The sequence below is a fragment of the Aequorivita sinensis genome, from assembly GCF_006346335.1.
GTDB classification, from domain to species: Bacteria; Bacteroidota; Bacteroidia; order Flavobacteriales; family Flavobacteriaceae; genus Aequorivita; species Aequorivita sinensis.
Window position 1 is genome coordinate 1 of the sequence record NZ_VDMC01000005.1, and the last position, 57,671, is coordinate 57,671.

At 34.5% G+C, this 57,671-nt stretch carries 47 protein-coding genes and 1 tRNA gene (1 of these 48 running past the window's edge); 20 read left to right on the forward strand and 28 right to left on the reverse strand.

From position 1 onward, the window contains the following. Positions 1–186: 186 nt before the first annotated feature. The 3 genes from FHP04_RS07550 to FHP04_RS07560 all read right to left on the reverse strand — a co-directional run bounded on the left by FHP04_RS07550 (position 187) and on the right by FHP04_RS07560 (position 4,351). Positions 187–259, reverse strand: a tRNA-Met gene (locus FHP04_RS07550). Positions 260–672: 413 nt separating this feature from the next. Then, complete coding sequence (locus tag FHP04_RS07555) at positions 673–3,579, reverse strand: sensor histidine kinase (RefSeq protein WP_158319127.1); 2,907 nt, start codon at positions 3,577–3,579, stop codon at positions 673–675. A 16-nt stretch (positions 3,580–3,595) separates the two neighbouring features. After that, the gene (locus FHP04_RS07560) at positions 3,596–4,351 is read right to left on the reverse strand and encodes a LytR/AlgR family response regulator transcription factor (RefSeq protein ID WP_139855489.1); all 756 of its coding nucleotides are present in this window, start codon (positions 4,349–4,351) and stop codon (positions 3,596–3,598) included. A 76-nt stretch (positions 4,352–4,427) separates the two neighbouring features. On the opposite strand from FHP04_RS07560, the gene FHP04_RS07565 reads away from it, so the two are divergent. Further along, positions 4,428–5,990: an AsmA family protein gene (locus FHP04_RS07565; RefSeq protein WP_139855490.1), complete on the forward strand. Its 1,563-nt coding sequence runs from the start codon at positions 4,428–4,430 to the stop codon at positions 5,988–5,990. A gap of 8 nt (positions 5,991–5,998) precedes the next feature. On the opposite strand, the gene FHP04_RS07570 is transcribed toward FHP04_RS07565, so the two are convergent. The 3 genes from FHP04_RS07570 to FHP04_RS07580 all read right to left on the reverse strand — a co-directional run bounded on the left by FHP04_RS07570 (position 5,999) and on the right by FHP04_RS07580 (position 9,930). Next, complete coding sequence (locus FHP04_RS07570; RefSeq protein WP_139855491.1) at positions 5,999–6,181, reverse strand: CPXCG motif-containing cysteine-rich protein; 183 nt, start codon at positions 6,179–6,181, stop codon at positions 5,999–6,001. A gap of 32 nt (positions 6,182–6,213) precedes the next feature. Continuing rightward, the gene (locus tag FHP04_RS07575) at positions 6,214–7,938 is read right to left on the reverse strand and encodes a patatin-like phospholipase family protein (RefSeq protein WP_139855492.1); all 1,725 of its coding nucleotides are present in this window, start codon (positions 7,936–7,938) and stop codon (positions 6,214–6,216) included. 81 nt (positions 7,939–8,019) lie between these two features. Further along, positions 8,020–9,930 (reverse strand): ABC-F family ATP-binding cassette domain-containing protein, encoded by a 1,911-nt coding sequence (locus FHP04_RS07580; RefSeq protein WP_139855493.1) that lies wholly within the window; start codon positions 9,928–9,930, stop codon positions 8,020–8,022. Between the two features lie 92 nt (positions 9,931–10,022). Here FHP04_RS07580 and FHP04_RS07585 point away from each other — a divergent pair, with 92 nt between their 5' ends. Beyond that, entirely contained in the window at positions 10,023–10,424 is a 402-nt protein-coding gene (locus FHP04_RS07585; RefSeq protein WP_139855494.1) for a DUF983 domain-containing protein, read from the forward strand. Here FHP04_RS07585 and FHP04_RS07590 read toward each other — a convergent pair whose 3' ends face one another. The 7 genes from FHP04_RS07590 to topA form a co-directional block, all read right to left on the reverse strand. Then, on the reverse strand, positions 10,425–11,480 hold the full coding sequence (locus tag FHP04_RS07590) for an NAD(P)/FAD-dependent oxidoreductase (RefSeq protein ID WP_139855495.1): 1,056 nt from the start codon (positions 11,478–11,480) through the stop codon (positions 10,425–10,427). It abuts the gene before it with no gap. A 107-nt stretch (positions 11,481–11,587) separates the two neighbouring features. Next, the gene (gene porN / locus FHP04_RS07595; protein ID WP_139855496.1) at positions 11,588–12,487 is read right to left on the reverse strand and encodes a type IX secretion system ring subunit PorN/GldN; all 900 of its coding nucleotides are present in this window, start codon (positions 12,485–12,487) and stop codon (positions 11,588–11,590) included. 19 nt (positions 12,488–12,506) lie between these two features. After that, complete coding sequence (gene porM, locus FHP04_RS07600; protein WP_139855497.1) at positions 12,507–14,069, reverse strand: type IX secretion system motor protein PorM/GldM; 1,563 nt, start codon at positions 14,067–14,069, stop codon at positions 12,507–12,509. A gap of 41 nt (positions 14,070–14,110) precedes the next feature. Beyond that, positions 14,111–14,770 (reverse strand): type IX secretion system motor protein PorL/GldL, encoded by a 660-nt coding sequence (gene porL, locus FHP04_RS07605; RefSeq protein ID WP_139855498.1) that lies wholly within the window; start codon positions 14,768–14,770, stop codon positions 14,111–14,113. Between the two features lie 58 nt (positions 14,771–14,828). Then, complete coding sequence (porK, locus tag FHP04_RS07610; RefSeq protein WP_139855499.1) at positions 14,829–16,202, reverse strand: T9SS ring complex lipoprotein PorK/GldK; 1,374 nt, start codon at positions 16,200–16,202, stop codon at positions 14,829–14,831. Between the two features lie 109 nt (positions 16,203–16,311). Further along, positions 16,312–17,475, reverse strand: coding sequence for a formimidoylglutamase (locus tag FHP04_RS07615; protein WP_139855500.1), 1,164 nt, complete (start codon positions 17,473–17,475; stop codon positions 16,312–16,314). Next, a complete protein-coding gene (topA, locus tag FHP04_RS07620) occupies positions 17,475–19,991 on the reverse strand; it encodes a type I DNA topoisomerase (protein WP_139855501.1) in 2,517 nt (838 codons plus the stop codon). Before topA ends, FHP04_RS07615 begins: the two co-directional genes overlap by 1 nt. Positions 19,992–20,317: 326 nt before the next feature. Between topA and miaB the strand changes: the two genes are divergently transcribed. The 11 genes from miaB (at position 20,318) to FHP04_RS07675 (ending at position 31,425) form a co-directional block, all read left to right on the forward strand. Continuing rightward, positions 20,318–21,757: a tRNA (N6-isopentenyl adenosine(37)-C2)-methylthiotransferase MiaB gene (miaB, locus tag FHP04_RS07625; protein WP_139855502.1), complete on the forward strand. Its 1,440-nt coding sequence runs from the start codon at positions 20,318–20,320 to the stop codon at positions 21,755–21,757. A gap of 338 nt (positions 21,758–22,095) precedes the next feature. After that, positions 22,096–23,379 carry a sigma-54-dependent transcriptional regulator gene (locus FHP04_RS07630; protein WP_139855503.1) on the forward strand — a complete coding sequence of 428 codons (1,284 nt, stop codon included), beginning with the start codon at positions 22,096–22,098 and terminating at the stop codon, positions 23,377–23,379. 40 nt (positions 23,380–23,419) lie between these two features. Further along, on the forward strand, positions 23,420–23,932 hold the full coding sequence (locus tag FHP04_RS07635; protein ID WP_139855504.1) for an LptE family protein: 513 nt from the start codon (positions 23,420–23,422) through the stop codon (positions 23,930–23,932). Between the two features lie 10 nt (positions 23,933–23,942). Next, positions 23,943–24,905: a hypothetical protein gene (locus tag FHP04_RS07640; protein ID WP_139855505.1), complete on the forward strand. Its 963-nt coding sequence runs from the start codon at positions 23,943–23,945 to the stop codon at positions 24,903–24,905. Positions 24,906–24,907: 2 nt separating this feature from the next. Then, positions 24,908–25,231 (forward strand): preprotein translocase subunit SecG, encoded by a 324-nt coding sequence (secG, locus tag FHP04_RS07645; protein WP_139855506.1) that lies wholly within the window; start codon positions 24,908–24,910, stop codon positions 25,229–25,231. Positions 25,232–25,325: 94 nt separating this feature from the next. Then, positions 25,326–26,351 carry a receptor L domain-containing protein gene (locus FHP04_RS07650; protein ID WP_139855507.1) on the forward strand — a complete coding sequence of 342 codons (1,026 nt, stop codon included), beginning with the start codon at positions 25,326–25,328 and terminating at the stop codon, positions 26,349–26,351. Positions 26,352–26,506: 155 nt separating this feature from the next. Then, positions 26,507–26,782 (forward strand): co-chaperone GroES, encoded by a 276-nt coding sequence (locus FHP04_RS07655; protein WP_139855508.1) that lies wholly within the window; start codon positions 26,507–26,509, stop codon positions 26,780–26,782. Positions 26,783–26,921: 139 nt separating this feature from the next. Beyond that, positions 26,922–28,559 carry a chaperonin GroEL gene (gene groL / locus FHP04_RS07660; protein ID WP_139855509.1) on the forward strand — a complete coding sequence of 546 codons (1,638 nt, stop codon included), beginning with the start codon at positions 26,922–26,924 and terminating at the stop codon, positions 28,557–28,559. Positions 28,560–28,778: 219 nt separating this feature from the next. After that, on the forward strand, positions 28,779–30,161 hold the full coding sequence (locus tag FHP04_RS07665; protein WP_139855510.1) for a mannosyltransferase: 1,383 nt from the start codon (positions 28,779–28,781) through the stop codon (positions 30,159–30,161). Between the two features lie 341 nt (positions 30,162–30,502). Then, entirely contained in the window at positions 30,503–30,970 is a 468-nt protein-coding gene (gene parS, locus FHP04_RS07670) for a type II RES/Xre toxin-antitoxin system antitoxin (RefSeq protein ID WP_139855511.1), read from the forward strand. Positions 30,971–30,972: 2 nt separating this feature from the next. Next, positions 30,973–31,425: an RES family NAD+ phosphorylase gene (locus FHP04_RS07675; RefSeq protein ID WP_139855512.1), complete on the forward strand. Its 453-nt coding sequence runs from the start codon at positions 30,973–30,975 to the stop codon at positions 31,423–31,425. 28 nt (positions 31,426–31,453) lie between these two features. On the opposite strand, the gene FHP04_RS07680 is transcribed toward FHP04_RS07675, so the two are convergent. The 6 genes from FHP04_RS07680 to folK all read right to left on the reverse strand — a co-directional run bounded on the left by FHP04_RS07680 (position 31,454) and on the right by folK (position 38,921). Then, complete coding sequence (locus FHP04_RS07680; RefSeq protein ID WP_139855513.1) at positions 31,454–32,992, reverse strand: bifunctional GNAT family N-acetyltransferase/carbon-nitrogen hydrolase family protein; 1,539 nt, start codon at positions 32,990–32,992, stop codon at positions 31,454–31,456. A gap of 157 nt (positions 32,993–33,149) precedes the next feature. Continuing rightward, positions 33,150–34,127: a deoxyhypusine synthase family protein gene (locus FHP04_RS07685; protein WP_139855514.1), complete on the reverse strand. Its 978-nt coding sequence runs from the start codon at positions 34,125–34,127 to the stop codon at positions 33,150–33,152. Further along, positions 34,117–35,070, reverse strand: coding sequence for an agmatinase (gene speB, locus FHP04_RS07690; protein ID WP_139855515.1), 954 nt, complete (start codon positions 35,068–35,070; stop codon positions 34,117–34,119). The genes FHP04_RS07685 and speB overlap by 11 nt, the downstream gene beginning before the upstream one ends. Next, positions 35,060–36,457, reverse strand: a complete 1,398-nt coding sequence (locus FHP04_RS07695; RefSeq protein WP_139855516.1) for an arginine decarboxylase — start codon at positions 36,455–36,457, stop codon at positions 35,060–35,062. The genes speB and FHP04_RS07695 overlap by 11 nt, the downstream gene beginning before the upstream one ends. 294 nt (positions 36,458–36,751) lie before the next feature. Continuing rightward, on the reverse strand, positions 36,752–37,687 hold the full coding sequence (locus FHP04_RS07700) for a pseudouridine synthase (RefSeq protein ID WP_139855517.1): 936 nt from the start codon (positions 37,685–37,687) through the stop codon (positions 36,752–36,754). Between the two features lie 97 nt (positions 37,688–37,784). Next, complete coding sequence (gene folK / locus FHP04_RS07705; RefSeq protein ID WP_262710113.1) at positions 37,785–38,921, reverse strand: 2-amino-4-hydroxy-6-hydroxymethyldihydropteridine diphosphokinase; 1,137 nt, start codon at positions 38,919–38,921, stop codon at positions 37,785–37,787. A 140-nt stretch (positions 38,922–39,061) separates the two neighbouring features. Between folK and FHP04_RS07710 the strand changes: the two genes are divergently transcribed. Then, positions 39,062–41,725 carry an AsmA family protein gene (locus FHP04_RS07710; protein WP_139855518.1) on the forward strand — a complete coding sequence of 888 codons (2,664 nt, stop codon included), beginning with the start codon at positions 39,062–39,064 and terminating at the stop codon, positions 41,723–41,725. A 39-nt stretch (positions 41,726–41,764) separates the two neighbouring features. On the opposite strand, the gene FHP04_RS07715 is transcribed toward FHP04_RS07710, so the two are convergent. Further along, on the reverse strand, positions 41,765–42,559 hold the full coding sequence (locus FHP04_RS07715) for a DUF2797 domain-containing protein (RefSeq protein WP_139855519.1): 795 nt from the start codon (positions 42,557–42,559) through the stop codon (positions 41,765–41,767). Positions 42,560–42,681: 122 nt separating this feature from the next. On the opposite strand from FHP04_RS07715, the gene FHP04_RS07720 reads away from it, so the two are divergent. Then, complete coding sequence (locus FHP04_RS07720) at positions 42,682–44,196, forward strand: GH3 auxin-responsive promoter family protein (RefSeq protein ID WP_139855520.1); 1,515 nt, start codon at positions 42,682–42,684, stop codon at positions 44,194–44,196. A 73-nt stretch (positions 44,197–44,269) separates the two neighbouring features. Here the strand turns inward: FHP04_RS07720 and clpX are convergent, their stop codons facing one another. The 8 genes from clpX to FHP04_RS07760 all read right to left on the reverse strand — a co-directional run bounded on the left by clpX (position 44,270) and on the right by FHP04_RS07760 (position 52,655). Continuing rightward, a complete protein-coding gene (clpX, locus tag FHP04_RS07725) occupies positions 44,270–45,502 on the reverse strand; it encodes an ATP-dependent Clp protease ATP-binding subunit ClpX (protein WP_139855521.1) in 1,233 nt (410 codons plus the stop codon). 26 nt (positions 45,503–45,528) lie between these two features. Further along, the gene (gene clpP / locus FHP04_RS07730; protein ID WP_139855522.1) at positions 45,529–46,203 is read right to left on the reverse strand and encodes an ATP-dependent Clp endopeptidase proteolytic subunit ClpP; all 675 of its coding nucleotides are present in this window, start codon (positions 46,201–46,203) and stop codon (positions 45,529–45,531) included. 130 nt (positions 46,204–46,333) lie between these two features. Then, entirely contained in the window at positions 46,334–47,653 is a 1,320-nt protein-coding gene (gene tig / locus FHP04_RS07735; protein ID WP_139855523.1) for a trigger factor, read from the reverse strand. Between the two features lie 179 nt (positions 47,654–47,832). After that, positions 47,833–48,174, reverse strand: a complete 342-nt coding sequence (locus tag FHP04_RS07740; protein WP_139855524.1) for a phage holin family protein — start codon at positions 48,172–48,174, stop codon at positions 47,833–47,835. A gap of 97 nt (positions 48,175–48,271) precedes the next feature. Next, positions 48,272–49,804, reverse strand: a complete 1,533-nt coding sequence (locus FHP04_RS07745) for an SGNH/GDSL hydrolase family protein (RefSeq protein ID WP_139855525.1) — start codon at positions 49,802–49,804, stop codon at positions 48,272–48,274. 18 nt (positions 49,805–49,822) lie between these two features. Continuing rightward, entirely contained in the window at positions 49,823–51,073 is a 1,251-nt protein-coding gene (locus FHP04_RS07750) for an OmpP1/FadL family transporter (RefSeq protein ID WP_139855526.1), read from the reverse strand. Positions 51,074–51,164: 91 nt separating this feature from the next. Continuing rightward, positions 51,165–51,926: an alpha/beta fold hydrolase gene (locus FHP04_RS07755; protein ID WP_139855527.1), complete on the reverse strand. Its 762-nt coding sequence runs from the start codon at positions 51,924–51,926 to the stop codon at positions 51,165–51,167. Positions 51,927–51,941: 15 nt separating this feature from the next. Beyond that, positions 51,942–52,655, reverse strand: coding sequence for a pyridoxine 5'-phosphate synthase (locus tag FHP04_RS07760; protein WP_139855528.1), 714 nt, complete (start codon positions 52,653–52,655; stop codon positions 51,942–51,944). Between the two features lie 155 nt (positions 52,656–52,810). On the opposite strand from FHP04_RS07760, the gene FHP04_RS07765 reads away from it, so the two are divergent. The 5 genes from FHP04_RS07765 to bamA form a co-directional block, all read left to right on the forward strand. Then, entirely contained in the window at positions 52,811–53,467 is a 657-nt protein-coding gene (locus tag FHP04_RS07765) for a CBS domain-containing protein (protein WP_139855529.1), read from the forward strand. Between the two features lie 65 nt (positions 53,468–53,532). Next, entirely contained in the window at positions 53,533–54,417 is an 885-nt protein-coding gene (locus FHP04_RS07770) for an NAD kinase (protein ID WP_139855530.1), read from the forward strand. Between the two features lie 99 nt (positions 54,418–54,516). Then, positions 54,517–55,221 carry a type IX secretion system protein PorG gene (gene porG / locus FHP04_RS07775; protein ID WP_139855531.1) on the forward strand — a complete coding sequence of 235 codons (705 nt, stop codon included), beginning with the start codon at positions 54,517–54,519 and terminating at the stop codon, positions 55,219–55,221. 7 nt (positions 55,222–55,228) lie between these two features. Continuing rightward, entirely contained in the window at positions 55,229–55,969 is a 741-nt protein-coding gene (locus FHP04_RS07780) for an isoprenyl transferase (protein WP_139855532.1), read from the forward strand. Further along, positions 55,953–57,671, forward strand: the 5' portion of a protein-coding gene (bamA, locus tag FHP04_RS07785; protein WP_139855533.1) for an outer membrane protein assembly factor BamA. Its footprint extends 882 nt past the window's final position; only the first 1,719 of its 2,601 coding nucleotides appear in the window; it begins with the start codon at positions 55,953–55,955; its stop codon lies off the right edge, out of view. The genes FHP04_RS07780 and bamA overlap by 17 nt, the downstream gene beginning before the upstream one ends.

Consider the following 57,671-nt stretch of genomic DNA (forward strand, 5'->3'; position numbering starts at 1 on the left):
TGCAAAGATAAAAGCATTTAGGGCACAATTTAGAGGAGTGAAAAACGTAGAATTCTTTCTGTATAGATTAACAACGATTTTTGCATAAACACAACAATTGTTCTTGATCCTAAACTTCTCGTCCTGTTCTAAAAGTCAAGTTCAAAAAAAAAGACCCCACATTTAAAGTGAAGTCTTCGTACTTAGTAGCGGGAACAGGACTCGAACCTGTGACCTTCGGGTTATGAGCCCGACGAGCTACCTACTGCTCTATCCCGCGATATGGGTTTTCAATATTTCATCTTTAGCTTTTAGCTTTCGGTTCATAATGCCGACTGAAATATTGGACTGCAAAGATACAAACCTTTTACTAGTTTGCAAATAAAATTCCGAAGAAAATTAAAGTATTTTATAACCGCTTAATAAATAGCTGATTTCGAATGGTGCTGACGAATAAAATCAGGAATAAAAATAAAAGAGAGGGTTTATCGTGAAGCTAAAAGCGTCCCAATACACCCACTGCTCCCCAACAGCAGGTGTAATCGGTAGCTTAATTATGGTAAAAAACCAAAATCTAAACATTAACGAGTTAAAATCTTATCAACTATATAATGACATTGCAAATATAGAGTCAATATTTTATTGATTTCGACCTAATGTATAAACGTATCTAAAAATTGGATAAACGTAGAATCAGAGAAAAAGAGTGACAGTTGTCCCAAACTCTGTATGTTCTATTTTGAGAGCAGAATCTAGATTATAATTTAAAAAGTGTAACCGTTCTTTTATAAGTGAAATACCTTTTGAAGTACGTTGTGTAGGTTTAAATACCTTTTTACTCCCTATTCCATTATCTGTAATTACACATTTTAGTTTATTGTCGTGAATTTGATTAATTATAAGCGATAGTGTCGGATTTTTTATAATGTTAGGAAATGCGTGAACAAAAGCATTTTCTAAGAAAGGTTGCAGTATTAAATTTGGAATTTCTGTATCACAAATATCAATTTTCGGATCCACTATAAAGTTTATAGAAATACGATTTTGGTGACGCTCATTCTCTATCTCACAATAAGTTTTTAGATAGTCTAATTCCTCTTTTAAGCTTATAAACGTACGACTAGAATTGTTTAAATTGGCTCTTACCAATTTTGAAAACTTAACCAAATAGGTCGAAGCCTTTTCATTTTCACCTATAACTACTAAATGTTGAATACTGTTTAAAGCATTGAATATAAAATGCGGGTTCATTTGCGCTAATAAGGCTTCAGCTTTTAGTCTTTCAATGCGTTTATTAGTTGCAATTTCTTTTGCTGTTATTATTTGATGTTGTTTTCTTTTACGATTAAAATAAAGAGAAGTGACAAAGACTAGTGCAGTAGCCACCAATAACCTAAACCACCACTGTTCATAAAACGGGGGATTAATCGTAAATTCTAAAACAGATTTTTCAAACCACTGTCCAGTATATGTGTCATTAACTCGAACCCTTAGGTTATATTCTGCAGGCTCTAAAAAACTCAAATTAATCTCCGGCAAATCCAATTTTGTCCACTCTGAGTTATCTTTCATTTTATAATAAAACTCTAGCTTATTTGGGTATGGGTGAGAATTGGTTGAAATACTAATTTCAAGATTATTTTGTTTTGAATTTAAGACAAAAGGCTCTTTCCCATATCCATAAACAGTATCATTAACCTTAATTTGTTCTACAAATAAATTATTAATCCTGTTTCTAGAATTAACCAGGCTTTTCATATTCACTTGATACTCTCCTCCATCAGAACCAAGATACAGCACATCATTATGCACATTTATAGCATGAATATTCTTTGTTATACCCTGATCTTCATTAATAAATATTTGCTTTTCATCGTTGTGAAAAAGAACCCCTCCCTCTGTTACAATTATTAGCCAATCCTTGTAGGAATCTAATAACAAAATCGAATTTCCTTTAATCTCGGATCTATCAATCTTTTTTATTACTTCAAATCCCTTCTTAAAATCTACTATAAATACATCTCCAAATTCATTCCCTATAGCTACATAATCATTAAAAATGGCATGGTGTCTTAGTTTTTTTTCTTTCCAAATCCCAGTATCTAAAAACGACTTAAAAGTTTTATCATAAGAAAAAAGACCGCTAAAAACTGAAAGAAAATAAGTGGTTGAATCTCTTCTAAATGTTCCAACAATATTTGTAGGAGTACTGGGAAATTCTTCGTCATAATATCTATACTTTAACGGATATTCACGTTCATACACTCTTGCCCCACGATATGGATTAGTCTCAATTAAGTTATTATCTGATGTAAAATCAAACTCTAGCGTATGTAAAGGCAAGTACGATTCAAAAGCTCCATCTGGACGAAATTTATACAACCCAATATTTGTGTTAATCCAAACGTGAGTCTGTGATTTTTTAATAGTGTAAAAAATGATATCAGTTTCAGGAGTATCATAATTTAACTCATAAAAAAAATCTTCGTGTTTAGGCAAGTTGTTTTTATTAGCTTTCACAAAGGCAACTTCCTGTTGTTTAAAAAAGCTAGCATCGTAATATTTGTTTGCTATATCTACACCATCATCGTATAAACTAATTTTGTTTTGATTAAAATGATCTATTGCAATGGTTTTTTTATGACTAGAAGGATAATATTGAACCATTGGGTTTATGGATATCTGAAATAGTCCATTGTCTAAAGTTCCTGCGTACAATAACTCTAAAATTGGATTGTACTCAAGCACAACAAGATTTTTACTATCTATTCCATGAACCTCTTCATAAGAATTTCCATCTTCAGAGAACTTTAATAAACCTCCGTTTTCTTCAAAAACTCCCCAGGCAGCACCATAAACAGTTTTATCATTAGTAACAGCATAATCCCAAATTATAGGAAAGCCGTCTCTTTTCTTACCCACAGGTACTTTTTTGTTCAGCAAATCGGTTATAGCAAATACAGAAACAGCTCCCTTATTACTAGCAAACAAGGAGTCACCAATTCTCTCTGAATCGTAAATAAATTTATGATCACTTATTTTTTCTAGAAAGTACTCGTCATTTTCATTTAAAATTTTATAGATCCCAGTATTATAGGTAGTAGTAAACACCGTATTATTAAACTCGAAGAATCCCGAAATACGCATTAAGGAACTTTCCTCATGGTTTAATGAAGCAACTACAGATTTTTCAGCAATATTAATTACGGAAACCCCACCACTTGTACCTACATATAGAAAGTTTCCGAATACATTTAAGTGAGTAATATGGTTATTATTTAACCCTTGATCGGTGTTAATAATTGTAAAATTGGAGCCGTCGAAATGCGCAATTCCATTCCCATAACTTCCTACCCAAATATCTCTATTTGCATCTTCGGTTATTGCCCATATATTATTAAGCGGTAATCCGTCCTCCTCAAAATAGGTAGATATTTTGTTATTGTGTTTTCTTACTAAACCATTATCTGTACCAACCCATAAAACACCATTTTTAGAAAGATGTAGACTTCTTACGGTATTATGGGGTAAAAAGTTTTTTGTAGAAAAATGCGTAACCGGAGGTGTTTGCGCATTACACACTAATAAATTCGTTATCAAATAAATGATAAATAAGCTATACTTTTTCAAGAACTCTATTTAAAAAATCATTTTCACGCCTATAGGAGACTTCGAGCGTGCTTCCATCGGTTAGTTTTACGGTTTTTTCTTTTTTATCATAGCTCATAACTGCTGCAAGGGCTACTATATAACTTTTATGAGTCCTAAAAAACAATGATTGTGGCAAGCGTTTCTCTACAGTCCTTAACGATTGAGAAACAACTATTTTTTTATCTCCCGCAATATGCACCTCACTGTAATTTCCATCGGCTTTGATAAAGAGAATATCATTTACATATGTTAACTCAAAACCTGTAAGAGTATTGAAAAATATTCTTTTCTTACCTTCTTCTGCTTGATCAACGTAACTTTTAAGTAAGGCAATTTGCTCTTTCAGAGCATTAGAATTTGATTTCTCAACAAGGTATCTCTGCATGGTTTCATATAAAACCGACTCGTCTATAGGTTTTAAAATATAATCGAATGCACTATATTTAAAAGCTTGTATTGCATACCTATCATAGGCTGTTGTAAAAATAACATCGAATGTGGGGGTGGAGAAATAATTAAATAAGGCAAACCCGTTTTCTTCAGGCATATGAATGTCTAAAAAAACGAGGTCTATTGAGTTATTAACAATTAAACTACATGCTTCTTTTATAGATTGAGCCGTGCCTACTACTGTTATAACATTAGAAAATTCTTTCTCAATCAATACTTTAAGCAATGAATTTGCATGTGGTTCATCGTCTACGAGGATAACATTTATCATAAACTAAATTTATATAAGCGAAATATCTTTTACAAATATTCTTAAAGAAATTGGTACTTTCCTTATCTTTAGAGAAATGAATAAGACCTTAAAATACACAATATACGTCATTCTTACATTTGGCGCTATAGTAATAGCATCAAATAATTATATAAATCACTTTCTGAAAAATAAACTTCAAAATTTTATTGAAGAGCGATTACCAGAAAATATGATTAGGGCTTATGAAAGTATTACGGTTGAAACTATTAGCGGTTCTCTCTCTATAACCAACGCGTCACTTATAATCCACAATAAAAAAGACAGTGTACAACACACTTTTATAAATGTTGAAAAGCTCAATATTTCTGACATCAGCTACTGGGATTATTTATTTAATGATGAAATTCACGTTGAATCTATTTCTTTGGAAAACCCCATTATAGCCTACTACCAAGATAGGCAGTTACCTGTAACAGATACAGTGCGAAAACCCGTTGCCAAAATTTACAAACCAATACTTATAGATCAAGTTAAAATCAACAACACCAAATTTGTGATTTTTGAAGATGGAAAAGATTCTACAAAAGTTTACACAAATGGTTTAAGTGTAAAAGTTAACGCAATACGGATAGACAATAAAACAGTAACTCGTAAAATACCGCTTGATTACAAAAGTTTAGAAGCAAAAAGCGACACAGCATTTGTAAAAGTTAGTCCTTACGAAAACTTAACAGTAGAAGATTTTTTAGTTAAAAATCGCAAGGCAACTTTTAATAATATTAAGCTTAAAACAAAATATTCTAAAAGAGAGCTCTCAAGAATAATTCATAAAGAACGTGATCATTTTGACCTATCATTAAAATCATTGTCAATTGATAATTTTGATTTTGGGTTTAACAACAATGACTTTTTTGCTAAAAGCAAACTTATCACACTCAATGCCCCATTTTTAGAAGTTTTTAGGGACAAATTGGTTGCAGACGATTTTAAGGTTAAGCCGCTCTATAGTAAGATGCTTCGCGATTTACCTTTTGAGCTAACTGTGGATTCGGTTAACATCAAAAATGCAAATATTAAATACGAAGAAAGGCAGCATATTAAAAATATGGGAGGTTCTATCAACTTCAAAAACTTAAATGCAGCAATTTCAAATGTTAGTAATACATACAAAAGTCCGGTAAAAACTAATTTAAACATTTCCGCAGATTTTATGGACAATACCCCTTTTACAGCAGAATGGAGTTTTGATGTTCAGAATCCGGAAGATAGATTTTTATTTAAAGCACAAGTAGGGTCATTAGTAGCTGATAAGATGAACAGCTTTACCGAACCTAATTTAAATGTGCGTTTGAAAGGTCAGACCCATAAAACTTATTTTACTATTGATGGGAATAGTGAAACTTCAACTACCGATTTAAAAATTAATTATTCAAATTTTTCTGTTACAGTGCTTAAAAAAGATGGCAGCACAAAAAACAAATTTCTATCTGCTGTAGCTAATATTTTTGTTTCTACCAACAGTAATAAAACCAATGACAATTACCGTGAAGGCGTTGCAGAAGCAACTCGAGATAAAACAAAATCCATTTTTAATTTTTTATGGATTAGTTTAAAGAATGCTCTAGCCAAAGCAATGACAGGGAGTGGCAAGAAATAGCTCCAAGTTTATTGTGATATACTTACAGCGGTAAACTCAATTAACGCTCCATCTTCAAAACTAACTTCCAATTCTAAGGGATTGCAGCAAATTTCACAGTCCTCTATATATTTTTGATGCCTCACGGAAGTATCTAGCAACATCGAAATGCTTTCCCAGCAATGTGGGCATTGAAAAAAATGTTCGTACATAATTGGGGATTTTTAGGATTATATATCACTCGTTATTTTAAAAGATCATTTTCTGCTAACTCCTTCTCTATCGTTTCTTTTACGAATTTATAACCCGCATTTTTTGCGTAGAAAAAGTTTGCTAAAAACGAAAGAAACCTATTTTTAAGTAGATATTTTACAATTAAGCCTATCCTCTTTTTAATCTTAGACTTATAGCGATTTTCAAATTCTGAAAATGACATTTTTGGGAAGGGTAGGTCTTGAATATCTGCATCTTCACCGTAGGTTTCGGCATCAAATTTATTATTAAAACTTCTAAGCACTCGCATATCTGGAATTATTGGAAATAGCTTATCACCATTTACATCCATGGGAGGTACTGAAAACTCAAACCTCTCTTTAATTTCTGCACTGGGCTTAATACTTAAGCGTGTCTCGATTTCTTCGGAAGGTATTGCAAAATAATACCTTAAAAATGCTTGACAATTTTTTCTACCTAGTTGGAAGTCATGCGCCCGAAAATCACGACTTAGAAACCCTGCGAAACCACCAATAGGAGCAGAGGCTAAATCATTTTTACTTCTAACCCATTCTCCATTTTTCTTAATCTTTCTTACAGGTTCTATTAAAAATTTTGTTCGGTCGCTTAAATCTAAAGCATCTAAAATTCCTTCTTGATTAAACATTACCTGATTTCGAAGTGACCTTAGAAGACCTTTTGCAATACTCGAAATACTTTTCCCACTTTTAGAAACGTCTTTATCCTTATTGGGGAATGGGTCTATCATAATTACCCCATATCTGCAAGTTTCAATACTTTTGGGATTCTTTTCTTTAAGTACTTTCAAGGCAATCCCGTATGGTTCGTTATTTATAACTCCACCATCAACAGAATTAAAAGTGTAGATATCTCCTTCTGGCAACAAGGGCTCTATCCCTTTCGACTGATTGAATAAATATTTAGGATATCGTTTAATATATTCTGACGATATGGCCACCTCTCTAGACCGTAAACCAATCGGGAATGCTGCAGTACTTAGCGTTGCCTCTTTTAAATATTGAAGATGTTTTTTCTTTGAAATATCAAGCACATAATACAACTCATCTTCACTTACAGGAATGCCCGATTTGTATTTATCATTTTTCAGTTTATACCTAAAAAAACCACCGTGGTTTGTAATAACCGTTCCTTTTGAAGAGTCTCTACTGCCGTCAAAATTCACCAAAAAATTTATGCCGCGTAAATTGGTTGTCGTTAAAATAACATCTAAACTATCGGAAGCGTATTTAGGAATTTCTCGCTGTTCTCGTATTCTTATTGCTTCATCTGCAATATCATCTATAGCTTTAGTATTTAACAACGAACGAACTTCTCCAAATTCTTTTAAGTCATTATCTCCTAAAAGTTTGTCTATAGTGCTACTTTCTTTAGTATCCGCCATTTCTACCCAACTTCTATAAAAGATATTATCTATACCATTTGGGTTATCTTTATTTATGCTTTTGTAGTTTTTATCGGCTAAAGCAAGTAATGTGAGCGAACCAGATATACCACCCGCTGAAGATCCGCTCATTACGTCAATTTCAACTTGATGCATAGGTATGGAATGGTCGTAATCTGGGTGATTAATACCACGACTTCTATTTATAACTTTCGCTTTTTCCCAAAGCTCAAGTGTTTCTAATAAATAATCTATTACACCAGCAGTATATGCCCCGGCCGATACAGCACCCGCCATTGTGAGGCATAATTTGAATGTTTTCTCATTTTCCATAAGCTCGTGATTATTAAATAACTCGCTAACAAACAACAAGTTAAAACAATTAATCCAAAGAACTTATGAGTTATGCGATTTTTACGATAGGGATTCTACGGTTTCTTGAAGCACTTCCCACTCTTCCATCAATTTTTTAAGCGACTTTTTCTTCTCTTGATACTTGTCGAAAAAGTGAGGCTTAGCAATAGTTTCTTCGTAATTTATAAGTAATTCGGTATCTATAGCTGCAATTTCTTTTTCTAAGGATGTTATTTTAGATTCAACATTACTTAATTTGTTTTTTGCAGATTTTAATTTTTTTTGAATTTCGTATTCTTCACCTGCAGTTCGTTTTTCTTTAACTTCTGTAACGATCGTTTTCTTTTCGGCTTCACGTAGGTTTTCGAGGTTTCTTTGTTCTAAGAAAAAATCAATATCGCCTAGGTATTCTTTGATGTGTTGATCTTTAAATTCGTAAACCTTATTGGTTAGACCTTGTAAAAAGTCACGATCGTGAGAAACTAAAATTAAAGTCCCTTCAAAGTTCTTTAAAGCGTCCTTTAATACGTTTTTAGATTTAATATCAAGGTGGTTTGTAGGCTCATCCATTACCAAAACATTAAAAGGCTGTAGCATTAATTTGGCAAGGGCTAAGCGGTTTCGCTCTCCTCCACTTAATACACGCACATACTTTTCTACTTCGTCTCCTCTAAAAAGGAAAGAGCCCAAAATATCTCGAACTTTACTTCGGTTTTTCTCGTTTGCAGCATCAATCATTGTATCTAGTACAGTTTTGGTACCGTCTAAATAATCAGCTTGATTTTGAGCGAAATATCCTATCTGTACATTATGACCTAAATTAAGTTTTCCACCGTATTCGATTTCTCCTACAATAATTTTTGCAAGAGTAGATTTCCCTTGACCGTTTTGACCTACAAAAGCTATTTTGCTGTCTCTTTCTACTAATAAATCAATATCGTTGAGAACCCTCTTCTCTCCATAGTTTTTTGTAATTCCCTCCGCTTCTATTACTACTTTCCCCGGGGTAACCGATATTGGAAAATGTAACGTCATTACACTATTATCATCTTCATCTACTTCTATGCGGTCTATCTTGTCTAACTTTTTAATAAGCGATTGCGCCATAGTAGCTTTACTGGCTTTGGCTCTGAACTTATCAATTAGTTTTTCTGTTTGCTCAATTTGCTTTTGCTGATTTTTCTGAGAAGCTAATTGCTGTTCTCGTAATTCATTGCGAAGAACTAAATATTGAGTGTACGGTTTATTAAAATCGTAAATCTTTCCAAGTGAAATTTCTATTGTACGATTTGTAACATTATCCAAAAACATTTTATCGTGCGATACAATCACTACTGCCCCAGCATATCCCTTTAAAAAATCTTCTAACCATAAAATAGATTCAATATCTAGGTGGTTTGTAGGCTCGTCTAACAGCAGTATATCGTTATTTTGAAGTAGTAGTTTTGCTAATTCAATACGCATTCTCCATCCACCAGAGAAGGTTTCTGTTAGCTTCCCAAAATCTTCACGTTGGAAACCTAATCCTTGTAAAATACGTTCTGTTTCCCCTTGATAATTGTACCCACCATGTATTTCATATTGATGTTGAATATCATTCAAATCTACCATTAACTGGTGATAGCCATCACTCTCGTAATCTGTGCGTTCAGCTAATTGGGTGTTAATTTGTTCTAATCGCTTTTCTAACTTTTTAATTTCAGTAAAAGCTTCATATGATTCTTCAAGAACTGTACGACCTTTTTCAAAGTCGATATCTTGCTTTAAAAAGCCTATCGAGACTTCTTTGTCAGTTGCAATCTGTCCTGTATCATATTCTTGTTCACCTGCGATAATCTTTAGTAGTGTAGATTTTCCTGCACCGTTCTTCCCAACTAAACCAACTCGATCGCCAGGCTTCAATTGAAAGGTTATTTTTTCGAACAAATAGTCTCCTTGAAAGGAAACAGAAAGATTATGAATGTTTATCATTATGTCAAAAGTGAATTAAGATATCAGGATTGTAAAATACCACTGGTAATTGTTGCAAAGATGCTTAAATTTGCGGTTCTAAAAAAACACTCATGCAATTCTTAAAAGGTTCTAAGCTTTACAGTATTTTCACAAGCACATGTCCTGTTTGTCATAAAGGTGATATGTATATTGAAAACAATCCCTACAAAGTTATGAAGATTATGAAAATGCACGAGCACTGTAGCCATTGTGGTAAAAAGTTTAAAATAGAACCATCTTTCTTTTTTGGAGCAATGTATGTAAGTTATGCTGTTGGAGTTGCAATTGCGGTAGCTGCATTTATTATAGCATATTTTTTTATTGGACTAGATAGAAATTATGCCTTTTTATCTATCATTATAAGTTTAGCTGTTTTATTCCCAGTTATAGTAAGAGTGTCTAGAAATATTTGGATTAACCTCTTCGTGGATTACGATAAATCCGCCGCTGAGACAAATAATGTAAATGAATAATTATACTTTCCAATTTTTAGCCCGTCCAATATAAATTTCTTTAGTTAAAGGCTCCCCATCCTCTAAATGTTTATACAATATTTCTGAAAGTAATGGCGCCATTATAAACCCTCTCGATCCAAGCCCGTTAAAAAATACTAGGTTTGGATTTTCTTCTAAACTTCCAAGTAGCGGTCTGTGATCTTTTGTAGTTGGTCTAACACCAGCTTCCTGACTTATTACCTCAAAGGGGCAATTAATAAACGATTTTAGTTTTGATAGTATTTCATCTTTAGCTTCTCCGGTTGGGTTTAAACTATAATCATCCCGCCCATAGGTTGAACCAACTTTGTATTTATCATCTCCCAAAGGAATTACATAGACAGGTCCTTTCAAAAGAGATTTAACTTTTAAATCTGAAGCTTTAATAACAATGTACTCTCCTTTATTTCCTATTAATGATTTCTTTAGGAAAAAGGGGTTATCGACTACTTTTGAGCCTTCTGCAAAAATGATTTTTTTGGCCAAGATGTTTTTATAAACAACGCAATTATCTTTTTGATGAAGTTGTTCGTATTCAAAATTTTCTGTAATTAATTTTTCTTTGCTTTTTAAATATTCACGATATCCAGAAAGCAAACCTTCCGTATGAATTTGAGCGGTTCCTAATACCTCTCCAAAACCCAAAGGAGCTTCTATAGCTGGATTATTATTTTTAATAAAAGTAGAAGACAGGAATCCATCCAATTCTTTTTTATCACTAGCTACAGTCCAATTATTTTGTTCTTCAATACTTTTAAAAATACGTTTAATCGATTTTTCTTCAAAGAAATCAGTTTGTATTTTCTTTGACAGCGATTTGTAAAAATTAAAAGCATATGGATGAAATTTAGAGACGTTCCAAGTAGCTGTAAAGCGTTTTAATACAGTTGGATTAAAAACACCTCCAGATTTTGCCGTAGAACCCTCTACGCCACTATCTATAAGCATAAAGCTTTTGCCGTGTCGAAGAAGTTGTTCAGAAATACAAATTCCTGCAATTCCTAACCCTACTACTATATAATCTTTTTCAACCATTACCTTTTACGGATTTATTTAAAATCTTGAATACCTATTAAATAATAAACCCTTCAAATTCCATATTGGAAAATGAAGGGTTTTATTAAGACTTGATAATTATAGAATTAATAATTCCACATATCTAATTCAATATTTCGAATTTGTTCTTTAATTCTATCAGATTCCATTAACTGCATAAGTGCATTATCGTTAATATAATCTTTAACATCTCTATCACCTTGAATATTATCTTCTCTATAGATTACGGCACTAAAGCGTCTAGAGTTTAACAAATGATCAAAAGTTATAGGTTGAGAGGTATTACTTCTATTAAAAGTTCTAGCATTGTGAAGTACTTCACGAGCGCCAGGGAACCATACCCAAAACAGTTCAACTTTTGAATCTAGCCCATCGTCTGGAAATGCTTTAGAGCGCGCCTCATTTGCTACAGGACAAAGTCCTAACAAACGGTATTTAAGTTCACCTTGACGCTTATCAACATACCAGTAACCTCTAATTCGCCACTCTTCTATATCTCCTGCATCCAAGTTAAAACGACGCACGTACTGTGGATCTACTACACCTTCAGCATTGTATTGCTCAATACCTAAATCGGTAGTATCACTGTAAACTAAAGAAGTTTCTAAATCGTCTAACGTTCTTTTTTCAGTAAAATATGAATCTGCATATACAGCATCAATTTTACCATTTTTAATGTTTTTTACTAAAACATCGTAAAGAGAACGTCTGTCTGATCCAATGTTGTTTGTATCTATAGGATAGTACAATGGGAAGTTTACTCTCTCGTTAAGATCAATAATCTCCCAAGTAGTTTTAGCCCACAGTACATCGCGACTATCTGTATAGCCATAAGGCAACGGACCATCATTATCGTAAGTGATTTGGGCTTCGGTCTTTAGGCCTATTTCCTCTGGAGTTTTGGCGTTTAGAATATTCAACTGTGCGTGAGCACTAGCTGCCATTCCAAGACCTAAAACACATAAAACAACATTTCTCAAAGTCATAAAACTTATTATTTAATTTTTAATTTGTCAATTCGATAATTACTGGAGCGGTTTTCTTAAGCATTACACCACTTCCAGAAACTTTTGCATTAATATCGAAAATCTGAACAGTTTCACCTCTTCCAGCTTTTCTAATTGCACTTACAGCAGCACCATTCAACTTAGTACCATTTACACGTACAGTTGGTTGACCTGGCACTTTTAAACTAAAGCCTGAAACATTTAGATTAATGTCAAAATCGAAGTCTTCTAATACTGCAGATACAGATGAAATCTCTAATCCTTGACGTTGCATTCTCACTAACCCAGTTTCACCTCTAATAGCTCCAACTGGCGCAGGAATATCTTTAATTCTAAACTCAGCAGGCGTTTTAACACCTGTTCCATCAGGTAAAGTACCACTAGCAGTAATTGTTACTGTTCTTCCAGATCCTGGACGCATAACGTATTTACTACCTGAAACTTTAGATAGACCTGGAGCAGAAGCATTAACTTTATTATCTGGAATACCAGGAATAGAAACCGTCATCGGGTTGTCTACACCACGATACACTACATTCATTTTATCAGCTGCAATCACAGCAGAATTAGGTTTTGAAATTGTTGAGAATCCTAAGTTAACAGGAACCTTAGTTTCTTTACCGTCTTCTAAGAAGATTAAATCTCCTTCAATTTTATGGTCACCTGGAGAACCTGCAGTAATATTAAGCATTACTTTACCATTTTGGATAGAGTATTGATCTGCACTTAATGGCTTACCATCTAATGTAAGTTTAACTTCGTTAGGCTTAGTATTTGGATCTTTACGACCTAATACAATACCTCCATCAAACTTCTCACCTGCATAATATGCAGTTTTACTAGTTTCTAACAGTGTGTTGTATTGAGAAAAAGACAATGCTGCAGCTTGTTGTCCTGCCAACATATTTGATAAAATCTCGTTCTCAGTGGTTTTGATATCACTCTGCATCTGAGTTAACTTAGTTCTAGAAGCTACCATTGGGAAACCTTCATAGTGGTAGTTTAACCATGGTAATGTAACTCCGTCGCCACGTTTTACAGGATCAGTTGCAAATTTTTTAGAAACATCAGCTGCTATACTAGCATATCTTTTGTTTTCTCCAATAACTGAAAGAATACTATTCTTATAGTTGTTTATTTGGTCTAAAAATTCTTGTCCAGCTTTTGTATACTTGTCGCCATTGAAAAGTTTTTGATCTAAAAAGTCTGATCTGTCTTGCATTTCATAGCTTTCAGCATCTTCAGGTTTAATAGTGCTCATCATTTCACTTTTAAGACCTTCTAAGTATGAATCAAACTCATCAGATATTTGACTAATCTGTTCAGCTTTTGCCTTTACTTCACCATATTGCTCTGGTTGTTCAACAGCTTTTGATGCTAAGTTCTCCATAAAAGCATTGTTACGTGCTTCTGCTGCAGTATTAGACTCTGTTAAACGTTCATTTAATAATCCAAAAGCCGAAAGCACTTCTTTTGACATGTTCAACGCCATCATCGCGATGAATATCAAATACATCATGTTAATCATTCGTTGCCTTGGGGATAGTTTTCCTCCTGCCATTTTTATTCTATTTAAAGATTAATAATTAAGGTGAAAACCTATTAGTTTTTTGTTGACATAGCAGAAAGCATACCTCCGTAAACACCGTTTAAAGATGATAGGTTAGTTGCTAAGTTCTGCATTTGCTGTTTTAGCTGTTCAGCATTTTCAGCAATTTCTTTATTTGCGTCTGTTTGACGGCTTGTTGATTCTATCTGTACTTTATAAAGACTGTTTAATGAATCCATTTGAGCAGCAGCAAGTGCCATTTCTTCACTGTATTTTTTAGTAGAGCTCATTGCTTCAGCAGTTGGAGCGATACCTTTTGCAGCACCTTCAAAAGAACGGATGCTAGAAGACAAACTACTCATTAATTCTGAATCGATTTTTGCTTCTTTTAGCATATCATCTAATTTCTTAGACAACATTCCCTGAGTTTCTTCTGGTTGTTCGCTAATAGCTCTTCTACCAGATGTTCCAGCGGCACCACCTGCTAATTCAGGATATACTAAAGACCAATCCAATTCATCATCAACTGGTTCAAAAGCAGATATAGCAAAAATAATTGCCTCAGTAACCAAACCAATAGTTAATAATAAGTTACCTCCAATACCAGCAATTTCAAAGTGGGTAATTTTGAAAAGCGCACCTATAATTACAACTGATGCACCAAGCCCGTAGGCCATGTTAAATAGTTTTTTGGATGATTTTGATTTTGCCATAATACTTAAGATTTAGTTGAGGGTTTTTGTTAATAATTGTGTTAGTTGTTATGTTTAGTTAGCGAGCATCGCCAAAATTTTGATTTAATACTACGTCTGTACCCATATAATCCTGTACAGTTCTGAATCCAATATAACTACGTGCAGAATCTGCATATTCGTAATCTCTAGTACTCACTTGTAGGAAGTATGCTACATCTTTCCAAGAACCACCACGAACAACTTTACGCATGTTTTTTGGGTCGTTCACGTTAGGATTCATTGTAGAGCTAAAGTCATAAGAAGAAGGGTCGTAAGAAGAAGCTACCCACTCCGCAACGTTTCCAGCCATATTATATAAGTTGAAATCATTAGCTTCATAAGCATCTGCTTCTACAGTATAAAGTGCTTGGTCTGCAGCGTAATCACCTCGTAAAGGCTTAAAGTTAGCCATAAAGCAACCTCTATCATTTTTAGTGTAAGGTCCTCCCCAAGGGTATGTAGCTGATTCTAGACCTCCTCTAGCCGCATATTCCCATTCAGCTTCACCAGGAAGACGGAATGAATTTACGTGGTTTTTCTTTTTAGATTTTTGATATGCATTTTTATACAAAGTTCTCCAAGCACAGAAAGCTTTTGCTTGCTTCCAGTTTACACCAACTACAGGGTAGTTTCCATATGCTTCGTGCCAGAAATAATCGTTGTGCATTGGCTCATTGTAAGAATAGTTAAAATCACGAATCCAAACAGTTGTATCAGGATAGATATTTAATTCTTCTTTTATAATAAAATCTTTTCTTCTCTTACTTCTATCTCTAGCAGCTGCTTCAATATCCATATAAGTATATTGGAAGTTAAGCTTACTTACATCGATAGTACGTTGTCCGTTGTATGCTTCCTCTGAAGGAATATACATTGTATCCATTACTTCACTATAGAATTCATCAGGATATTTGGCGGTATCCCAAATAAGATCTACTTTATTGTTGATTTTTCTACCTGCATAGAAATCCTCTCCCATCCCAAAGTAGTTATCGTACATATACTGGTCGTACGGAGTCATTTCTTCATTTTCTTGGTCTAAAAATGCAAATTCTCCAATTCCACCATCACCTGGAGTTGCTCCCATTTCATCTGCCATAATAGCTAAACGAAGGCGAACTGTAGAATCGCGTACCCAGTTTACAAATTGTCTGTACTCTGAATTAGTAATTTCAGTTTCATCCATATAAAAAGAACGAACAGTTACAGTTTTCGGCGGTGCATCATTAACGGCAACAAAATCATCATCACTTTTTCCCATGATGAAAGACCCACCTGGAACAAGTGTCATACCGTGAGGTTTTAGTGGATACCATTTTTTACCTTTTACCCCAACCAATTCTCCTCTATCTCCGGAGTTACAACTGAATAAAAAGGCAACGATCGCAGTTAATGCAATAAATTTCTTCATAGGTATTTTGGTTAAATTTCAATTTTAAAGGGCGTAAACCTATTTATAAAATTTTTAATAAACAATTTTTTTTTACAAAACCCTCTATAATCTATAATGTGTTGATTAATTATACTTCATTTTTATGGCGGGCTTTCAACCACCTTTCCGGAATCTCCTGATTACACGCACTCAAATAATCGCTGTAAGTGCAAGGTAATAACGTTTGGCTTTTTAATTTATTATTAACATTTGAAATAAATGGTAAAACAATCCACCATCTCTCTGTTTTATTACTCTTTTTGAACTCCAATATTTCATCGTCTATCGGCACTTTATAGGAGGTGTAAAGTCTCTCATTATCAAAGTCATCATCTGCAATTCTGAAGTTAAAACCTTCAACAAAATACCACAATACTTGCGCTATAAGCATTGCACTACTTTTTCCATAAACAGCATTACTTAACTCGTAAACTCCAAATGATTTAACTTTATTACTAATTCCTGCATAACGAGCTATCGTACAAATCTCTCGACCATCAAATCCGTTAGGACTCTCATTAGTTTTATAACTTAATTCTGAGTTTTTTATTGCAGTTACATCCAAAGCCACCATATCTGCATCTCTTAATATTGGCTCAATCACAGTTGTATCTGCACAAACCTCGCCCAATCTATAAGCGTCAAAATACAACTTATCCATTAAAGCTATCTCCTGCGGAGCGTTAAAAAATGATTGATACCCTAACACGCTATAATTAAATAGATTATAAGGCTTATCCACCACCATTTTCCCAACGTATGATTTATTTGATATTGGAAGATCGGCATTACCAAGATCAAAACGATTGTCTATATTAACAACATTCACCATAGCTCCAAGATTATCATACGCGCGATATTGCGCATAAGCCATATCTTGACTTCCACCCAAAATTAGTGGAACTATCTTTTTTAGCAAAAGTGCAGCAACAACCTCCTTAACGGCAAATCTTGAATCTTCAACAGAATTTCCTTTTTCAATATCTCCAAGGTCAATTATTCTGTGCTTCCAATTTCCTGGATACAACGAATAAAAGGCTTTTCGATAGTCATCAAAATACAGTTCTTCACCAATGTAATTAACATCCGCACGATTTTCTTTAACACCAAAAATCGCAAACGTAACGTTTTTTAAATCAGGTAAATCGCCAACTTCGGCGTGTACTTCTATTTGCTTCCCTAACGTTCCTAGCGGCAGTAATTCTCTGTCCGCTAAAACCTTCTTAGAAACAGGGGTTAAAAATTCAATCATTATTTTTTCTTGGCTGAAGCTTTTTTCTTAGTTGTAGTTTTTTTCTTGGCAGCTGCTTTCTTTTTAGGAGCTTTTTTTGCTAGCATTTCCTGAGCTTCTTCTAACGTTATTTTATCGGCTTCAGTCCCTTTTGGCAATTCCACCTTTACTTTTCCTTTAATAACATTAAAACGCCCCCAACGAGCTTTCTCGATTCTAATTTTCTCTTCTGGCCACTCGTTGATTAGCTTATCAATCTCCTTTTGCTTTTTATCTTCAATTAACTGAACGATATCTTTATCAGTAAGATTATCGAAATCATACTTTTTATTCACATTGATAAACATCCCGTTCCATTTAATATATGGGCCAAAACGACCTACACCTTTTTGAACCGGTAAGTCTTCATAGGTATAAATTGGAGCATCTGCTTTTTTCTTCTCTTCAATAAGCTCTTTTGCAAAAGCCATATCAACGTCTAATGGATCCATTCCTTTTGGGAGAGATATAAACGTTTTACCAAAGCGAACATAAGGACCAAAACGACCATTGTTAACCTCAACTTCCTCATTATCGTAAACACCCAAGGTTTTTGGAAGTTTAAAAAGATCCATCACCTCTTCAAAGGTAACCAAATGCAATTGTTGGTCTGGACGTAAACTTGCAAATTTTTTATCTTCATCATCAGGAGCACCAATTTGAGCCATCGGACCATATTTACCCAAACGAACTAATACAGTACGCCCGCTTTCTGGGTCCTCCCCTAGAATACGCTCTCCACTTTCACGATCGGCATTTTTCTCAACATCTTCTACGCGTGGGTGAAACTTTTCATAGAACTCCTTCATCATTTTCGTCCACTCCTCTTTCCCTTCGGCAATGTCATCAAAGTCTTGCTCTACTTTAGCAGTAAAGTTATAGTCTAAGATATTTTCAAAATGCTCTACCAAAAAGTCATTTACTATCATTCCAATATCAGTTGGAACAAGCTTGCCTTTATCTGAACCTACTGTTTCAGTTAAGGTTTTATCTTTAATATTTTCTTTTTCAAGAGTAAGCTGAAGGTATTTACGTTCAACCCCTTCTACAGTACCTTTTTCAACGTAGTTTCTACTAATAATAGTTGAAATAGTTGGCGCATAGGTAGAAGGTCTCCCAATACCAAGCTCTTCTAATTGCTTAACTAACGAAGCTTCTGTAAAACGATATGGGGCACGAGTAAATCGCTCTGTTGCTGTTATGTAATTATTTTCAAGCGAATCGCCTTCTTTCATATTAGGCAACATACCATCTTGCTCTTCCTCTTCAAAGTCGGTTCCTTCCAAATAAACTTTTAGGAAACCATCAAACTTTATCATTTCACCATTTGCAGTAAAATTCTCTGATACTTTTTCTTTGGAAAGCACATCAATCTTAACATTGGTTCGCTCTAATTGCGCATTACTCATTTGTGAAGCCAAAGTCCTTTTCCAAATCAAATCGTATAAACGTGCTTGATCGTGATCTCCAGTGATAGTATGTTGACTCATATCGGTAGGGCGAATAGCTTCGTGAGCTTCCTGAGCTCCTTTGCTTTTCCCTTTATAATCACGAGGATTACTATACTCTTTCCCGTAAGATTTAATAATTTCTTTTTGAGCTGCGTTTTTAGCGTCATTAGAAAGGTTAACACTATCGGTACGCATATAGGTTATAAGTCCAGCTTCATAAAGACGTTGAGCTATTGTCATTGTTTTTCCAACTGAAAAATACAATTTACGCGCTGCCTCCTGCTGTAATGTTGAAGTAGTAAAAGGAGCTGCAGGCGATTTGCTTGCAGGCTTTTTAGTTAAATCTGAAATTTTATAATTAGCTCCTAAATTCTTTCTAAGAAATTCACGAGCTTCAGCTTCAGTTTCAAAGTTTTTTGGAAGTTTTGCTTTAAACTTACTACCGTCTAGTGTGGTAAATTCAGCATCAATTCTATACGATCCTACAGGATTAAATGATTCAATCTCACGCTCACGCTCAACAATCAAACGCACGGCAACCGATTGCACACGACCTGCAGAAAGTCCACCTTTCACTTTTTTCCAAAGCACTGGTGAAAGCTCATATCCTACCAAGCGATCTAAAACGCGTCGCGCTTGTTGAGCGTTTACCAAATCGTAATTAATTTGGCGTGGGTTTTCTATTGCATTTAAAATTGCTGACTTTGTAATTTCATGAAAAACAATTCGCTTAGTCTTGTCTTTATCTAGTTTCAACTCCTCAGCTAAATGCCAAGCAATTGCTTCTCCTTCACGATCCTCATCACTTGCTAGCCAAACCATTTCAGCTTTTTTAGAAAGTGCTTTCAACTCCGCCACCAACTTTTTCTTATCGCTACTTACTATATATTTAGGTGTGAAATCCCCTTCCACATCTACTCCTAATTCCTTAGAAGGAAGATCTGCAATGTGCCCAAAACTCGAGGACACTTTGAAGTCTTTCCCAAGAAATTTTTCGATGGTTTTTGCTTTTGCAGGGGACTCAACGATCACTAAATTCTTTGCCATATCCTATTTTATTTAAGACTGCAAAAGTATATGATTTTTTTAATACGAAAGATTTTGCTTGTAATAATTGAATACAATCCACATTATTTCAGCTTAAAACACATAATTATCAACAGTGATTTGTGAAAGAAAATTACGGCAATAAATTCAGCCAACAAGCACTAACAAACGAAAACTTCATAACTATACCTATATATTTATTCCTTCTTTTAAATCTCAAATAAAATTATATAAAAAGCAATCTGCCACTTTGTCACCGCAAGCATTTAATTGTATCTTTGCAGGAATTACATTATGGACTGTTTTGTATTGAAGTTTGATTTTTTATGGAAAAGACAATAGACGAAAAAGCACAAGGGAACACCTTAATTTTAGAAGCAAAAAAGGAGAATTCTAAAAAATTATATTTAGAAAGTTACGGCTGCGCTATGAATTTTAGCGACAGTGAAATTGTAGCATCTATCCTTGCTGATCAGGGGTACAACACCACAAATTTGATGGAAGAAGCAGATTTGGTCTTAGTGAACACCTGTTCAATTCGCGACAAAGCAGAGCAAACTATCCGTAAGCGATTAGAAAAATACAATGCAGTAAAACGCAGTAGTAATCCGAAAATGAAAGTTGGTGTGCTAGGTTGTATGGCCGAGCGTTTGAAGGAAAAACTTCTTGAAGAAGAAAAAATTGTTGATCTGGTTGTTGGTCCAGATGCATACAAAGACATTCCAAACCTTTTACAAGAAGTAGAAGAAGGACGAGAAGCTGTAAACGTTATTCTTTCAAAAGAAGAAACCTATGGCGATATCTCCCCTGTACGTTTAGGAGGAAATGGAATTACCGCATTTGTAAGTATTACTCGTGGTTGCGACAATATGTGTACTTTTTGTGTAGTGCCATTTACCCGCGGACGAGAACGCAGTCGTGATCCTCACAGTATTTTAAATGAAATTAATGATCTAGCCGAAAAAGGATATAAAGAAATAACCCTTCTAGGTCAAAACGTAGATAGCTATTTATGGTATGGTGGCGGTCTGAAGAAAGACTTTAAAAATGCATCAGAAATGCAAAAAGCTACCGCTACAGATTTTGCTCAACTATTAGATTTAGTTGCTACTGCGCAACCTAAAATGAGAATTCGCTTCTCAACAAGTAATCCGCAAGATATGGGTGAAGATGTACTACACGTTGTAGCAAAACACAATAATATCTGTAACCATATTCACCTTCCAGTACAAAGTGGAAGCACTCGAATTCTAAAAGAAATGAATCGTCAGCACACTCGTGAAGAGTACATGAAGCTAATTGACAAAATCTTGGAAATTATTCCAGATTGTATCATTTCTCAGGATATGATTATTGGGTTTCCAACTGAAACTGAAGAAGATCATCAAGATACGTTAAGCTTAATGGAATATGTTAAGTACGGCTTTGGTTATATGTATAAATATTCTGAAAGACCTGGAACATTAGCAGCTCGTAAATTGGAAGACGATGTTCCTGAAGAAATAAAGAGTAGAAGATTGACAGAAGTAGTAAATCTCCAACAAAAACATAGCGCTTTTCGCACAGAATCTTTTTTAGGTAAAACAGTAACAGTTTTAATTGAAAAGGAATCGAAAAAAAATGCAGATGAATGGAGCGGAAGAACGGAACATAATAATGTTGCTGTTTTCCCTAAGGAAAATTATAAACCTGGAGATTTTGTAAAGGTTAAAGTAACGGATTGTACTACTGCAACACTTATTGGCGAAGCTATAGGACTTGCTTAGGACTAATAAATCAAAAAACGTGTTTTAGTTCAATTTGCTGTAATTTTATAATTGTTAGGAAAATCTAATAACGATAAATCACAGTCTAAAGAGCTGAATAAAGATAAAGATTTAAGTCTTAGTATTGATGCTAACAAGTTACATAATGACGATAGCAGAAAATTTTTCTGAAGACTTTTTTCATAGCATATCTAATAAGCGTCGTAGTTAAAAAGAGCAGTTTTCTTAGTGAAGAATTAACTTACGAGTAAAATTAAATATAAAATAGAATACTGCTTAGGAATATTTTGGGGTTATAAGGCCTCATAACAGGCAAAGTTGAATGACATAAAATTAATATGGAAAGCAGCATACAAGCAACAAAACAACGATTCGGAATAATAGGTAACGACCCAAAACTAAACCGCGCCGTAGAGAAAGCAATTCAGGTTGCACCAACGGATATTTCGGTATTGGTTACTGGTGAAAGCGGGGTTGGAAAAGAAAGTATCCCGAAAATTATACATTCACTTTCTCACAGAAAGCACGGAAAATATATTGCAGTAAACTGTGGTGCAATCCCTGAAGGCACGATTGACAGTGAACTTTTTGGTCACGAAAAAGGTGCATTTACGGGAGCAACTACAACTAGAAGTGGATATTTTGAAGTAGCCGATGGCGGGACTATCTTTCTTGATGAAGTTGGAGAACTTCCATTACCAACGCAAGTACGACTGTTAAGAGTGTTGGAAAACGGAGAGTTTTTAAAAGTTGGATCTTCATCTACGCAAAAAACCGATGTCCGTATTGTTGCCGCTACCAATGTGAAGATGATTGAAGCCATTGAAAAAGGAAAATTCCGTGAAGATCTTTACTATCGATTAAGTACAGTTGAAATAAACTTACCTCCGCTTCGCGAACGGAAGCAAGACATACATTTGTTATTTAGAAAATTTGCTTCAGATTTTGCTCAGAAATACAAGATGCCTACAATTCGTCTGGATGATAACGCAATCGAATTATTATTGAAGTACCGATGGAGTGGAAATATTCGTCAACTTCGAAATGTTGCTGAGCAGATTTCAGTTTTAGAGCAGAATAGAGAAATTTCCTATGATACTTTAAAGCATTATTTACCAGATATGGGAAGTAATCTTCCTGCAATAGTTAATGCTAAAAAATCTGAAAGCGATTTCAGTAGTGAGCGCGAAATACTTTACAAAGTGCTTTTTGATATGAAACGCGATGTAAATGATCTTAAAAAACTAACTTTGGAATTAATGAAAAGCGGAAACGCTGCCAAAGTTAAAGAAGAACAATCATCCTTAATCAACAAAATATATTCAGACGAAACGGAAGCTGAAGAAGAGTTAGCTTCTATTATTGAAGAAGAGAATATCGCTACGGAAGCCGACGTTGAAGTATTTAGCATCCCTGAACACGCTTCAGAACCAGAAAAAAAGGATAAATACGAATATGCCGAAGATATTGAAGAGGAAGAAAACCTATCACTTCAGCAAAAGGAATTAGAGCTTATTAAAAAATCACTCGAGAAGTATGGCGGAAAACGAAAAGACGCTGCGGAAGAGTTAGGAATTTCCGAAAGAACACTTTATCGAAAGATTAAACAGTATAATTTATAATTGGTCGTTGGTCGCTTGTAGAAACATTATTTTAATTTAGATGTCAAGAATATTTTCAGTTTTAGTTTTTTTAGTTGTGGCTATTTCGCTACAAAGTTGTGGTCCTTATTCATTCACAGGTGCCGATATAAACTATAACACCACAAAAACAGTTCAAGTAAGTTATTTTCAAAATAATGCACCTATTGTAGAGCCAGGAATAAACCGTGATTTCACACAAAAATTACAAGATTTATTATTAAATCAGACCAGTTTAGACCTTGTGAATAACAATGGGGATTTAGTGTATGAAGGTGAAATCACACAATATTACATCTCACCTATTACGGCAACATCAAATAGTACAGCGGCGCAAAATAGATTGACTATTTCGGTGAGTGTGAGATTCTACAACACAAAGGAACCTTTAAAAGATTTTGAACAATCTTTTAGTTTCTACTATGATTATGACGGTCAGACACAATTAACAGGATCGAAATTAGATGCTGCCATCGATATAATTTTTGAAAGAATAACACAAGATATATTTAATAAGTCGCTCGCAAATTGGTAAACCTAAAATTTTGAATATTTCGAACTATACATATCTACTTGCAAATCCTCAGAACTTAACTTCTGAGGATCTTGCTGCTTTAGATTTATTAATTAGACAATATCCTTATTTTCAAAGTGCTCGTGCTTTACAATTAAAAGGTTTAAAAAACCAAGACAGCTTTCTTTACAACGATGCTTTAAAGTTAACGGCCGCACACACTACCGATAGAGATATTCTTTTTGAATATATAACTTCAGAGAAGTTTATACAAAATGAAATTTCACAAACTATTCTTCAGCACGATGATTCTGTAAACGAAATAAAGGTTGTTTCAGAAAACATCAACGATGAAGTTAAAGAGGAAAACGAACGTCTTTTAAAAGCTGAAATTAAAAAAGCTGAGGATATTCTAAATCCAGAATTATTCCAAAGAAAAGCTCAAGACTTAATTGAAAAAAGTAAAGAAAAGGAAGAAAGTCCTGAAGAAGTATTACAAACCGATAAGCCTTTAGAATTTACAAAAAGTGACACTCATTCTTTTTCAGAATGGCTAAAATTGACAAAAGCAAAGCCTATTGAGCGAAAAGAGGCTCCTTCAGAAATAGATTCTAAAAACGAGAAAGAAGCTGATTCTCTAACAGAATCAAACACTGAAGAAACTATAAATCAGGAAGAAAAAGAAAGAAAACTTCAACTTATTGATAAATTTATTCAGGAACGACCAAAAATAATTCCTTCTGCGGAATCAGAAAAAACTTCACTTTCCGGAGCAAGTAATTCTGAAAACCCTAGCAATAAAGCATTTATTACAGATTTTTCACAGAGTTCAGATTCTTTAATGACCGAAACTTTGGCTAAAGTTTATTTACAACAAAAGAATTATAAAAAGGCAATTCAAGCATATAAAATATTAATTTTGAAAAATCCCGAAAAAAGTGGTTTCTTTGCAGACCAAATTCGAGCGATAGAAAAATTGACTAATACAGAATAATCATGAGCACGTTTACAATATTCCTAATTTTAATAATGATAGTGGCCTTTTTATTGGTCGTAGTTATAATGGTACAAAACCCAAAAGGTGGTGGACTTTCATCTTCCTTTGGAGGTGGCGGTGGTGCACAAATTGGTGGTGTACAGAAAACAAGTGACTTTTTAGATAAAAGTACTTGGACGCTTGCAACAATTATGTTGGCCTTGATTTTGTTTTCGAACATCTTTATCATGGGTAGCAACACTATGCAATCAAAAACTTTTGACGAAAGTGCTCTTCCAGCAGTTCCAACTACAGAAGTACCTGCACCAACAACTACAGAATAATTTTTGTTAAATATATATTGTAAAATGCCACCTCATAGAGAGGTGGCATTTTTTTATTATTATAATCGTATCTTTATTAGTAAAGAAAACCACAATGAAGGTTAGAAGCATCATTCTACTCGTAATATCTAGCGTCTTACTCCTTTCCTGTTACGGAGACGGAACGGGTTTAAAAAGAACGTGCGAAAATTTATATGGTTTAGATCCGAAAAAAGACTTGATTCTTACCACTCAAGATCAAGTAGATCAAGTTTTCACTCAAACTCACGTATCAGGAAACGTTTATATTGGCCAGTGTCCGGACAAAAATTCTTCGAGAATTACAAATCTTAACGGATTACGAAATTTGACAAAGATTGATGGCAGCTTATTAATTTTTGAAACAGATATTTCGGTAATAGATGGATTAGATAACCTTCAAGAAATTGGAGGTGTTTTAAGTATTTATATGAATTCTTCTTTAAAGGAAATAAAAAATTTAAATGCCCTTAAAACTGTCAATGAATTGAATGTTTTCGGGAATGATAAATTATTACACATTAATGGTTTTAATAGCCTAACGAGTTGCAACACAACCCTCACCATTAATGTAAATGCCAACTTAGAAACAATTGAAGGTTTTAATAACCTAACTTATATAGGCGAAGATTTATCCATTATGTCGAGTAATAAACTTGTAAAAGTACAGGGCTTTGAATCATTAACCCAGGTAGGGAAAAATCTTCTGTTCGGAAGCAACATCCTTATAAACAATGTAGAAGCATTCAACAACCTTGAAACTATTGGAGGAGACCTAGATTTTCGGTACAATTGGAGCTTAGAAGGTCTAGACATTTTTCAGAATCTAAAAACCATTCAAGGACGTTTGATCATTGAAAACCACAAAGAGCTAGAATCTATTTATGGTTTAAGCAATTTAACTTTTGTTGGAAATCAATTATATATTGGAGAAAATTCTAAACTATCAGATTATTGTGGTCTAACGCCCTTAATGCAAACAGAAGGAGGACTCCAAGAAGGTGATAGCGGCCCACCATACAACGTTCCATATTTCGTAATTGTCAATAATTTATACAATCCTACGCGTCAAGATTTACGTGACGGGAATTGTTCTCAATAAAAAACACGGATCTCATATTACCAAAAATGCCAGTCTCTGACAAGCTGGCATTTTTGTATTATATAATGTCAGTTTATAGGCAGTGGCATAGTTTCTGCCAATAAGGAATCACAACATAAAAACATAAGTTTAACAACTATAAAAAATAATAAAAAATGGCATTAAAAATTCAACCACTTGCAGACCGTGTATTGGTTCAGCCAGAAGAAGCAGAAACTAAAACCGCATCTGGACTTTACATTCCAGATTCAGCAAAAGAAAAACCGCAACAAGGAAAAGTAGTAGCTGTTGGTAAAGGAAAAGAAGATCACAAAATGACAGTTAAAGTTGGTGATACTGTTCTTTACGGAAAATACGCCGGAAGTGAATTAAAATTTGATGGCAAAGATTATATGATTATGCGCGAGGACGATATACTCGCTATTATCTAACGATAAAAACTCACAAATTCCAATAAAAAAATCCCAAGTTCCAAAGTATCTATTTTGAATTTGGAGCTTGAAATTTAGAATTTAAAAAATATTAACCCGACGATTCCTGATTATGACGGAATCACAAAATAAAAAGTTTATGGCAAAAGATATAAAATTTGATATTGAAGCTCGCGACGCTATTAAACGCGGAGTTGATGCATTGGCAAACGCAGTAAAAGTAACATTAGGACCAAAAGGTCGTAACGTAATTATTAGCAAATCCTTTGGTGCTCCACAAGTAACTAAAGATGGTGTTACTGTTGCAAAAGAAGTAGAATTAGAAGACGCTCTTGAAAATATGGGCGCGCAAATGGTAAAAGAAGTTGCTTCTAAAACCAATGATCTTGCTGGTGACGGTACAACTACTGCTACTGTTCTTGCTCAAGCAATCGTTAAAGAAGGGCTTAAAAACGTAGCTGCTGGTGCTAATCCAATGGATTTAAAGCGCGGAATCGATAAAGCTGTTGAAGCTATTGTTGCAAACCTTGAAAAGCAAACTACTAAGGTTGGTAATTCATCTGAAATGATAAAGCAAGTTGCTTCTATTTCAGCAAACAACGACGATGTTATTGGTGATTTAATTGCTAAAGCATTCGGAAAAGTTGGGAAAGAAGGTGTTATCACTGTAGAAGAAGCAAAAGGTACTGAGACTTATGTTGATGTAGTTGAAGGAATGCAGTTTGACCGTGGATATCTTTCTCCATACTTCGTAACAGATACTGAAAAAATGCAAACAGAATTGGAGAATCCAATGATTTTGCTATACGATAAGAAAATCTCTTCAATGAAAGATTTACTTCCAGTTCTTGAGCCAGTGGCACAGCAAGGGAGATCTCTTTTAATTATTGCTGAAGATGTTGATGGAGAAGCTTTAGCTACTTTGGTAGTAAATAAACTTCGTGGTTCATTAAAAATCGCTGCTGTTAAAGCTCCAGGTTTTGGTGACAGAAGAAAAGCAATGTTAGAAGATATCGCAATCTTAACTGGTGGTACTGTAATTTCTGAAGAGCGTGGTTTCACTTTAGAAAACACAACTATCGATATGCTTGGTTCTGCAGAAAATGTAACTATTGATAAAGACAATACAACTATCGTAAATGGTGCAGGTGAAACTGACAACATTAAAGGTCGAGTAAACCAGATTAAAGCACAGATTGAATCTACAACTAGTGACTACGATAAAGAAAAATTACAGGAGCGACTAGCTAAATTAGCTGGTGGAGTTGCTGTTCTTTATGTAGGTGCCGCTTCTGAAGTAGAAATGAAAGAGAAGAAAGACCGTGTTGATGATGCACTTCACGCAACTCGTGCAGCTGTGGAAGAAGGTATCGTTGCTGGTGGTGGTGTTGCTTTAGTTAGAGCTATAGAGGTTCTTAAAAAGATAACTACAGATTCACTTGACGAAACAACTGGTGTAAATATTGTAGCTAGAGCTATCGAAGCTCCTTTACGTACTATCGTTGAAAACGCAGGTGGTGAAGGTTCAGTTGTAATCAACAAAGTATTAGAAGGCAAGAAAAACTTCGGTTACGATGCTAAGAGCGATTCTTATGTAGATATGATTAAAGCTGGAATTATCGACCCTAAGAAAGTAACACGTGTAGCACTTGAAAACGCTGCTTCTGTTGCTGGAATGATTCTAACTACTGAATGTGCTTTAGTAGATATTAAAGATGAAAATGCCGGTGGCGGAATGCCAGGAGGTATGGGTGGCGGAATGCCAGGTATGATGTAAAAATCAGTGCCTAGTATTCAGCACAAAGTAAATTAGTAAGCCTCACAGGTATCAAAGACCTGTGAGGCTTCTTCATTTTTATAAATTTTTCAAAATCAGAAAAAGCAAACTAGTATGAGGCAATTAAAATTAAAATCATTTTAATTTTAAACATATCGTTACATTTGGGTATCCTAAAGATAAAAATTAGTTAGAACCATAAATCGACTTACAACCGACTTGAATATCATTAAAACTTATAAAAACCCAATTCTCGTTGCTTTAGTATCGATTGTACTTTACTTAGGTTTTGCTTATAATTTGGAGCGCAGTGAGTTCATAAAACTCATATGTCTTTATGCTGCGCTATTTATCACTTCTTATCTATTTATAGAAAAATATCTCTCACGACACCAATTGCGTTTTTGGGTTTTAGCGAGTATTGGAATTATTTTTAGATTAGCTTTTATTGTTTCAATTCCGAATCTTTCGCAAGACTTTTATCGATTTTTATGGGATGGCAGATTGTTAATCCAAGGATTTAGTCCGTATTTATTTACACCCACCAATTCATCTGCATTTGCCGTAACAATAGCACAAGCACAGGAGCTAATTGAAGGAATGGGTGCGCTTAATGCAAGTCACTTCAGTAATTACCCTCCAGTTAATCAGTTGTTCTTCGCAATTGCTGGGCTGTTTGCCGGAAAGAGTATTTTAGGGTCGGTTATAGTTCTTCGAATGGTAATTATTTTGGCAGATGTAGGTATTCTCTACTTCGGAAAAATGGTGTTAGAGCAATTAAACCTTCCTGTGAAAAATATTTTCTGGTATTTCTTGAGCCCTTTTATAATTATTGAACTTACAGGAAATCTACATTTTGAAGGAGTGATGCTTTTCTTTTTTGTGTGGGCCTTATTTTTACTATTTAAGAAAAAGTGGTTTTGGGCGGCGGTTTTAATCGGTCTTTCTATTTCGGTGAAACTGTTACCGTTATTGTTTTTGCCTTTGTTTTTTAGATGGTTTTTAAATAAAGAGGTTTCGACTGCGCTCAACCTGACGTCTCTTTTAAAGTTTTATAGCATAATAGGAGCAACAATTTTAATAACTTTTCTACCTTTTCTCTCCTCAGATTTCATTCAAAACTTCGCAGCTACCATCGGACTTTGGTTTCAAAACTTTGAGTTTAATGCAAGCGTTTATTACATAATTCGATGGATTGGATTTCAAGTTGTAGGATGGAATATTATTGAAACTGTTGGAAAAATACTGCCAATGATAGTTGTGCTTTTCATCCTTGGTCTTTCATTCCTTAAAAAGAATAGTACACCTCAACAGTTAATTACGTCAATGCTATTCGCGGTATCTTTTTACTTCCTATTATCTACAACTGTTCATCCGTGGTATGTTGCCACTCCGCTTATTCTTTCAGTTTTTACAAATTATAAATTTCCTCTTGTATGGAGTTTGGTGGTTTTCCTAAGTTATTCAGCGTATGGAAAAGAAGGATTTGATGAAAACTTATGGTTGGTAGCTTTAGAATATTTTATAGTTATTGGAATTGCTGCATGGGAATTTACTCGTTGCAAAAAGTATAGAGAAAAGGAAAAATTCCTAAACTACTGAGTGAAAAAGCAATCTAAAAATTACTCTTTTCACATCAATCCTATTAGACTAAGATCGTTAGTGGAGGTAAGGCTTGTTTCCCAATAGTTTGACAGGTAGATTAGATTACTGAAGCATGGTTTCGAGTTTTTAAACCTCAAGGAGGAGCATTATAACAAGGTCCTACACACATATTGAAAATATTATAAGCACTCTTTATTCTTAGCTAAAAAGAATTTTCTATATTTTAATTTCACACTAATGTTTTCATATAATTATCTGAAAAAGAAACAGTTAAAAAGTTGGAAAACCGAATAAAAAAGTATAAATTTATACTTATTTTAATGTAAATTCATACTATTATGAAAAAGCAATATAAAACCCCCGATAAGACAAACTACGTCAAGGAGGCCCCTACTTATTTTTACGATGGGAATCTAGCCATTCCCTTAGTCGATATGACTTCCTTTCAGAAAATGCAGATAGTTCGGGATGGGGTTACCAAAACCTATTTAACCAAGCTCAAAGAAGAAACTTCTTTAGATTACGATGCTTTAGCCCAAGCATTGTCCGTAACGCGCTCCACGCTTATCAATAAGAAAGGTGATCAAAAGTTTAGCGACCATATTAGCGAGCGAATTATTGCTGTGGCAGAAATCTATTCATTCGGCTACGTGGTGTTTGAAGACAAAGACAATTTCAATCAATGGATGTTTTCTTCAAATCAAGCCCTTGCAGGATCAAAACCTTTTGAGCTTATGGACAATCAATTTGGTCGTGAGGAAGTTCGAAACCTGATTGGCCGTATTGCCCACGGCGTATTTTCATAATTATGAAGGTCTATAGAATTACAAAAACAAAATACGCCGAAGATCTAAGCGGTACAGGAGCAAAACTCTACGGGGGAAGATGGAATCATATTGATTCCGCTTGTATCTATACTGCCGAAAGTCGCGCTTTGTCTGTTTTGGAGTATGCTGTTAATATCAATATAGACTTCATTCCTCGTGCCCTTAGTTTATGTGTTTTTGAAATTGACGAAAGCCAAGTTTATTCATTTAAACAAGAGGATTTACCAGGAAACTGGAGAGCAACGCCTGCACCAAAATCAACTAAGGATTATGGGACACAATTCTTAAAGAGCAACAAGCCTATCTTAAAAATTCCGTCCATAATAATTCCTGAAGAATTTAATTATATAATAAATCCTCAAGTAGCTGGTTTGAGTTTCAAATTAGTTGAAATAAAGGACTTCGTCTTTGATTTACGAATAAAGAAAAAGTAATTGCCTGACTATTTTAGAAAGTTTATAATTATTTTTTTACACGCTCTAATCGGTAGAAATCTTTTCTTCTATCTTTTAAATTTCTAACCGCTCCAAAAGTATGAAGCTCACGAAGTAAGTCAATATCTACATCGGCAACCAATATCATTTCGGTATTTGGAGTTGCTTCAGCTTTAATTCCATTACTTGGGAAGGCGAAGTCACAAGGAGTGAATACAGCACTTTGAGCGTACTGTATGTCCATATTGTGCACTTTTGGAAGGTTACCCACGCTTCCTGCTATAGCCACGTAACATTCGTTCTCAATTGCCCTAGCTTGAGCACATAATCTAACACGTGAATATCCATTTTGAGTATCGGTTAGGAAAGGAACAAAAAGAATGTCCATGCCTTCATCAGAAAGTAATCGCGAAAGCTCAGGAAATTCAGAATCGTAGCAGATAAGCACCCCTATTTTTCCACAATCGGTATCAAATGTTTTTAAGGAATTTCCATTGGACATCCCCCACACACGTTCTTCATCAGGTGTAACGTGAATTTTTTCAAAACGTTCCACACTTCCATCACGACGACATAAATATCCTACATTGTATAACTTACCGCGAACTATTTCGGGCATGCTTCCCGTAATAATATTTATGTTATAGGAAATTGAAAGTTGCGAAAGCTTTTCGGTTATTTTTTTAGTGTATTTTGCTAGTTCTCGAATTGCATCAGGTTCGCTTAAATGGTTGTATTCTGCCATAAGCGGAGCATTGAAGAACTCTGGAAACATTGCAAAGTCGCAGCGATATCCTGCAACACTGTCTATAAAATATTCCGCTTGATGCATCAATTCCTCCATTCCGGAATAGCTTCGCATTTGCCACTGAATAAGACCAAGACGGACAACACTTTTTATAGCTGTAGGTGTTGGTTTTTTTTCAGGTTTGGTATAATAAATATTATCCCATTCCATTAAAACGGCAAATTCACCTGAAGCTTTATCACCTTCTAAATACCCTTTTAAAACACGCACAGGGTGAAAGTCATTAGAAATCTGAAAGTTTAAAACTGGATCATCAATTTGCTTGCGTTTAACTTTTTCGATGTATTGTTTTGGAGAAAGTTTATCGGCGTGCAGGTGGTAATTTGGCATTCTACCTCCAAACACAATGCTCTTTAACTCTAGGTTTTCACAAAGTTCTTTTCGGTAATCATACAATCTTCTTCCGAGACGAAGCCCACGAAAATCGGGACGGATAAAAACATCAATCCCATAAAGCACATCACCTTCGGGATCGTGTATTTTAAAAGTTGGATCACCAGTTACATCTTTATACGTATGCTTCTCCCCTAGTTTATCGAAATCTACAATAATAGAAAGCGCACAACCAGCAATTTGACCATCAGCCATAATTAATACTTGACCTTCTGGAAAAACATCTATTAGGTTACCTATTTCGTTGATTTTCCAATAGCTATTAGGCATTCCTCCATAAGATTGAATAGTTGCCTTTTTTAGTGCTTCGTAGTCTTTTAGGGTTAAAAACTTAAGCTCGATATTTTCAATCTTTTTTGGTTCCATGGTTTATGTGGTTACTTCTATTAAAGCAATTTCAATTAGGGTATATAATATAAATGTTAGAGAGCAAAAACCGCAGCCAATTCCCTATTTTTAATTAGGAACTGTAAACTGCGGATTGTTCTTTGAATGCATTAAAGTATTTAATGAACGTTACTTTTTACATATCTAAGATATACGCAAAAACTAAAGGAGCAACAATAGTAGCGTCACTCTCAATAATGAATTTAGGTGTATCTATGTCTAATTTACCCCAAGTAATTTTTTCGTTAGGCACAGCTCCTGAGTAACTACCAAAGCTTGTAGTTGAATCACTTATTTGGCAGAAATAACTCCAGAAAGGAGTATCAGTACGTTCCATATCTTGGTATAACATCGGTACTACACAAATTGGGAAATCTCCTGAAATACCTCCTCCAATTTGGAAGAAACCTATTCCGTTTTTAGAATTTTCAGTGTACCAATCTGCAAGGAAAGTCATATACTCAATTCCACTTTTCATAGTAGAAGCTTGTAATTCTCCTTTCAACACATAACTAGCAAAAATATTTCCCATTGTACTATCTTCCCATCCTGGGCAGATAATTGGAAGGTTTTTTTCAGCAGCAGCGTACATCCAAGAATCTTTTAAGTCAATTTCATAATGTTCTTCCATTACTCCACTTAAAAGTAGCTTGTACATATATTCGTGTGGTAGGTAGCGTTCGCCATTAGCTTCAGCATCTTTCCAAATTTTTACTATATGCTTTTGAATTCTTCTAAAAGCTTCTTCTTCAGGAATACAAGTATCAGTTACTCGGTTCAAACCTTTTTCAAGTAAATCCCATTCGTCCTGCGGTGTTAAATCGCGGTAATTAGGTACTCTTTTGTAGTGGCTATGCGCCACAAGGTTCATTATATCTTCTTCAAGGTTTGCACCTGTACAAGAGATAATTTGAACTTTATCTTGACGGATCATTTCAGCAAATATCTTTCCTATTTCGGCTGTACTCATCGCACCAGCCATAGATACAAGCATTTTTGAGCCGTTCTTTAATTGTGCTTCATATCCTTTAGCTGCATCTACAAGCGCTGCTGAATTGAAGTGTAAATAATATTTTTCAATAAATTGAGAAATCGCTCCTTTGTTAGTACTCATCTTCTTCTGTGTTAAATTTTGAATTTCCTTTTTTGCCCGAATCAGTCGGAATTGAGATATTAAAATTGTTTTCGTAATCGTCGCCTTCTTCTACTCCTTCGAATTTATACGATAACATTTTGTAATAAAGTTTGGCCGCTACAAAGTCTGAAGATTTTTCGTCTTCTTTCGGACAAAGTTCAACGATATCAAAACCTACTACGTTTTTCTCCTCAAAAACTTGTTTTAAGAAATCAAGTGTTTCATACCACAACAATCCTCCTGGTTCTGGAGTTCCCGTTGAAGGTAAAATTGAAGGGTCAAAAGCATCAAGATCGAAAGTAATAAAAACGTTTTCACCTAAAGCTTCAATTACTTTATCTATCCAGTATTCGTCTTTTACCATATCGTGGGCGAAGAAAACTTTTTCCTCATCCATAACTCTTGTTTCAGCAATATCCATACTGCGGATACCTACCTGAACTAGATTGGTATTTTGACTTGCTTCGTAAACTGCACAAGCGTGATTGCATTTTGTTCCTTCGTACTCTTTACGTAAATCGGCGTGCGCATCTATATGAAGCACCGTAAGATTATCAAAACATTCATTAAATGCACGGATTGAACCAATAGAGATACTGTGCTCTCCTCCAAATAAAGTAACAAACTTGTTGCGTTTAATATAATCTTTTGTGGTTTTATGCACTGCATCAACCATAGCTTCCGGAGAAGAATTTTCGGTTATTGCATCAGCTAAATAAACGCCCTGTTTGTAAACCTCCGATTGGGTTTCAATGTCGTAAAGCTCCATATTTTCTGAAGCATCCAAAAAGGCATCTGGACCTTTGTCCGCACCTTTTTGCCAAGTACTAGTTCCATCGTAAGGAACTGGAATTAATACAATTTTTGATGTTTCAAGTGCCGCATATTGTTGCGGGATACCTGCGTACGTTTTAGTGCTCATAACCTAAAATGTTTAGCAATTGCTCGCTTGTTTGTTGTTCTGAAAAAAGTTTAGTTGTAATATTATTATTTTCGTCTCTATCAATCAAAATATGTTTTGGCTGAGGAATCAAGCAATGTTGAAGTCCACCAAATCCACCTATAGTTTCTTGATATGCTCCTGTATTAAAGAAACCGATATACAACGGTTTTTCTTTTTTAAATTTCGGCAAATAAATTGCTGCCATATTCTGTTCACTATTGTAATAGTCATCACTATCGCAAGTCAACCCACCTAAAAGCACTCTTTCATACTCATCGTTCCAACGATTTAAAGGTAGCATAATAAACTTCTTGCTAATAGCCCAGGTATCAGGCAATGTAGTAATAAATGAGGAGTTTATCATATTCCACTTCTCACGGTCGTTTTGTTGCTTCTGGTACAGAATTTCATAAACAGCACCTCCACTTTCACCAACTGTAAAACTTCCGAATTCGGTGAAAATATTTGGAACTGGCACATCTGCTTCAGCGCATGTAATGCTTATCTGATTGATAATCTCGTCAACCATATATTGATAATCGTACTCAAAGTGTAAAGAGTTTTTTATAGGGAACCCGCCTCCAATGTTTAAACTATCAAGTGAAGGACACATTTTTTTAAGACGTACATAAACCTTTAAACACTTTACCAATTCGTTCCAATAGTAGGCTGTATCACGAATACCCGTATTAATGAAGAAGTGAAGCATTTTGAGATCCACCTTATCATTATTTTTAATTTGGTTTTCGTAAAAAGGGATGATGTTTTTATATCCAATACCTAAACGAGAAGTGTAAAACTCGAATTTCGGTTCTTCTTCTGAAGCAATTCTAATTCCCACCTGAAAGTGATCGTTTATGCTATCTGAAAGCAAATCAATCTCTTCATAATTATCGATAATTGGAATACAGTTTTCATGACCTTCGTTAATAAGACGCGCTATATTATCAATATATTTCTCACGTTTAAAACCGTTGCAAATTACATAGGTTTTATCTGTAAGTTTACCTGTTTTTTTAAGACTCTCAACAATATTTATATCAAAAGCTGATGATGTTTCGATGTGAATATCATTCTTTAGCGCTTCATCTAAAACGTGTTTGAAGTGCGAGCTTTTAGTACAGTAGCAATAACTGTAATTGCCTTTGTAATTATGCTTTTCAATAGCTGTATTAAACCATTTCTTCGCCAAATTTATATTTTCCGAAATTTTGGGTAGGTATGTAAATTTAAGTGGTGCACCATACTTTTGCACCAACTCCATCATATCTACGCCGTGAAATTCAATTCCGTTTTCTCCTAAGCGAAATTCTTCCTGAGGAAAATAATAAGTTTGATTTATTAAATCTATATATTTAGTATTCATTTTTTTTCTTTCAAAGTGTAAATTAAAAATCTCTATAGACTAATCCTCTTAAAAGATTAGATATAACAAAAAATTAACTTGTAAATTATATACGAATAGGCAAATACTTTAAAATAAGGACTTTGCCTTTAACCTGCAGATAAGCAGTTTTAGGAAGTATGAGTATATTGTTCATTTAGGATATCTGCTTTTGAAAACATCAAAAACCAACCATTAAAGATAATATCATTCGTGTTTGAAATACAAATGTGCGAAAAAAAATCAATATTTTTTAAAATTGGCAAAAAATTCACTTTAGTTAGCCATACTAAACATATTCAGCTCTTTACTAGTAAGTGTTCTCCAACGTCCGCGTGGTAAATCTTTCTTAGTAAGGGGGCCCAATGTAACACAGTCTACACGCATTACATCATAACCTAAATGTTCAAAAATTGTTCTGATTACGCTATTTCCAGTATGCTTGATTTTTAAGCCAACTTCACTTTTAGGTGAATTATCTACATAGCTAATTTCTTCAACTGCAATTTCTTTCCCTTCAATAGTCAAACCATCTTTAATTTTTTTAAGATGTTCAGCTTTTAAGTTTTTGTCTAGTGCTATGTGAAACAATCTAGAAATTCCTTTTTTCGAGAATTTCTGCACAAACTCTTCGTCATTAGTGAAAAGTAACAATCCAGTTGCATTTCTTCCTAAACGACCAAATGGTTTTATTTTTGCAGTGGTAGCATTAGCCACAAGATCCATTACCGTCATACCTTTTGCATTGCTATCTGTTGTAGCAAAACCTTTAGGCTTGTTTAGTAAAATATAAGTATTAGGTTCAGGGTTTAAACGACGTCCATCAAAACGAACATCGTCATTTAATTGAACCTTGTAACCCATTTCATTAATAATCTTACCATTTACAGTCACTAAACCAGTGGCAATAAATGTGTCTGCTTCTCTTCTAGAGCAAACTCCACTATTTGCAATGTATTTATTCAAGCGAATTCCATCTTCTGGATTGCTTTTCTTAACTTGTTTTGGCGCCACTTCTCTTCTACCAATTTCTTTTCCGCTTTTATCGAATTTTAATTTTGGTTTTGAAACTGGGTCTTGCTGACGTCCTGTCTTTTTTGACGGAGCTTCAGTTTTTAAGGGAGCATTACCTCTTGCATTACTTCTATTGCGTTGGTTGTTACCTCCACGCCCTGAAGCTTTTCCTCTATTCGTATTGTCTTGTCTGCTCATATTATAAATTTTTGCAAAGGTAATGAATTTAAGTAGGCAGAAGCATTTTCATTTTATACTTAAATCTCATATAATAAAACCCCGCAGATGCTGGATTTTAGTTAATTATTTGTTTTAAAACGTTTAAATAGTCTGCTCTATTTTTCACAAAATCCATCTCAGAGATATCAATTATCTTAATATTTTCGGAATGTTGATTTTTTATAAACTCTAAGTAACTTTCATTCAACTTCTGAAGATATGAAGCCTTGATACTTTGCTCGTATTTTCTACCTCTTTTTTTAATATTTTCTAATAACCGCTCTGTATTTTGATACAGATAAACATATACATCTGGTTTTGGTACCTCTTTGTGCATTACGTGAAATAGCTTTTTATAAAGCGTGTATTCTTCTTCAGGTAACGTAATACTAGCAAAAATCAAAGATTTGTTTACGTCGTAATCTGCAATTACAGATTCTTTAAAAAGATCGTATTGAGTAATGTCATCCACCAATTGTTGGTATCTATCTGCCAAAAAAGACATCTCTAATGGAAACGCATAACGAGCAGCATCTTCATAAAATTTCGGAAGAAAAGGATTGTCTTTAAATCGTTCTAAAATCAACTTAGCATTAAAGTCATCTGCTATTTTAGTAGCTAAACTTGTTTTTCCTGCTCCAATATTCCCTTCAATTGTAATATAACTGTATTTTGAAATATTATAATTACTCATAGGATTCACAAGCCATTTCGATTGTTTGTGCAGCTCGCTATTATCTTCAGTTTCAGCTAATATTTCTCCTATATTTTTTTTAGAAATAGGATGAATTAATTCAGAGTTTAAATCATTTAACGGCTGAAGAACAAACTTGCGCTTTTCCATTTCGGAATGGGGCACGGTAAGTTTTTCAGTAATAATAATCATGTCGTCTATAAGGATAACATCAATATCTATAGGACGTGAACTATACCCTTCTGAATTATTTCTTATCCTTCCAATTTTCTTTTCAATACCTAATACAGACTTAAGAACTTTTTGCGGTTTTTGGTTTGTATTTATCCAAACTGCACAGTTTAAAAATGGATCGCCATCAAAACCCATTGCGGGGGTTTCGTAAACTGAAGAAATTTTTATTACAGATCCAATTTCTTCAAAAATAAGGTCAACAGCATTTTGAAGATATTCAAAACGGTTACCCATATTACTGCCGAGAGATAAAAAGACGTTATGCGAGGGTTGAAGTGATTTCAAGTGTTAACATTTAAGACGAAATTAAGGAAAAGAAAAAGACTACCAAGTAAATTTGCGCGCAGATATAATTTTTCCTTAATAGCACTTTTTAATAAGTTGTTTTAAAAGGAATTATAAAAAATAAATTTTTCAATTTTCTTATGAAAAAAGCACTCAAAATTTTTGGAATCATTTTAGGTTTAATTTTAATCTTACTGATTGCCGCGCCTTTTATTTTTAAAGGAAGTCTTGAAAAAATACTAAAAAACAACATCGACCAAAATATAAACGCAAACGTAAGCTGGGAAGAACTCGAATTAAGCCTATTTAGTAGCTTTCCAGATGCTTCTCTTATAGTAAAAAACTTTTCAGTTGTTAACAGAGCGCCTTTTGAAGGAGACACTCTGGCTAGCGGTAAAAGCTTATCGCTAGATATGGGCATTATGCAACTTTTTAAGTCTGAAAACATCAAGATTGACGCTTTAAAACTTGAGGGTACATTTCTGAATATTAAGATTGACTCCCTAGGCAACACCAATTATGATATTGCTATCAAGGACGATGCCCCAATACTTAATGAAGAAGAAACAAGTAGCGGATTTACTTTTGAGTTGGAGAAATATGAAATAGAAAACTCACGGATTAATTACTTTGATGAATCCTCAAAAATTTATTTAACGCTATCAAACATTCAACATGAAGGTAGTGGTGATCTTTCTGTAGAAGTTGGACAACTAGACACCTATACAGAAGCCATGGCTTCTTTTAAGATGGAAGATACTGAGTATTTGTCCAACAATAGAATTTCACTTGATGCTATTTTCAACTTAGATCTAGTAAATCAGAAATACACCTTTCTAGAAAACGAAGCCAAAATCAACGAGCTACCGCTAACTTTTGAAGGTTATGTAAAACTAAATGAAGACAACAACGAAGTTGATATTACTTTTAAAACACCTTCATCCGATTTTAAAAACTTCTTAGCGGTAATTCCTGAAACGTATGTGAAGCAAATAAGCGATGTAAAAACGACAGGAAACTTTACTGTAAATGGAGTGATTAAAGGCATTGTAGATAGTATTCATATCCCTACAATGGATATAAAAATAGCAAGTAAAAACGCATCATTTAAATATCCCCATTTACCTAAAACGGTTGAAAACATTACCATTGATGCACAGTTAAAAAACGAGACTGGACTACTAAAAGATACGTTTTTAAACATTCCAGATCTAACTTTTAAAATCGACGGCGAACCTTTTAGAATGAATGGAAGCATTAAAAACATAACCGAAAATCCATTTGTTAATTTAGAAATGCAAGGGACGCTGAACTTGGCAAACATAGAAAAGGTATTACCTGTAGAAATAGAACAAAACCTCAGCGGAATTTTTAAAGCCGATGTTGTTGCAAATTTCGATATGGAATCTGTTGAAAAAGAGCAATACCAAAAAATAGACGCTCGCGGAAATGCTAGCCTATCTAATTTTAATTATGATGCCGGATTTAAAAAAGACTTAAAAATTTCGGATGCTAAGCTTGCCCTACAACCTGGAGTTTTCACTTTAAAAGAACTAAATGCAACCTCAGGACAGACAGATATTAAAGCTTTTGGAAATATTAAAAACTTAATTCCATTTTTAGTGAGCAACCAAGAGTTAAAAGGAAACTTTGACGTTACATCAAACACTTTTAACGTGAATGACTTTATGGTTGCTGAAACGTCATTCACAGAATCAAAATCTGGTGAAAAAGGAGAAACATCTAAGAAAGTTAGAAATGAAGAAGCCATTAAAATCCCAGGATTTCTTGATGCTACTTTAAACTTTAAAGCTAACAAAGTTATATACGATAACTTAGAACTTAAAAACGCTAAAGGTGTAGCCTCCATTAAGAATGAAGCAATTACAATTAGCAATTTCACTTCTGATATTTTCGGTGGAAATATTGCTCTTGATGGTAATGTCTCTACCAAAACTGACGTTCCAACCTTCGCTATGAAACTGGATCTAAGTAAAATTGATATAGAGGAATCATTTGAAAAACTCGAAATGTTTCAATATCTAATGCCAATAGCAAAAGCATTACAAGGAACCCTAAACACCAAATTTGAATTTAATGGTAAGTTAACCTCTGATCTTTCTCCTATACTTTCTAGTCTCGGCGGAACTGCATTAGCTCAAGTATTAACGGCAGAAGTTAATTCCGAAAACACGCCGCTTTTATCAGCGCTTAGTGATAAAATAGCTTTTTTAAACCTTGATAAATTAAATCTACAGAATCTAACAACCAATTTAGTTTTTAAAGATGGAGATATTGTAATTAAGCCGTTTAACTTCGACGTTAAAGGAATTGATGTGGCTGTTTCAGGAACCCACGGCTTAGATAAATCGATAGACTACAATGTAACGATGGATGTTCCTGCTAAATATTTAGGTGGTGAAATCACCAAACTCCTTCAAAAACTAGATCCAAAAGAAGCAAACCAAATGAGTGTTGCGCTTCCTATAGGTTTAAAAGGAACATTTAATAAACCCCAAGTTTCATTAAATGCTGAAAACGCTATCAATAAGCTTACTCAAGAACTTATAGCGAAGCAAAAGGATAAACTTATCAACCAAGGAACAGATATTCTTAGTGGTATTCTTGGTGGAGGAACCATAACTGATTCTACTTCAACAAATACCCAAAAACAAGATACCATTCAACAGAATACACAGCAGCAAAATACCCAACAACAAAACACCAAGGTTATTAAAGATATTTTGGGTGGGATTTTAGGTGGCAAGAAAAAGAAACAAGACACTATTAAAGCTGGAAATTAATATAAAATCGCAGCTAATAGCATTTCTTTGTTTGGTCAACTAATTTACAGTTATTGAAACCACATATCCTTCGTTACTACGAACATTAAAAACGGTATTATCTTCAAATATGAGGTATTGTCCTTTTATGCCTTTTAAGGTTCCTTCGTAGAATGGAGTTTTGTCAAGGTTAAGCGATTTTGGTTTTTCTGGATATTTAATAACTGGAAACTGTAAATTGGTTTCAGAATTGTTTTCAAGGTAATAATCCATTGCTTGGGCAGGAATATATTGTTTTAACTTCTCACGCCATTCTACTAAATCTTCATCTTTAATATCGTTTTTCAGCATATTACGCCAATTGGTTTTATCGCTTACGTGATCTTTTAAAGCAATCTCGGTAATCCCTGCTAAATATCTGTTAGGCACTTCTACAATTTCAATAGCTTCGTGTGCTCCTTGATCTATCCAACGTGTTGGCACTTGTGTTTTACGGGTAACTCCTACTTTAACGCTACTACTGTTTGCCAAATAAACAATATGAGGTTGAAGTTGCACTTTTTTCTCATAATCAAGGTCGCGATCTTCAATTCCTAAATGCGCTGTACTTTTCTCTGGATTAATGATCCAATCTGCAGCTTGGGGTATTTCAAAAAAGCAATCATAACAAAATCCTTGACGGTAAATTTTCTTTTGAAGTTCACAATTTAAACATTGATGGTAGAGGAAATTGATCGAAATCTTCTTGTCCAATAATTGATTCACATTTATAAAGTCGTTTTTAAAAATGAGGTAATACTGAATTGGCGTTCCGATTTCAGTTTGCATTTTTGTAAGTACTCCTTCGTAATTCATTTATTTTATAGTATTTAGGTTGAAAATTTTCCTTGCAAAAGACTTAAAAAACATCTCTTCTAAAAAAGGAAACTCATAATTATAAAATCATTATTTTTATAGCATAAAGATAGCAGAAAATTATGCCAATCCCGATTGTAAACTCCATTGCTTCTTGGTTTCTTAAAAAGAGGTTTCATCAGATAGATCTATTTCTAAAATATCCTATTGAGGTTCAAGGAGAATTGCTTTTCAATTTACTTTACAAAGCGAAAAATACTGAAATTGGACAAGAATATGGTTTTGCTTCTATTAAAACCTATCGAGAATTTGCAGATAGAATTCCCATAACTACTTACGAAGAAAATGAAGTAAGAATTGAGCGTGCTCGAAAAGGCGAAAGCAATATATTTTGGCCTACTCCAATTAAATGGTTCGCAAAATCTAGTGGTACTACCAATGCAAAAAGTAAATTTATTCCCGTTACCCACGATTCGCTTGAAGACTGCCATTATGCAGCCAGCAAAGATTTGTTGTGTATGTACCTCAACAATAATCCAAACGCACAGTTATTCTTAGGGAAAAGTTTACGCCTTGGTGGAAGTAAACAGCTTTATGAAGAAAACGGAACTGTATTTGGTGATTTATCTGCGATACTTATAGATAATATGCCATTTTGGGCAGAGTTCAGCAGTACTCCGAGTAATGAGGTTTCGCTTATGGGCGATTGGGAAACTAAAATGCAGGCCATTGTAAATGAAACTATAAAAGAAAATGTCACAAGCCTCGCAGGAGTACCCTCTTGGATGTTGGTATTATTAAATAACGTAATAGAAACAACAGGCAAAGGAAACTTATTCGAGGTTTGGCCTAATTTAGAAGTGTATTTTCACGGTGGAGTAAACTTCGATCCTTACGTAGATCAATACAATAAATTACTACCTAAAAGTGATTTTAGATATTACGAAATCTATAACGCTTCAGAAGGTTTTTTCGCCATTCAAGATAGAAACGACAGCAAAGAGTTATTGCTAATGCTCGATTACGGAATTTTCTATGAGTTCATTCCTATGGATAATTATGGGACTAGTGATGAAAAAGTTATTCCATTAAGTGAAGTTGAAGAAGGGAAAAATTATGCTGTAATAATCACAACCAATTCTGGACTTTGGCGATATAAAATAGGTGATACTGTTCGCTTTACTTCAACAGAACCTTATAGAATAAAAGTAACAGGCCGCACCAAACACCACATTAACGCCTTTGGGGAAGAGTTGATTATCGAAAACGCCGAAACTGCATTACGCAAGGCTTCTCAACTTACAAACGCTGAAATTGTTGATTATACCGCAGCGCCAGTTTTTATGGATGGTAAAGAAAAGGGTGCTCACGAATGGATTATTGAGTTTAAATCACCGCCTCACGACTTAGAAGTTTTTACAAAACTTCTAGACACAGCTTTACAAGAAGTAAATAGTGATTATGAGGCAAAACGCTATAACAACACCACCTTAAACCCTCCAAAGATTCATTACGGAAGGGAAAATTTATTTTATGATTGGCTGAAAGACAAAAACAAACTTGGAGGGCAGCATAAAGTCCCTCGACTATCCAATACTAGAAATATGCTAGAAGAATTATTAGCACTCAATGAGTAAAAACCTCTTCATTTTTAGCTAACAAAAAAAGCCTCAGGATATCCTGAGGCTTTTTAAAGTAAATTAAATTTCTCTATGAAACTGCCTTCAACTTCTTAAGGGTTGACTTATTAAGTTTTTCATCGGCATAATCTCTAGTTACTTTCACTAATTTTTCATCAGTACCTGGCATTTCATACATTGCATCGGTAAGAACTGCTTCACAAAGCGAACGTAGTCCTCTAGCTCCAAGCTTATATTCAATTGCTTGTTCCACGATAAAGTCTAGTGCTTCTTCAGTCACTTCAAAATCTATTCCGTCCATTTCAAACAGTTTTTTGTACTGCTTAATAATAGCGTTTTTAGGTTCCGTAAGAATTGCACGAAGCGTTTCTTTATCTAATGGATTCATATATGTTAAAACAGGAAGACGACCAATAATTTCTGGAATCAACCCAAAGTCTTTCAAATCTTTAGGGATAATATAGCGAAGCATATTATCCTTTTCAATTTCAGTTTCCTTTAGGGTAGCAGTAAAACCAACGGCCTGCATATTCAATCTTTTAGAAATATGACGTTCAATTCCATCAAAAGCTCCTCCGGCTATAAAGAGAATATTTTCGGTGTTTACTTCAATAAACTTTTGATCTGGGTGCTTTCTACCACCTTTAGGCGGAACATTAACCGTAGTACCTTCTAAGAGCTTTAGTAGAGCTTGTTGAACACCTTCACCACTTACATCACGTGTAATCGAAGGGTTATCGCTCTTACGTGCAATTTTATCGATTTCATCAATAAAAACGATACCTTTTTCAGCTTTCTCTAGGTTATAATCTGCAGCTTGAAGCAAACGAGTTAAAATACCTTCAACATCTTCACCTACATATCCAGCTTCAGTTAAAACCGTAGCATCCACAATAGCTAGTGGAACGTTCAACATTTTTGCAATTGTTTTTGCAATTAGTGTTTTCCCTGTTCCTGTTTGCCCAACAATAACGATATTACTTTTCTGAATTTCGATATCGTCATCGCTCTTTGGCTGAAGTAAACGTTTGTAGTGGTTATACACCGCTACAGACATAACTTTCTTTGTGAAATCTTGTCCAATCACATACTCATCTAAGAATGCTTTAATGAGCTTTGGCTTTTTCAGCATAAGGTCTTTAGACAATTCTGAGTTATCAGAATGCAAAGCCTCCTCAACAACAATCCCGTGCGCTTGCTCTATACAACGGTCGCAAATGTGGGCATCCAATCCTGCAATTAGCAGTTTGGTTTCCGACTTTTTACGGCCGCAAAAAGAACATTCTAAATCTTCTTTCGACATAATATTTTTTTTTCAAAAATCTTTACTTAATCTCTTGTCAATATTTCATCAATCATACCGTATTCAACAGCTTTATCTGCTTTCATCCAGTAATCACGATCACTATCTTCGTAAACTTTCTCATAAGTTTGACCAGAGTGTTTTGCTATAATTTTATAAAGTTCCTCTTTAAGAGTCACAATTTCGCGAGCAGTAATTTCGATATCACTTGCTTGACCTTGAGCACCACCTAAAGGTTGGTGAATCATAACACGTGAATGCGTTAAACCACTACGCTTTCCTTTTTCACCAGCACATAAAAGTACTGCTGCCATAGAAGCTGCCATTCCTGTGCAAATAGTAGCTACATCTGGTTTAATAAATTGCATAGTATCATAAATTCCAAGTCCCGCATAAACACTTCCTCCTGGAGAGTTTATATAAATTTGAATATCGCGAGAAGCATCTGCACTAGCAAGAAACAATAACTGAGCCTGTACAATATTTGCAACTTGATCGTTAATTCCGGTACCTAGAAAAATAATACGGTCCATCATTAAACGTGAAAAAACGTCCATTGCCACTGCATTCATTTGGCGTTCTTCAATAATATTTGGTGTCAAGTTTGTTGGATACATACTACTTATAATCTTGTCGTAGTACATATTACTAATACCCTGATCTTTTATAGCAAACTTTCTAAATTCGTCACTGTAATTCATAAATGTTAATTCTTTATTTAGGTAAGAAATTCAACTTAAAGAGCATATTTGGATTCCCGTCTTAATAGGAATTAAAAAGGCGTTAAATTAAAATAATTCAACGCCTAAAGATAACTATTTCTTCGCTAAATTAAGCGTAGGCTTCCTTAATGAATTCGTCGAAGGTAATCTCTTTGACTTTTAATTTTGCATTCTCCTTAAAGAAGTCTAACAATTTAGCTGTGTTTAATTGTTCACTTAAACGCTCAACCTCTTCTCTATTAGAAAGAATACGTGCAGTAATAGATTCAACTTCTTCGTCAGTTGGGTTAGTTTGTCCGAACTGAGCCATTTGAGCTTTAATCATATTTTTTGAATGGTCTTTCAACTCATCAAAAGTTACTTGCAAATTGTTTTCAGCACGAAGTTTACCTTCAATTAACTGATAACGAAGTCCTTTTTCACTTCTTTCGTATTCAGCTTTTGCTTCTTCTTCAGAAAGTCTTTTCTCACCAGTCATTGCGATCCAGCGCTGTAAAAATTCTTTTGGAAGATCAAATTTTGTGTTTTCAATTAAAGATTCTACTACATCATTTAAAAGCTTTTGATCGCTTTGTTGTGCAAACTGCCCTTCAGCATCTTCTTTAATTTTCGCTTTTAATTCATCTTCTGAAGTAACCTTACCTTCACCAAAAAGCTTGTCGAAAAGCTCTTGGTTCAATTCAGCCATTTCACGCTCATTTACTTCTTCAATTTTTAAAGAAACTTCGATATCTAAACCGTGAGCGTCATCGTGATCAACACCCAAATGCTTTTGGTTATCGTGGTCATCAGCAAACATACCTTTAGTTTTTAATGTAACGGTATCGCCAACTTTTGCACCAATAAGAGCATCTAATTGTTTTTTTCCTTTAATATCTTCTGTTGAAAAAGTAGATTTTTTCTCAATTTCTTTTTCAGTTGAAATAAATGTTCCAGTGATTTCATCACCTTTTTCTACTTCATTTTTAGATATTAGTTTTCCGTATTGTTTGCGGATAGTTTTTACTTGATTGTCAAGCATCTTATCGTCTGCAACAATTTTGTAATGAACTATTTCTTTCCCTTTTACATCAACATCAAATTGTGGAGCAAGACCTAATTCAAACTCAAACTTATAGTCTTCAGCATCCCAATCGATTTCTGATTCATTCTTAGGAAGTGGATTACCTAATACATCCAATTTTTCCTCTGTAAGGTATTTTTGAAGTGCATCTTGTAAAACTTTATTCACTTCTTCAACCAAGACAGCTTTACCATATTGCTTTTTAACCATTCCCATTGGGATATGACCTTTTCTAAAGCCAGGTATGTTAGCGGTTTTTCTATAGTTTTTTAAAACCTTTTCTACGTTGTCTGAATAGTCTTCTTTCGAAACCTCTACTGTAAGAACAGCATTCAGCTTATCAATGTCTTTTTTTGTAATGTTCATCTTTTCTCTTCTGAAATTCGGGATGCAAAAGTACGGCTTTTTACAAAACTCAACAAACATTTACAAATTGTTGTTGATTTAAAGTGAAATAACCCACCTTTTCTTGTTTAAGATTAAGAAAAACAAGGTATCCTAATCAGATCTGAAAAGAGTAAAAAAATATATTTATAGAGGAGTTATTAATCTTCGGGTAGTAGTGAAAATAAAATTGACTGAAAAACGGAAAGCAATAAACTAAAGAGTAAAGCCCACCAAATAGTAGTTACATCGAAACTATCGACAAAATAACCTGCAAGTAAAATAATAATAGCATTGATTATTAACAGGAACAGGCCAAAAGTGACAATTGTTATAGGAAGAGTTAAGACCACTAAAATTGGCTTTACAATTAATCTTAACAATGCGATAACAATAGCAACAATTACGGCTGAATCATAACCTTCTACAGCTACACCAGGAAGGATTTTTGCCAAAACCACCACGGCTAAAGCAGTAAGCAACAATTTTACAATTAATTTCATAAAAGGTGTTTTTAGTTAATTTAAGCTTTAGTAAATATAATAAAAAAAACCGCTCTCATTTGAGAGCGGTTTTAACCAATTAAATAAATTGATAAATTTAATTATTTGCAAGCGTAATCGTAGGGTAATACCCTATTTGTACCGTTGGTATCGTAGCGTCGTACGCATCGTTTATTGCCTGAATCATCATATTTGCTGTATAAGCATATCCTCTAGCAGTTGGGTGAACACCATCTAAAGAGAAAGCACCTCCAGTTACAAACTGAGAAGTTAATACACCTCCATCATAAGGAATTCCACCATCCGATAATCTTGCTAACGCAGTTTTTGCATCTACAAAAGCAAGTCCTTTTGCACTAGCTAACCCTTGAATTGTAGCATTATATGAATTTGTTGCAGCTGTAATTCTATCTTGTTCAGACTTAGCTAATACAAATTGATCTGCCAATGGAATACTTACTCCTACAACACCTTGTGGGTTGTTTGGATCTGGAGTAGAACCTAATACAGAAGATGCTGTTAAAACAACAAGGTCGTCTGAGTTTACTTGACGTAATTGGCCTAACAAAGCAGCTGTTGGAGCTGGTAAGTTAAATGGAGGCCCTTGTAAAATAGCTGTAATATCTGTTAAATCTTTATCTGTGGTAATTGGAAAGTTCTGTCCTGCAGAGAAGTTTATCATACGCATTGCAGCTTCTTCAGCCGAGATAATACCCATACCTGCTAAGCCTGGTAAAATTTGAGTATTATATCCTGCGAAATTAGCATTCACTGCAGCAGCTGTAGCAGCATCTAATGGAATAGCGTTAGTAGGAACAGTAGTAAAATATGGGATAGAAGTTACTTCAGGAATATTTACCAATACTCCTTTTGCTCCACCAGCTGTTAATGCCTCTACTTGTGCGTTGTAAACTGAAGCGAAAACGTTTGGATCTGTTATATCGTTACTACCATATGTAGAAGGATCAATATTTCCTGTTTGATCGACTCCTGAACCTCCAGAAGTTGCGTAGCTTAGAATATCATTATTTCCAATCCAAAGACTAAAAAAAGTAGGGCTTTGAGCAGCCGCATCCTCAATAACTTTCACATTTTCACTACTTGCGAAACGTGCAAAATATGGATTAGCAGTTCCAACTGGCACTCCTGCAACATTTCCATACCCTGGCGTTACCAAGTGAAAACTTTTTGCTCCAGGTACTCCCATATTATTGAAAGGCCCACTTAATTTGTTTGTAATATCTGTAGTTGGAGTTCCATCTAAACGAACTGGAGATGGATTACCATCTGCACCAACAGCTAAAACAAGTCTGTTTTCAGCAATTTGGTTTCCACCTAATAACAATCCACCAATATTATCATTCATTAATGGTTGAGTAAAATCTCCACCGCCAACAAATTCGAATTGCTGTGCCATTATATTTGGGTAACTATTGTTTTGACCAGTAATATATAATGCGCCATCTGCATAACCAGCTGTCAAAGAGTTTCCAACTGCTACAAACTTTGATAAGTTAGCAGAACCACTACTATAAAACCCACCATCGGTTACAGGGCTGTCAAATTCTGGCTCACAGCTTACAAGACCTATTGTCAACGCTGCGAATGTATATTTTAATAAGTTTTTCATCTTTCTGAATTTTTCAAATTATAGTTTATAAGTAACTCCTAGACCAGGAACAAAAGCATTGGTTTTATATGCTCCAGCAAAAGGAACAGCTACACCATTTTCTAAGTAATGATCGTATGAAGCATCAATTTCTTTAAAGTGTGAGAAAAGGAAAGATGCATCAATTTGTAGGTTCTCACCAATATTCACTGTTAACCCTGCAGTAAAGTTGTTACTATCACCACGAGGTGTTTCTGGCGCGAAGTAACCTGGCTGAACCGGAGTTTCATCAAAGTAGTATCCTGCTCTTAGCGTAAACATTTTTGTTGCTTCGTATTGTAATCCAAAACGATAAGCAGAAGAGTTCTTGTAGTTACGTGGGTTATAAGAATCTGGAATTGCTGGATTAGCAAAGTCAATATCTAAAGACTCGTATACATTCCAATATGTACGATTGTAATCGAAAGCGAATAACCAGTTTTCTGCAAATTTATAAGACATACCAACCATCAATTCTGCTGGTAGAGGCATTGCAGCATCAATCTTAGTATCTTCAAAAGGAGTTAATGGAGAATTTGGAATATTTTCAAAAGTTGCATCTCCACCTTCTGCTTCTAGAATCATTTCAGAACGGTAAGTTGCACCTATTCTTAAATTATCAGTAAAATTAAAAGTTGTACTCGCTACCCATCCCCAAGCAGTTACACCACTTGCGTCAATTGTTACATTCGAACGATTTCCATCAAGATCGGTAAGTGTACGGTTTAAGTTTCTGTTAAAATTTACAGATCCATTTACATATATTGGTCCACCACCAACACTTAATTTTTCATTTATTTTGAACGAAACTGTTGGCTGAACATATATTGCTTGTAGATCTATATTGTTTACAAGATGAGAACCAACCCAGTCTTTATCATATTCTACAGAACTTCCATAAGGTGTATATACCCCAAGACCAAATGCCAACCAATCTGTTGCTTGATATGATGCATAAAAATAAAACGGCGTTCCTAATAAACTTTTAGTTTGGTCACTCGCTCCTGTAGTTTCATTTTGATAGGATATGTTTGCTAATACCCCGTGTGCACCAGCAGAAATGCTAAGTTTATTTTCTAAATACACTAATGCAGAAGGGTTAAAAAACACAGATTCACTGCTATTTATAACTGCAACACCCGTGTGGCCCATTGCAAGGGACTTATTACCCTGTAGACTTACACGGTACCCGCCCGCATAAGTTACCGCAGTTGCGAGTGCAAATACAGCAAGTACTAATACTTTTTTCATAATTTTTTAATTCTTTAGAGTTAATTTGTGAGGTTATTGGTAAGTTCAAAATGGTTTTTATTATGCATGCATAACAACCGTACTTACAATATTATAAAAAATTCATAACATTATCATAAAATTCTTCAGGATTTTCTGCATGAAGCCAATGACCTGCATTTGAAATAGGCTGAATTCTGGCTTTTGGAAAGTGTTTTTTAATCAAAACTTCATCCATAGGCTCAATGTAACCGCTCTTTTCGCCACTTAAAAACAAAGTTTCACCTTGGTAAATGGAATCTTCAGCAAGTGCAACACCAATAGCTTCAACTTTATCTGTTAATACTGGAAGATTTATACGAAGACCATATTCTTTTTTATCTTTTCGATACAGGTTCTTAAGAAGAAACAGTCTTGTGCCTTCATCTTTAATGTATGTTGCCAATATATCTTCCGCATCACTACGAGATTTAATTTTTGAAAAATCTAATTCTGAAAGAGCTTTTAAAATATCTTGATGATGAGAAGGATAAAATTTTGGACCTATATCTGCAACAATTAGTTTTAAAACCATTTCGGGATAACTTACTGCAAATTGCATAGCAACTTTTCCACCCATTGAATGACCTAATAATATGATTTGCTTCAAATTGTGTTCATCGCAGTATTTCTTTAAATCATCCGCCATTATTTCATAGGAAAATTCATTGTGATGAAAACTTCTACCGTGATTTCGTTGATCAACCAAGTGAACTTCATATCCATCTTCTGCCCATCTAGAACCAAGTGTTTTCCAATTATCGCTCATACCGAGAAAGCCGTGGAGTATCACGAAAGCTTGTCCGGAACCGAGAATTTGAGAATGTAAAATCATGTGAAATTTTATTTATTATTTAAGTCTTTGTAAATATCCGGCAATAACTTTTTCTATCCCATCGTATAGCGCCTCACTTATTAGAGCGTGGCCTATACTCACCTCTAAAAGGTTAGGAATGTTTTCTTTAAAGAATTGAATGTTATCTAATGAAAGATCGTGCCCCGCATTAATTCCCAAGCCTAATTGGCTTGCAAGAACTGCACATTCGGTATACGGCTTTATAGCATCTTTGTTTCCTAGTGCATACTGATCTGCAAATTCTTCAGTGTACAATTCAATTCTGTCTGTTCCCGTTTCGGCTGCCCCTTCAATCATTTTTAATGTGGGATCAACAAAGATTGAGGTGCGAATTCCATTATTCTTAAATTCTGAAATAATTTCTTTTAAATAATCTTTATGTTTAACCGTATCCCATCCAGCATTAGAAGTTATAGCGTCTACCGCATCTGGTACAAGGGTAACTTGGGTAGGTTTAATTTCTAATACCATTTTTGTGAAGTTATCCATAGGATTTCCTTCAATATTATATTCTGTAGTAACTATAGATTTTAAATCGTAAGCATCTTGATACCGAATATGACGTTCATCCGGCCGTGGATGAATAGTGATTCCTTGAGCTCCAAACTTCTGAATATCCTCTGCCATCTTTAATAAGTTTGGCACATTACCACCTCGTGCATTACGAAGAGTAGCTATTTTATTTATATTAACGCTTAACTTTGTCATTGAATAAATTGTTGTTTTGTAATAATAATTAAAACCTATTAAACCCGAAAATAAACTCAATCAGATTCAACAAATGCATTTTTAACAAAAATACAAACCTTAAGGACGGAAAGGAACTTATATTTTAAGTAATTTGCATTTTAAATAAATATCTAATGGAGACCATAAATTATATTATCAACGATATTGAACCATTCGACATTTCAGCTAATATTAAAGACGTGCAAACCGTTTTTAACCAGCTAACTTATTCGCACGTACCTGTTGAAAAAGACGGGGAATTTATAGGTTGTGTATCCGAAAATGACGCATATTGTTTTGATAATACAAAACTCCTTAGCGACTATCAATACGCTTTAGAACCTTTCCACGTGCTAGAAGACACTAATTGGCTTGACGTTTTAGAGGCTTTTGCATTACACAATAGCAATGTAATGCCGGTTTTAGGCATAGACAATAAGTACCTTGGTTATTTCGAATTAGGTGATATAATGAGCCTTTTTAACAATACTCCTTTTTTAAATGAAACAGGGGGCATCATTGTAGTTGAAAAAGGCATTCAAGATTATTCTTTTAGCGAGGCTTGTCAGATAGTAGAATCTAATGGCACTAGAATTTTTGGGATATTTATTTCAAAAATCACAGAAAACACTGTTCAGCTTACAGTAAAAGTTGGTCATACCGCAATGAATAGCATCGTTCAAACTTTTAGACGATACAAATACAACATCATAAGTCAACACGAAGAAGATAAATTTGTGGAAGACTTGAAAGAACGTTCCAAGTATCTAGACAAGTATTTAAACATCTAAAATAATAACCATACCTGAACAAATTTAATTTTTAATACAGCACTCCAATCTTCTAAACCAATTAAATGAAAATAGGAATTTACGGACAGTTTTATCACAAAAATTCAGAAATATACATTCAGATGTTACTGGATGCACTTCAAAAAAAGGCTGCGAAAGTTCTGATAGAGGAAAATTTCCTTGAAATTATTAACCAAAATCAAGAAATCACTAAAAACTTTTCAGAGTGTTCAACCTTTACAAAACTTGATTCTAGTTTCGATCTATTTTTCAGTATTGGAGGTGACGGCACCATTTTGAAAGCGGTGACATTTGTTGGGGATTTAGGTATTCCAATTGTTGGAATCAACACTGGGCGACTAGGTTTTTTGGCGACTATCCAAAAGGAAACCATTACTGAAAGTCTCAATCAAATATTAGAAGGAGAATATATTATTTCTGAACGCAGCCTTCTAACGGTAGAAACTAAACCCGAGAGCGAAGAAGTACCCACACTTAATTTTGCACTAAATGAAGTTGCGGTAAATAGACGCAACACAACTTCAATGATAAAAGTTGAGACCTTGGTAAACGATAAATACCTTACCTCCTATTGGTCTGACGGATTGATTGTTGCTACACCAACCGGATCTACCGGTTACTCCTTAAGTTGTGGAGGTCCCGTTATAGACCCTGATTCAAAAAATATGATTCTAACTCCCATTGCCCCACACAATTTAAATGCAAGGCCTTTAGTAATTGCAGATTCCAACACAGTTACTCTAAAAGTTTATGGACGTGAAGAAACTTTTTTAATGTCTATGGATTCCAGGATTGCTACTTTAAAAAATGAAACGAAGATTATTATAAAAAAAGCTGATTTCACTATTAAACTAGTTCAATTAAACGATGACAGCTTTATTAAAACCCTTCGAAAAAAATTGTTATGGGGCGAAGACAAGAGAAATTAAACAATAAATCAAACTAAAACTTGTTAATCATTTAAGACAATTTGGCTTCAGTCTATTTCAAGCCAAGTTTATTGTTATATTTGCAAACTTTTAAACTATATGAAGCATTTTGCAACTGCATTTTTACTACTCTTAGCTGTGTATAGCGCACAGTCTCAAACCTATGAAGTAGGTGTTATGTTGGGCGGCGCCAACTATATTGGCGATGTTGGTAAAACAAATTATATAAATCCAAATGCAATTGCAGCAGGTGGGATATTTAAATGGAATAGAGGTCCAAGACACTCATTTAGGGGCTCTCTTCTTTATGCTAAAATTAAAGGAGACGATATTGATAGCGGCTATAGCAACAGAGAACAGCGCGGATATTCATTTGAAAATTCAATCAAAGAATTATCGATAGGGTTAGAATTTAACTTTTGGGACTTTGATGTTCATAGTGGTAAAAAAGTTCACACCCCCTATTTATACACTGGTTTTACTTCGTTTTTATATGATTCATCAGGAGCTTTAGATAGGAGAGATGGCAATACAAAAGAGGAAAAAGTACAAACAGGGATAGATTTTGCAATCCCTATGGTAATAGGATACAAAGCAAAGCTATCTCACAGCACAATGATAGGCTTTGAAATTGGAGCTCGTTATACCCTCACAGACAACTTAGACGGAAGTAGTGATTGGAAGAAAGGAGAACCTCGAAGAGCAGGTGATTTTGGAAACATCAATAATGATGATTGGTATGTGTTCAGTGGCATAACGTTTACATTTGCTTTTGGAAGACTACCCTGCTATTGCAATTTTTAAAACAACAATGGATTCTAAAAACAGCATAGACAAAAACAGATTACCAAAACACCTTGCCATTATCATGGACGGGAATGGTCGTTGGGCTAAACAAAAAGGTCTTTTACGTTCCATTGGGCATGAAAACGGATCGAAAGCTGTTCGCGAAATTGTAGAAGGATGTGCAGAAATCGGAATTGACTACTTAACTCTTTACGCCTTTTCTACCGAAAATTGGAAAAGACCTAAAATTGAGGTAGAATTATTGATGAAACTCTTAGTTTCATCCTTAAGAAAAGAAATTAAAACACTTAATGATAACGACATTAAGTTAAATGCTATCGGCAATTTAAATGCATTACCTAAAAAAGCTCATAAAGAACTTTTGGATGTAATTGAAAAAACAAAAGATAATAAAAGGATGACACTAACTCTTGCATTAAGCTATGGTTCAAGAGAAGAAATAACAAAAACAATTAAAGAGATTAGTCTTAAAGTTAAAAATAACCTAATTTCGCCGGACGATATTGACGAAACGGTAATTAATAATCATCTTTACACCCAAAATTTACCAGATGTAGACTTGTTGATCCGCACCAGTGGAGAACAGCGTATCAGTAATTTTCTGCTTTGGCAAATAGCTTATGCCGAATTATATTTTACTGAAACGCTTTGGCCGGATTATACTAAAAACCATCTTTTTGAAGCAATATTAAATTATCAAAACAGAGAAAGAAGATTTGGAAAAACCAGTGAACAACTTAAATAAAAGTTCCCTATTGCATACATACAGAAAATCTTATTGTATTTTTTTATTTACAATACTTTCCGTTTTTACACTACAGGCACAGCAAAAAGAACTTGACAGCGGCATAAAATACACTATTAATGAAATAGTAGTAACAGGCGCTCAAAACTTTAACGAACAAACCGTTATAGCTTTTACAGGCTTAAAAAAAGGGGATCGCATTTATATCCCTGGTGAAAAACTTAGCCAAGTTACTAAGAAACTTTGGGAACAAAACCTTTTTAGCGACATTGCTTTCTATGTGACTAATATCAATGGAGATGAAGTAGATTTAGAGCTATACATTGTAGAGCTACCTAAACTTAACGAAGTTACTATTGAAGGTGACGGAATTCGCAAAGCCAAGAAGAAAGAAATAATTAAGGATAACAACCTTGGCGCTGGCGCTAAAATTACTGAAAATCTTATTTCTACAACCACCAACTACATTACCAATAAGTATAAAAAAGATGGCTTTTTAAATACTGATGTAACTATCACCACCACTCCTGTTAAGGATTCAAGTGGGGTGGAGATTTCTAAAAACATGAAAATCGCGGTAGACAAAGGAAACCGTGTAAAAGTAACCAAAATAAACTTTGAGGGTAATGAGCAGTTTTCAAATGGAAAATTGCGCAGAGCGATGAAAAAAACAAAGCGTAAAAACTTTTTGCGTTTTTGGAAAAGATCTAAATACACCGAAGAAGGTATTGAAGAAGATAAAGAGTCTATCTTAAAGAAATACAAGTCTAATGGTTATCGTGATGCACGTATCGTTAAAGATTCGTTGCGCATCCTAAATGATAAAAATGTTGCATTAGACATCAAACTTGAAGAAGGAGACAAATACTATTTTGGTGATATTGATTTTATAGGAAATAGCGTTTTTACAGATTCTCAATTACGTCAAGTTTTAGGTATTAAGAAAGGAGATGTTTACAATGGCATCCTACTTCAAGAACGTATTGCAGACGACAGCTCTCCTGATGCTGAAGATATGACTAACCTATATCAAAACAACGGTTATCTTGCTGCAAGAATTAACCCTGTAGAAGTTGCTGTAAGAAATGACACCATCGATTTTGAAATAAGAATCATGGAGCGTAACTTATTCTATTTCGACCACGTTACAGTGGTAGGAAACGACCGTACCAATGACCATGTTATCTACAGAGAGCTTAGAACCCGTCCAGGTCAAAAATATAGCAAACGAGATGTAGTACGTACTATTCGCGAACTTGGACAATTAGGATTCTTTGATCCAGAACAACTTTCACCTAATTTCAAAAAAGTAGATGAAAGCAACGGTTTAGTAGACCTTGAATACTCTGTGGTTGAAAAAGGAAGTAGCCAAGTTGAGCTACAAGGTGGTTATGGTGGTGGAGGTTTTGTTGGAACCTTAGGGCTTTCTTTCAACAACTTCTCACTTAGAAACATTTTTAATCTAGACAGCTACAAACCACTTCCAATGGGAGACGGTCAAAAGCTTTCATTAAGAGCACAAGCAAGTAGCTATTACCAAACCTATAGCGTTTCACTTACCGAACCATGGCTTGGTGGTAAAAAACCAGTTCAGTTCTCTGCTTCGTTCTCACATACAATTCAAAATTTCTACGACTATAGAAATAGAAGAGCCGATACAGACAGAAGCTTTACAATTACTGGTGGTTCTCTTGGATTAGCT

Excerpts from the sequence above, each read along its gene's own strand:
- clpX (WP_139855521.1), bottom strand. The coding sequence starts at position 45,502 with ATGTCGAAAGAAGATTTAGAATGTTCTTTTTGCGGCCGTAAAAAGTCG.
- FHP04_RS07715 (WP_139855519.1), bottom strand. The coding sequence starts at position 42,559 with ATGAATTACGAAGGAGTACTTACAAAAATGCAAACTGAAATCGGAACG.
- FHP04_RS07655 (WP_139855508.1), top strand. The coding sequence starts at position 26,507 with ATGGCATTAAAAATTCAACCACTTGCAGACCGTGTATTGGTTCAGCCA.
- FHP04_RS07570 (WP_139855491.1), bottom strand. The coding sequence starts at position 6,181 with ATGTACGAACATTTTTTTCAATGCCCACATTGCTGGGAAAGCATTTCG.
- FHP04_RS07745 (WP_139855525.1), bottom strand. The coding sequence starts at position 49,804 with ATGAAAAACTTATTAAAATATACATTCGCAGCGTTGACAATAGGTCTT.
- FHP04_RS07630 (WP_139855503.1), top strand. The coding sequence starts at position 22,096 with ATGGAAAGCAGCATACAAGCAACAAAACAACGATTCGGAATAATAGGT.
- FHP04_RS07580 (WP_139855493.1), bottom strand. The coding sequence starts at position 9,930 with ATGATAAACATTCATAATCTTTCTGTTTCCTTTCAAGGAGACTATTTG.
- FHP04_RS07765 (WP_139855529.1), top strand. The coding sequence starts at position 52,811 with ATGGAGACCATAAATTATATTATCAACGATATTGAACCATTCGACATT.
- FHP04_RS07615 (WP_139855500.1), bottom strand. The coding sequence starts at position 17,475 with ATGATTGAATTTTTAACCCCTGTTTCTAAGAAGGTTTTAGCGGACAGA.
- topA (WP_139855501.1), bottom strand. The coding sequence starts at position 19,991 with ATGGCAAAGAATTTAGTGATCGTTGAGTCCCCTGCAAAAGCAAAAACC.
- FHP04_RS07720 (WP_139855520.1), top strand. The coding sequence starts at position 42,682 with ATGCCAATCCCGATTGTAAACTCCATTGCTTCTTGGTTTCTTAAAAAG.
- clpP (WP_139855522.1), bottom strand. The coding sequence starts at position 46,203 with ATGAATTACAGTGACGAATTTAGAAAGTTTGCTATAAAAGATCAGGGT.
- FHP04_RS07635 (WP_139855504.1), top strand. The coding sequence starts at position 23,420 with ATGTCAAGAATATTTTCAGTTTTAGTTTTTTTAGTTGTGGCTATTTCG.
- FHP04_RS07585 (WP_139855494.1), top strand. The coding sequence starts at position 10,023 with ATGCAATTCTTAAAAGGTTCTAAGCTTTACAGTATTTTCACAAGCACA.
- FHP04_RS07760 (WP_139855528.1), bottom strand. The coding sequence starts at position 52,655 with ATGACAAAGTTAAGCGTTAATATAAATAAAATAGCTACTCTTCGTAAT.
- FHP04_RS07750 (WP_139855526.1), bottom strand. The coding sequence starts at position 51,073 with ATGAAAAAAGTATTAGTACTTGCTGTATTTGCACTCGCAACTGCGGTA.
- miaB (WP_139855502.1), top strand. The coding sequence starts at position 20,318 with ATGGAAAAGACAATAGACGAAAAAGCACAAGGGAACACCTTAATTTTA.
- FHP04_RS07755 (WP_139855527.1), bottom strand. The coding sequence starts at position 51,926 with ATGATTTTACATTCTCAAATTCTCGGTTCCGGACAAGCTTTCGTGATA.
- FHP04_RS07770 (WP_139855530.1), top strand. The coding sequence starts at position 53,533 with ATGAAAATAGGAATTTACGGACAGTTTTATCACAAAAATTCAGAAATA.
- secG (WP_139855506.1), top strand. The coding sequence starts at position 24,908 with ATGAGCACGTTTACAATATTCCTAATTTTAATAATGATAGTGGCCTTT.
- tig (WP_139855523.1), bottom strand. The coding sequence starts at position 47,653 with ATGAACATTACAAAAAAAGACATTGATAAGCTGAATGCTGTTCTTACA.
- porG (WP_139855531.1), top strand. The coding sequence starts at position 54,517 with ATGAAGCATTTTGCAACTGCATTTTTACTACTCTTAGCTGTGTATAGC.
- FHP04_RS07565 (WP_139855490.1), top strand. The coding sequence starts at position 4,428 with ATGAATAAGACCTTAAAATACACAATATACGTCATTCTTACATTTGGC.
- porN (WP_139855496.1), bottom strand. The coding sequence starts at position 12,487 with ATGACTTTGAGAAATGTTGTTTTATGTGTTTTAGGTCTTGGAATGGCA.
- porL (WP_139855498.1), bottom strand. The coding sequence starts at position 14,770 with ATGGCAAAATCAAAATCATCCAAAAAACTATTTAACATGGCCTACGGG.
- FHP04_RS07700 (WP_139855517.1), bottom strand. The coding sequence starts at position 37,687 with ATGAGCAGACAAGACAATACGAATAGAGGAAAAGCTTCAGGGCGTGGA.
- FHP04_RS07710 (WP_139855518.1), top strand. The coding sequence starts at position 39,062 with ATGAAAAAAGCACTCAAAATTTTTGGAATCATTTTAGGTTTAATTTTA.
- speB (WP_139855515.1), bottom strand. The coding sequence starts at position 35,070 with ATGAGCACTAAAACGTACGCAGGTATCCCGCAACAATATGCGGCACTT.
- FHP04_RS07680 (WP_139855513.1), bottom strand. The coding sequence starts at position 32,992 with ATGGAACCAAAAAAGATTGAAAATATCGAGCTTAAGTTTTTAACCCTA.
- parS (WP_139855511.1), top strand. The coding sequence starts at position 30,503 with ATGAAAAAGCAATATAAAACCCCCGATAAGACAAACTACGTCAAGGAG.
- FHP04_RS07685 (WP_139855514.1), bottom strand. The coding sequence starts at position 34,127 with ATGAGTACTAACAAAGGAGCGATTTCTCAATTTATTGAAAAATATTAT.
- porM (WP_139855497.1), bottom strand. The coding sequence starts at position 14,069 with ATGGCAGGAGGAAAACTATCCCCAAGGCAACGAATGATTAACATGATG.
- FHP04_RS07695 (WP_139855516.1), bottom strand. The coding sequence starts at position 36,457 with ATGAATACTAAATATATAGATTTAATAAATCAAACTTATTATTTTCCT.
- groL (WP_139855509.1), top strand. The coding sequence starts at position 26,922 with ATGGCAAAAGATATAAAATTTGATATTGAAGCTCGCGACGCTATTAAA.
- FHP04_RS07740 (WP_139855524.1), bottom strand. The coding sequence starts at position 48,174 with ATGAAATTAATTGTAAAATTGTTGCTTACTGCTTTAGCCGTGGTGGTT.
- FHP04_RS07575 (WP_139855492.1), bottom strand. The coding sequence starts at position 7,938 with ATGGAAAATGAGAAAACATTCAAATTATGCCTCACAATGGCGGGTGCT.
- FHP04_RS07780 (WP_139855532.1), top strand. The coding sequence starts at position 55,229 with ATGGATTCTAAAAACAGCATAGACAAAAACAGATTACCAAAACACCTT.
- FHP04_RS07590 (WP_139855495.1), bottom strand. The coding sequence starts at position 11,480 with ATGGTTGAAAAAGATTATATAGTAGTAGGGTTAGGAATTGCAGGAATT.
- FHP04_RS07675 (WP_139855512.1), top strand. The coding sequence starts at position 30,973 with ATGAAGGTCTATAGAATTACAAAAACAAAATACGCCGAAGATCTAAGC.
- FHP04_RS07560 (WP_139855489.1), bottom strand. The coding sequence starts at position 4,351 with ATGATAAATGTTATCCTCGTAGACGATGAACCACATGCAAATTCATTG.
- FHP04_RS07650 (WP_139855507.1), top strand. The coding sequence starts at position 25,326 with ATGAAGGTTAGAAGCATCATTCTACTCGTAATATCTAGCGTCTTACTC.
- porK (WP_139855499.1), bottom strand. The coding sequence starts at position 16,202 with ATGAAGAAATTTATTGCATTAACTGCGATCGTTGCCTTTTTATTCAGT.